This window comes from Micrococcus sp. M4NT, from assembly GCF_033790745.1.
GTDB lineage: Bacteria > Actinomycetota > Actinomycetes > Actinomycetales > Micrococcaceae > Micrococcus.
In genome coordinates this window covers 110990-151913 of the sequence record NZ_JAMYEH010000010.1, presented here as the reverse complement: position 1 = coordinate 151913, position 40924 = coordinate 110990, and the positions used below count along the sequence as shown (strand labels likewise).

Annotated in this window: 42 protein-coding genes and 2 pseudogenes (1 of these 44 only partly in view); 18 read left to right on the top strand and 26 right to left on the bottom strand. The window is 74.3% G+C overall.

Features of this window, described 5'->3' with window-relative positions:
• Positions 1–42: 42 nt before the first annotated feature.
• Positions 43–891, bottom strand: a complete 849-nt coding sequence (locus tag NJC10_RS08910) for a phosphatidylinositol-specific phospholipase C/glycerophosphodiester phosphodiesterase family protein (protein WP_319076034.1) — start codon at positions 889–891, stop codon at positions 43–45.
• Between the two features lie 228 nt (positions 892–1119).
• Between NJC10_RS08910 and NJC10_RS08905 the strand changes: the two genes are divergently transcribed.
• A complete protein-coding gene (locus NJC10_RS08905) occupies positions 1120–1884 on the top strand; it encodes a sulfite exporter TauE/SafE family protein (RefSeq protein ID WP_319076032.1) in 765 nt (254 codons plus the stop codon).
• A gap of 63 nt (positions 1885–1947) precedes the next feature.
• Here the strand turns inward: NJC10_RS08905 and NJC10_RS08900 are convergent, their stop codons facing one another.
• Genes NJC10_RS08900 through NJC10_RS08890 form a run of 3 tightly spaced genes read right to left on the bottom strand, consistent with a single transcriptional unit; the run spans position 1948 to position 3665 of the window.
• A complete protein-coding gene (locus NJC10_RS08900; protein ID WP_319076030.1) occupies positions 1948–2124 on the bottom strand; it encodes a hypothetical protein in 177 nt (58 codons plus the stop codon).
• Positions 2125–2168: 44 nt separating this feature from the next.
• On the bottom strand, positions 2169–2744 hold the full coding sequence (locus NJC10_RS08895; RefSeq protein WP_319076028.1) for an NADPH-dependent F420 reductase: 576 nt from the start codon (positions 2742–2744) through the stop codon (positions 2169–2171).
• Positions 2745–2786: 42 nt separating this feature from the next.
• Positions 2787–3665 carry a DODA-type extradiol aromatic ring-opening family dioxygenase gene (locus tag NJC10_RS08890; protein WP_319076026.1) on the bottom strand — a complete coding sequence of 293 codons (879 nt, stop codon included), beginning with the start codon at positions 3663–3665 and terminating at the stop codon, positions 2787–2789.
• Between the two features lie 114 nt (positions 3666–3779).
• Here NJC10_RS08890 and NJC10_RS08885 point away from each other — a divergent pair, with 114 nt between their 5' ends.
• Complete coding sequence (locus tag NJC10_RS08885; RefSeq protein ID WP_248115791.1) at positions 3780–4262, top strand: MarR family winged helix-turn-helix transcriptional regulator; 483 nt, start codon at positions 3780–3782, stop codon at positions 4260–4262.
• A 52-nt stretch (positions 4263–4314) separates the two neighbouring features.
• Entirely contained in the window at positions 4315–4899 is a 585-nt protein-coding gene (locus NJC10_RS08880; protein ID WP_298714411.1) for a GNAT family N-acetyltransferase, read from the top strand.
• A 96-nt stretch (positions 4900–4995) separates the two neighbouring features.
• Here the strand turns inward: NJC10_RS08880 and NJC10_RS08875 are convergent, their stop codons facing one another.
• Together NJC10_RS08875 and NJC10_RS08870 are read right to left on the bottom strand one after the other, a co-directional pair.
• Positions 4996–7752 carry a YhgE/Pip domain-containing protein gene (locus NJC10_RS08875; protein WP_319076023.1) on the bottom strand — a complete coding sequence of 919 codons (2757 nt, stop codon included), beginning with the start codon at positions 7750–7752 and terminating at the stop codon, positions 4996–4998.
• Positions 7753–8502, bottom strand: coding sequence for an ATP-binding cassette domain-containing protein (locus NJC10_RS08870; protein WP_319076021.1), 750 nt, complete (start codon positions 8500–8502; stop codon positions 7753–7755). It abuts the gene before it with no gap.
• Between the two features lie 59 nt (positions 8503–8561).
• On the opposite strand from NJC10_RS08870, the gene NJC10_RS08865 reads away from it, so the two are divergent.
• Entirely contained in the window at positions 8562–9170 is a 609-nt protein-coding gene (locus NJC10_RS08865) for a TetR/AcrR family transcriptional regulator (RefSeq protein ID WP_319076019.1), read from the top strand.
• A gap of 129 nt (positions 9171–9299) precedes the next feature.
• Positions 9300–9848 (top strand): TIGR03086 family metal-binding protein, encoded by a 549-nt coding sequence (locus NJC10_RS08860; protein ID WP_319076017.1) that lies wholly within the window; start codon positions 9300–9302, stop codon positions 9846–9848.
• 30 nt (positions 9849–9878) lie between these two features.
• Here NJC10_RS08860 and NJC10_RS08855 read toward each other — a convergent pair whose 3' ends face one another.
• The 5 genes and pseudogenes from NJC10_RS08855 to arsB form a co-directional block, all read right to left on the bottom strand.
• A complete protein-coding gene (locus NJC10_RS08855; protein WP_319076015.1) occupies positions 9879–10562 on the bottom strand; it encodes a low molecular weight phosphatase family protein in 684 nt (227 codons plus the stop codon).
• Positions 10563–10640: 78 nt separating this feature from the next.
• Positions 10641–12290, bottom strand: a complete 1650-nt coding sequence (locus tag NJC10_RS08850; protein ID WP_319076012.1) for a polysaccharide deacetylase family protein — start codon at positions 12288–12290, stop codon at positions 10641–10643.
• 107 nt (positions 12291–12397) lie between these two features.
• A complete protein-coding gene (locus tag NJC10_RS08845) occupies positions 12398–12748 on the bottom strand; it encodes an arsenate reductase ArsC (RefSeq protein WP_413466423.1) in 351 nt (116 codons plus the stop codon).
• 117 nt (positions 12749–12865) lie between these two features.
• Positions 12866–13267, bottom strand: a pseudogene (locus NJC10_RS08840) (low molecular weight phosphatase family protein); the annotation flags it as partial.
• Between the two features lie 36 nt (positions 13268–13303).
• The gene (gene arsB / locus NJC10_RS08835; protein ID WP_298714390.1) at positions 13304–14470 is read right to left on the bottom strand and encodes an ACR3 family arsenite efflux transporter; all 1167 of its coding nucleotides are present in this window, start codon (positions 14468–14470) and stop codon (positions 13304–13306) included.
• A gap of 128 nt (positions 14471–14598) precedes the next feature.
• Here arsB and NJC10_RS08830 point away from each other — a divergent pair, with 128 nt between their 5' ends.
• Together NJC10_RS08830 and NJC10_RS08825 are read left to right on the top strand one after the other, a co-directional pair.
• On the top strand, positions 14599–14973 hold the full coding sequence (locus NJC10_RS08830) for an ArsR/SmtB family transcription factor (protein WP_298714387.1): 375 nt from the start codon (positions 14599–14601) through the stop codon (positions 14971–14973).
• Complete coding sequence (locus tag NJC10_RS08825; protein WP_248115779.1) at positions 14966–15118, top strand: hypothetical protein; 153 nt, start codon at positions 14966–14968, stop codon at positions 15116–15118. Before NJC10_RS08830 ends, NJC10_RS08825 begins: the two co-directional genes overlap by 8 nt.
• On the opposite strand, the gene NJC10_RS08820 is transcribed toward NJC10_RS08825, so the two are convergent.
• Both NJC10_RS08820 and NJC10_RS08815 read right to left on the bottom strand, forming a co-directional pair.
• The gene (locus NJC10_RS08820) at positions 15079–15891 is read right to left on the bottom strand and encodes a GTP pyrophosphokinase family protein (protein ID WP_319076008.1); all 813 of its coding nucleotides are present in this window, start codon (positions 15889–15891) and stop codon (positions 15079–15081) included. The genes NJC10_RS08825 and NJC10_RS08820 overlap by 40 nt on opposite strands.
• A 66-nt stretch (positions 15892–15957) precedes the next feature.
• Entirely contained in the window at positions 15958–17373 is a 1416-nt protein-coding gene (locus NJC10_RS08815) for an FAD-binding oxidoreductase (protein ID WP_319076006.1), read from the bottom strand.
• A gap of 85 nt (positions 17374–17458) precedes the next feature.
• Between NJC10_RS08815 and NJC10_RS08810 the strand changes: the two genes are divergently transcribed.
• The 3 genes from NJC10_RS08810 (at position 17459) to NJC10_RS08800 (ending at position 20322) form a co-directional block, all read left to right on the top strand.
• Positions 17459–18130 (top strand): GNAT family N-acetyltransferase, encoded by a 672-nt coding sequence (locus NJC10_RS08810; protein ID WP_319076004.1) that lies wholly within the window; start codon positions 17459–17461, stop codon positions 18128–18130.
• Complete coding sequence (glsA, locus tag NJC10_RS08805) at positions 18130–19455, top strand: glutaminase A (protein WP_319076002.1); 1326 nt, start codon at positions 18130–18132, stop codon at positions 19453–19455. Before NJC10_RS08810 ends, glsA begins: the two co-directional genes overlap by 1 nt.
• 132 nt (positions 19456–19587) lie before the next feature.
• Complete coding sequence (locus NJC10_RS08800; protein ID WP_248115774.1) at positions 19588–20322, top strand: Pr6Pr family membrane protein; 735 nt, start codon at positions 19588–19590, stop codon at positions 20320–20322.
• An 8-nt stretch (positions 20323–20330) separates the two neighbouring features.
• Here NJC10_RS08800 and NJC10_RS08795 read toward each other — a convergent pair whose 3' ends face one another.
• The 3 genes from NJC10_RS08795 to NJC10_RS08785 are packed head-to-tail and all read right to left on the bottom strand — an operon-like array spanning position 20331 to position 22043.
• Positions 20331–20948 carry a GNAT family protein gene (locus NJC10_RS08795; RefSeq protein ID WP_319076001.1) on the bottom strand — a complete coding sequence of 206 codons (618 nt, stop codon included), beginning with the start codon at positions 20946–20948 and terminating at the stop codon, positions 20331–20333.
• A gap of 5 nt (positions 20949–20953) precedes the next feature.
• Positions 20954–21337: a hypothetical protein gene (locus NJC10_RS08790; protein ID WP_319076000.1), complete on the bottom strand. Its 384-nt coding sequence runs from the start codon at positions 21335–21337 to the stop codon at positions 20954–20956.
• Between the two features lie 40 nt (positions 21338–21377).
• Positions 21378–22043, bottom strand: coding sequence for an NAD(P)H-binding protein (locus NJC10_RS08785; RefSeq protein ID WP_319075998.1), 666 nt, complete (start codon positions 22041–22043; stop codon positions 21378–21380).
• A gap of 198 nt (positions 22044–22241) precedes the next feature.
• Here NJC10_RS08785 and NJC10_RS08780 point away from each other — a divergent pair, with 198 nt between their 5' ends.
• The 4 genes from NJC10_RS08780 (at position 22242) to NJC10_RS08765 (ending at position 26178) form a co-directional block, all read left to right on the top strand.
• Entirely contained in the window at positions 22242–22982 is a 741-nt protein-coding gene (locus NJC10_RS08780; protein WP_319075996.1) for a ubiquinone/menaquinone biosynthesis methyltransferase, read from the top strand.
• A 224-nt stretch (positions 22983–23206) separates the two neighbouring features.
• Entirely contained in the window at positions 23207–23944 is a 738-nt protein-coding gene (locus NJC10_RS08775) for a response regulator transcription factor (protein WP_413466422.1), read from the top strand.
• 49 nt (positions 23945–23993) lie between these two features.
• Positions 23994–25634 carry a HAMP domain-containing sensor histidine kinase gene (locus NJC10_RS08770; RefSeq protein WP_319075994.1) on the top strand — a complete coding sequence of 547 codons (1641 nt, stop codon included), beginning with the start codon at positions 23994–23996 and terminating at the stop codon, positions 25632–25634.
• A gap of 154 nt (positions 25635–25788) precedes the next feature.
• Positions 25789–26178 carry a WGxxGxxG family protein gene (locus NJC10_RS08765; RefSeq protein WP_319075992.1) on the top strand — a complete coding sequence of 130 codons (390 nt, stop codon included), beginning with the start codon at positions 25789–25791 and terminating at the stop codon, positions 26176–26178.
• 44 nt (positions 26179–26222) lie between these two features.
• Here the strand turns inward: NJC10_RS08765 and NJC10_RS08760 are convergent, their stop codons facing one another.
• A complete protein-coding gene (locus NJC10_RS08760) occupies positions 26223–27110 on the bottom strand; it encodes an ArgP/LysG family DNA-binding transcriptional regulator (protein WP_319075991.1) in 888 nt (295 codons plus the stop codon).
• 95 nt (positions 27111–27205) lie between these two features.
• Between NJC10_RS08760 and NJC10_RS08755 the strand changes: the two genes are divergently transcribed.
• The 3 genes from NJC10_RS08755 to NJC10_RS08745 all read left to right on the top strand — a co-directional run bounded on the left by NJC10_RS08755 (position 27206) and on the right by NJC10_RS08745 (position 30454).
• Complete coding sequence (locus NJC10_RS08755) at positions 27206–28018, top strand: LysE/ArgO family amino acid transporter (protein WP_319075989.1); 813 nt, start codon at positions 27206–27208, stop codon at positions 28016–28018.
• Positions 28019–28042: 24 nt separating this feature from the next.
• Complete coding sequence (locus tag NJC10_RS08750; protein ID WP_319075988.1) at positions 28043–28498, top strand: NUDIX hydrolase; 456 nt, start codon at positions 28043–28045, stop codon at positions 28496–28498.
• A gap of 87 nt (positions 28499–28585) precedes the next feature.
• On the top strand, positions 28586–30454 hold the full coding sequence (locus NJC10_RS08745) for an ABC transporter ATP-binding protein (protein WP_319075986.1): 1869 nt from the start codon (positions 28586–28588) through the stop codon (positions 30452–30454).
• A gap of 84 nt (positions 30455–30538) precedes the next feature.
• On the opposite strand, the gene NJC10_RS08740 is transcribed toward NJC10_RS08745, so the two are convergent.
• The 7 genes and pseudogenes from NJC10_RS08740 to NJC10_RS08710 all read right to left on the bottom strand — a co-directional run bounded on the left by NJC10_RS08740 (position 30539) and on the right by NJC10_RS08710 (position 39425).
• Positions 30539–31723 (bottom strand): ABC transporter permease, encoded by a 1185-nt coding sequence (locus NJC10_RS08740; protein ID WP_319075984.1) that lies wholly within the window; start codon positions 31721–31723, stop codon positions 30539–30541.
• Positions 31720–32604, bottom strand: coding sequence for an ATP-binding cassette domain-containing protein (locus NJC10_RS08735; RefSeq protein ID WP_319075983.1), 885 nt, complete (start codon positions 32602–32604; stop codon positions 31720–31722). Before NJC10_RS08735 ends, NJC10_RS08740 begins: the two co-directional genes overlap by 4 nt.
• A gap of 147 nt (positions 32605–32751) precedes the next feature.
• Positions 32752–33512 (bottom strand): annotated as a pseudogene (locus NJC10_RS08730) (response regulator).
• Positions 33509–34822 carry a sensor histidine kinase gene (locus NJC10_RS08725; protein ID WP_319075981.1) on the bottom strand — a complete coding sequence of 438 codons (1314 nt, stop codon included), beginning with the start codon at positions 34820–34822 and terminating at the stop codon, positions 33509–33511. Before NJC10_RS08725 ends, NJC10_RS08730 begins: the two are co-directional and overlap by 4 nt.
• A 144-nt stretch (positions 34823–34966) precedes the next feature.
• A complete protein-coding gene (locus tag NJC10_RS08720) occupies positions 34967–35839 on the bottom strand; it encodes a VOC family protein (protein WP_319075979.1) in 873 nt (290 codons plus the stop codon).
• A gap of 125 nt (positions 35840–35964) precedes the next feature.
• Positions 35965–38541, bottom strand: a complete 2577-nt coding sequence (locus NJC10_RS08715) for an FtsX-like permease family protein (RefSeq protein WP_319075978.1) — start codon at positions 38539–38541, stop codon at positions 35965–35967.
• Positions 38542–38543: 2 nt separating this feature from the next.
• Positions 38544–39425, bottom strand: a complete 882-nt coding sequence (locus NJC10_RS08710; RefSeq protein WP_248115757.1) for an ABC transporter ATP-binding protein — start codon at positions 39423–39425, stop codon at positions 38544–38546.
• A gap of 122 nt (positions 39426–39547) precedes the next feature.
• On the opposite strand from NJC10_RS08710, the gene NJC10_RS08705 reads away from it, so the two are divergent.
• Positions 39548–40114 (top strand): TetR/AcrR family transcriptional regulator, encoded by a 567-nt coding sequence (locus NJC10_RS08705; protein ID WP_319075976.1) that lies wholly within the window; start codon positions 39548–39550, stop codon positions 40112–40114.
• Between the two features lie 7 nt (positions 40115–40121).
• Here the strand turns inward: NJC10_RS08705 and NJC10_RS08700 are convergent, their stop codons facing one another.
• On the bottom strand, positions 40122–40436 hold the full coding sequence (locus NJC10_RS08700; protein ID WP_319075974.1) for a hypothetical protein: 315 nt from the start codon (positions 40434–40436) through the stop codon (positions 40122–40124).
• A 191-nt stretch (positions 40437–40627) separates the two neighbouring features.
• A protein-coding gene (locus NJC10_RS08695) for a response regulator transcription factor (protein ID WP_319075973.1) crosses the window boundary here: on the bottom strand, positions 40628–40924 show its 3' portion. The gene runs 414 nt beyond the window's last position; 297 of the gene's 711 nt are visible here — the last part of the coding sequence; the start codon falls outside the window, past its right edge; it ends in the stop codon at positions 40628–40630.

Genomic DNA, 40924 nt, shown 5'->3' with positions numbered 1-40924 from the left:
CTGGGCTGGGCTGGGCTGGGCGGGGCTGGGCGGGGGCGGGGGTCAGCGGGTGAGGAACGCCTCGAGGCCCGCCAGGTCGTCCGTGTTGATGTGGTCGACGCCCGCGGCAAGCAGCTCGGCCCACAGGTTCTCGCGGGCCTCACCCGCGATGTCATTGGTGGCCCAGAAGCGCACGCGGTACCCCGCCGCGTGGGCCTGCTCCACATACGCGTGCAGGCGCTCCCGCTCTGCGGCAGGCATCTCCCCGATGCCCTGCCACGTGAAGAGCTTGGTCCAGTTGTGGCTCACGAGCGGCATGAAGTCCGCCGACCAGCCGGAGCCGAGGTCCTCCGCGCGGCCGTCGTAGAGGGAATGGCGGGTCTTCGCGGACTGCATCAGCTCCAGCGGGCGGTTGCCGCTGATGACGGCCTGCACGGCGCGCTCCTTGACGTGCCCGTTGTGCACCCGCGTGAACAGGTGGGAGTACTCCGCGAGCTCCTGCTCCACCGCGAGCCACGTGGCCGGGCCCTCGGACTTGATGTCGATCAGCAGCTGGAACACGCCGTCGTAGCCGGGGTAGAGGCGCTTGCCGTGGGGGGAGACGAGCTGGGACAGCGGCTCCAGGTAGGCCTCGCGGAGGGTGGGGGCGTCGGCGAGCTCCCAGGAGTCGTGGGCGACGAGCAGCTCGCCGTCGACGAGCCACACGTCGGCCTCCACGGACGTGAAGCCGTGGGACAGGGCGTCGAGCAGGGGGCGGTCGTGCTCGTAGTCGTTGTGGGCGTGGGCCTGCGGCAGCGGGGTGCCGAGTTCCACCAGCGGGGTGCGGCGCGCGGCGGAAGCGGGCTGCGCGACGGCGACGGCGGCCAGGGACGCGAGGGTGCCGGCAGTGAAGGAGCGGCGGGTGAGGGTCATGGTCGGGCCTCTCTCGAGCGGGACGCAGGCCCGAGCGGGCCGCGTTCCCGAGTGTGCGAGCCGACGGTGACGCCGACGTGAACGGCCGCCAGACGCCCGGGGAAGCGGCCGTGCACGCCGCCAGGGCCCCGTTCGCTCTCGGGTTCTGGGCGACGTGCTCACCGGTCACACGGTGGTGGGCGAGTCGCTCGTCGAGACTCGCCCAGAATCCGGGGGAGACTTCTGCCCATGGGACTCGACGCCGGCACGCTCACCATGGCCCTCGTCGTGCTGCTGGCCATCACGGTCGGCGGCGCGCTGCAGCGGATCAGCGGCATGGGCGTGGGCATGATCGCCGCGCCGACCCTCTCGATCCTGCTCGGCCCCGTGGCCGGCGTGACGATCTCCAACGTGGCGGCCGTGATGTCCGCGGCCATCCTCTTCGCACTCCTCCACAGGCACGTGGACTGGGCGCGCTTCGTCCGCCTGGCCCCCCTGCTGGTCTGCGGCTCGTTCCTCGGTGCCTGGGCGGTGCGCTCCCTCGAGCCGCACGCCCTGGAGATCCTGCTCGGCGCGTCCGTGCTGGTCGCGATCGCCGCCGCCCTCGGCCTCCAGAAGCGCTTCACCCTCACCGGCAACGGCGCGGTCTTCGCGTCGGGGGCGGTGGCCGGCTTCATGAACACGACGGCGGGCGTCGCCGGTCCCGCGCTCGCGGTCTACGCGGTGGCGGCCAAGTGGGATCAGAAGTCCTGGGCGGCCACCCTGCAGCCGATCTTCCTGCTGGCCAACCTCACCTCCCTCGCCACGAAGTCGCTGTTCGGCACGGCGGTGCCCCCCGACGTCGACGTGCCCGGACTCGTCTGGGCGGCCGCTATCATCGCCGGTCCCGTGGGGATCCTCCTCGGCTCCCGCGTCGCGCGGAGCGTGGACGCCTCGAAGGCGCGGACCCTGGCCGTCTGCCTGGCCGGCGTCGGGGGCACGGTGGCTCTGGTGCGGGGCCTGTCAGGGATCTGATCGGCGGCGCCGACGGTCGCCGCCGCTCCCACCTCCGGCTCGTTCCAGGGCCTGCTCCGCGCGTCAGGGCGAAGCGGTCGACGACGGTGCGGCCGACGTCGGGCCCTCCCCGGGGGCGACGGCGCTGCCGGCGCCGAACGCGAGGAGCGCGCTGACCAGGATCACGAGCGCGAGCATGGCGCCGAGGGCGGCCAGTGCAGCGGCCGCCGGGGAGGGCCGGCGCACGGACGAGGGGCTCACGCCGTCAGTGTGGCATGAGCCCCTCGGCCCGGGGGCCTGCAGGGTCAGCGCACGGTGGCGAAGCCGCCGGTCCAGCCGATCCTCTCGGCGGCGGCGAGTGTGAGCTGCAGGAAGCCGACGGCCTCGAGCTCGCGGGCGCGCTTCAGGGCGCCCGCGTCGATCGCGTTCAGGCCGCCCGAGGTCACGACGTCGGCCAGCGCGGACTTGGCGTCCGCGTCGTCACCGGCGATCAGCACGGTGGTGGTCTGGTCGCCGGTCCTCCCGGAGGAGAGGGCGGCGGCGAAGGTGGTGTTGAAGGCCTTGAGGACGCGTGCGTTCGGCAGGGCGTCGGCCACCTCGGCGGCGGCGGAGGAGTCCGCGGGCACCTGCAGGGAGTCGAAGGTGTCGAAGTCCAGCGGGTTGGTGATGTCCACGACGACCTTGCCCTCGAGGGCGGGGGCGTACGTCGTGATGACGTCGGAGAGGGCCGGGTAGGGCAGGGCCAGCACGACGATCTCGCCGGTGATGTCCGCGGCGGTGCCGTCGCGGCCGATGAGGGTGACGTCGTGACCGCCGCGGCGGGCGACCTCCGCGATCGCGGTGCCCATGGTGCCGTCGCCGATGATGCTCAGGGTGGTCATGAGGGGGTACCTCTTCCTTTCGGGGGGGTGAAGCGCTCCGGGTCAGTCGACCTGGAACGAGCGGATGTGGTTGCTGAACACGAACCGGTCGAACACGGTCCGGGCGCTCGAGGGGTCGTTCGCGGCGCCCATGGTGAGCAGCAGCGGCACGTAGTGGTCCGCCGTCGGGTGGGCGATGCGGGCGCCGGGCGCCTTGTCCAGGTAGCCCATGAGCGCGTCGACGTCGCCGGCGTGGGTCATCTCGGCGGCCCACGTGTCGAAGGCGTCCACGTGGCCGAAGAGGCGCGGGTCGCGCATGGCGGCGAACGAGTGCGTCATGAAGCCCGAGCCGATCACGAGCACGCCCTCCTCGCGCAGCCCCCTGAGCCTCTCGCCGAGCTGCAGCAGGGCCTTCGGGTCCTGCGAGGGCATGGACACCTGCACCACGGGCACGTCCGCGGCCGGGTACATGGCCATGAGCGGGATGTACGCGCCGTGGTCCAGGCCGCGGCCGGTCTGGTGCACGGAGCCGGGGCGGCCCTGGCCGAGCACGCCGGCCACGCGGGCGGCCACATCCGTGGCGTCCGGGGTGGCGTACCGCAGCTCGTAGTAGCGCGGGTGGAAGCCGCCGAAGTCGTAGACCAGCGGGGTGCCTGCCGTCGCCGAGGAGATCGCCACGGGTGCGTCCTCCCAGTGGGCGGAGACGATCACCACGGCCCGCGGCTTGGGCATGGACTGTGCCCAGTCGAACAGGTCCGCGAGCCACTGCGGCTCGTCGAGGGTGGGCGGCGCACCGTGGCTGACGAACAGCGTGGGCATGCGCCCGTCGCTGGGCTCCCAACGCCGCTGGGCGCGGGTCATCGGCAGGGCGCGGGCGAGCAGGTCGTCGTAGGCGCCGGCGGGGGTGGGCTGGGCCCAGGGATCCTGGATGGTGGCGGTCATGGTTACCTCCTGGACGACGACGGGGCGTGGTGCTTCATCCGTTAATGAACTGTAGGCCGCAGGCACTTCATAGTGCAAGTGATTGGTCCGTCGGCCGCGGGTACGATGGGCTGCATGGCGGATGACACGACACCCTGGCTGGACGACGAGGAACGGCGCGCGTTCCTCGCCCTGATGAGCGTGGTGCTGCGCCTGGACCCCACGCTGGACGCGCAGCTGCGCCGCGACGCCGGCCTCAGCCACTTCGAGTACTCGGTGCTCTCCCACCTCTCCGAGGCGCCCGAGGGGACACGGCGCATGGGGGAGCTGGCGCACCTCTCCGCCGGCTCCCTCCCACGGCTCTCCCAGGTGGTGACGCGTCTCGAGAAGCGCGGCCTCGTGCGCCGCAGCCCCGACCCTCGGGACGGGCGCGTCACGCTGGCGACCCTCACCGCCGAGGGGCGCGAGGTGGTGGTCGGCGCGGCGCCCGGCCACGTGGCGGAGGTCCGCCGCACCGTGCTGGACCCGCTCACCCGTGCGCAGGTGCGTCAGCTCGCCGTGATCGGGCGTCGCATCATGGGCGCGATCGACCCCGAGGACCGCTGCCTCGAGGAATGAGCCCGGCGTCTCGCCAGGGCCTCAGCCCAGCGCCTCGGGTACCGTCCCCCGCATGACCGCCGACCCCGATCCGACGCCCGAGCCGACCGTCCGCGCGTCCCCCGCTCCCGTGACCGTCCGCCCGGCCGTCCCCGGCGACGCCGCGGCCGTCGCGCGCGTGGCCGCCGCGACGTTCCCGGACGCGTGCCCGCCGACCACCACGCGGGAGGCGATGGACGAGCACATCGCCGCGCAGCTGAACGCGGACGTGATCGGTGGCTGGATCGCCTCGGCCGACCACGCGGTGGCCGTGGCCGAGGACACGGCCGGCCGCGTCGTGGGCTACGTGATGACGGAGCTCGCCCCGGCCGCCGAGCCGGCCGTGGCCGCCGTCGTCGGGGACGCGCCCGTCGGCTGCCTCTCCAAGCTGTACGTGCTCGCGGAGGCACGCGGCACGGGCGCGGCGGGCGCCCTCATGGCCGCCGGGCTGGACGCGATGCGGGCCCGCGGCCTGGCCTACGGCTGGCTCGGCACGAACGTGCACAACCACCGGGCCAACGCGTTCTACGAACGGATCGGCTTCCGGATCGTGGGGGAGCGCACCTTCCGCGTGGCCGGCCACGCCGAGACGGACTTCACCCGGCTCATCGCGCTCTGACCCGCTCCCGACGCCGCCTCCCCGACGTCGACCCACGACGTCCCGTCCCCGTCGCCCGCGCCGGGACGCGCGCCCGGGGTCCCGGGCGCGCGCCTCTCACTTCTCGAGCGCGGGGTGCAGGTCCTTCATGCGGAACCGCTGGCGTCTCCGGATCACGAGCACGTCCAGCACGACCAGCACCGCGCCGAGGGCCAGGAGCACGGCCATCGGGCCCCAGTAGTGGGAGTCCAGGCCGCCGGAGATCGCGTGCCGGAACGCCTCGATCGAGTAGCTCATCGGCATGAACGGGTGCAGCCAGCGGAAGAACCCGGGCAGCACCTGGGCCGGGTACGTGCCGCCCGTGGAGGCCAGCTGCAGGATCAGCAGGACCAGCAGGACCGCGGAACCGGGCGTGCCGAGGGCGGTCTGCACGAGGTGGGCGAACAGCGAGAACACCACCGCCACCACCGTGACCAGCAGGACCAGCCGCCACGGATGCACCGGGGCCATGCCCATCGGCAGAGTCGCCAGCAGCATGATCATCCCGCCCGCGGTGGCCACCAGCCCCACCGGCAGCCAGGCCGAGAGGGCGAGGGCGAGGGGATTGCGGCGGCCCGCGAGCATGCGTCCGCTGATGGGGCGCATGATGTTGAAGGCCGCGATGCCGAAGACCCAGAGGGCGATCGAGAAGAACATCGGCGCCATGCCGCGGCCGTAGACGTCGGCCGGGTTCTGCACGTCCATCGTCACGTCCACGGGGCGGGACATGACCAGGGCGGCGTCCTCGCCCTCGTCCTCGGAGAGCGCCGGGACCCGGTCGGCGCCGTCCTGGAGCTCCGTGGCGAGCGTGTGCGCGCCGTCGTCGAGGGATCCCAGGCCGTCCCGCAGCTGGCTCGAGCCGTCCTTGAGCTGGCCCAGGCCGGCGTCCAGGTCGCTGGCTCCGGTTCCGAGCTGGCCCAGTCCGTCGTCGAGGCTGCCGGCCCCGTCGGCCAGCTGGCCGACGCCGTCCGCGAGGCTCGCGGCGCCCGGGCTCAGCTGCGCCAGGCCGTCGTGCAGCGCGGTGGCGCCGTCCTGCGCCTGGCCGAGCCCGTCGTCGAGGGCGGTGGCGCCGTCGGAGAGCTGGGTGAGCCCGTCGGAGAACTTCCCGACGCCGTCGGCGAGGCTGTTCGCGCCATCATGGGCCGTGCCGAGTCCGTCGCTGAGCGTGCCCGCGCCCTCCTGCAGCTGTCCGATGCCGCCGTCGAGGGCGGTGGCGCCGTCGGAGAGCTGGGTGAGGCCGTCGGAGAACCTCCCGACGCCGTCGGCGAGGGTGTTCGCGCCCTCGCCGGCCTGCCCGATCCCCTCCTGCAGGGAGCCGGCACCGTCGGCGACGGCGTGGGCGCCGTCGTTGAGCCGGGTGATCTTGTCCTTCGCGTCGCCGGCCACGTCCTCCTGCACGGCGGACTGCACCCGATCGTTCGCCGCCGCCGACGTCTCGGCGATCTCGGCGGACCGGGCCTCGATGCGCGCGGAGCGCTCGGCGGCCGCGGCCAGGGTCTCGGCCAGCGCGGTGTAGCCGGGCTGGTCGGCGATCTCCGGGTTCTCCTCGGCGAGGGCGGCCAGCTGCTCCTGGGCCGTGCCGACGGCGCCCGAGACGCGGGTCTCCGCGGCCCCGGCAATCTCGTTCAGCCCTTGCACGTCCTGGTTCACGGCGGCCACGTCGGCCGCCACCGCGTCCTGGTTCTCGATCACGGTGTCGAGGCGGGGCGCCACGGTGTCGTAGAGCTCCTGGGTGCCCCCGGCCACCTGCCGCGCGCCGTCCGTGAGCTCGGCCGAGCCGGCGCCCAGCTCGTCGAGCCCGCCGGCCAGACTCTGCGCGCCCTCCCGGAGGGTGGGCACGTTGGCGTTCAGCTGGTCCGCGCCGTCCGCGAGCGCCGCGGAGCCCTCGCGGGCGGAGGCGAGGCCGTCCACGAGCCGGCTCGAGCCGTCGTCGAGCTGCGCCAGCCCGCCGGCCAGGCTCTGGGCGCCCTCGCGCAGGGCGGGAACGTTGGCGTTGAGCTGGCCGGCGCCGTCGGCGAGGGCGGCCGAGCCGTCCTTGGCCTGGGCCACGCCCTCGGCGAGCCGCGCGGAGCCCTCCTCGGCGGAGGCGGCCCCGCTGGCGACGCGGTCGGCGCCGTCCTTCGCGCTCCGGGCGCCGTCGGCGAGCTGGGCCGAGCCCTCCTTGGCCTGGGCGACGCCCTCCACGAGCCGGCCCGAGCCGTCCGTGGCCTGGGCGAGCCCGTCGTCAATGGACGTGGCCCCGTCGCGGGCCTGCTGGGCGCCGTCCGCCAGCTGGGCGGCTCCGTCGGCGGCCTGCACCATCCCGTCGCGCAGGGTGGCGATGTTGGAGAAGACGGCCTTGAAGTAGGCCTCGACGGCGGCCTGGTCCACCGAGTTCTCGATCTTGGACTGGCTCGAGGCGGTCACGGACCCGATCACGAAGCCGTTGGAGTCGTCCCGGCGCAGGGTGATCTGCGCCTGCTGCGGCGATCCGACGTCGTCGCTCGGGCTCACGAGGTCGGCGCTGAGGTCCTCCGGGATCTCGAGCACGAGGTAGTAGCGGCCCTCCCGCAGGCCCTCCTCGGCCTCTGCGCGCGTGGTCTCGTGCCAGTCGAACGCGCGGTCCTCCACGAGCTCGCGGGTGACGTCGGCGCCCGTGGTGAGGGTGCGGCCGTCGTACTCCACGGGCTGGTCCTCGTTCACGATCGCCACGGGGAGGCGGTCCATCCGGCCGTAGGGGTCCCAGTTGGCGGAGAGGTAGAGGGCACCGTAGATCGCGGGCACCAGGAGCACGAAGATCAGGGCGAGCAGGGGCAGCCCGGCGCGGAACCGGCGCAGCTCATAGCGGAACAGCATTCAGTCCTCCAGGGAGGGGGTCAGGGGGAGCACCACGGCGCCGCGGGGGACCGCGGAGGAGGTGAGGGCGCTGACGGCGAAGGGGTGTCCGAAGTCCCCGAGGGTCTCGAGGGCGGTGTAGACGCGGGCGAGCTGCGCGTCCGTGAGCGTGGCGTCGACGTCGTCGTAGGCCACGAGCCGGGCGGGGCGCAGGCACGCGAGCAGCGCGGTGAGGACCGTGCGCTCCGGTGCCGGGAGGTGCCCGACGGGGGTGCCGGGGTCGGCCTCGAAGCCGACGGCCTCGCTGAGCCGGGCGAACCGCGCGCGGCCGTCCCGGCGGCGGATGCCGTCCGTGAGGAGCCGCTCCTCGAGTGACTCGCGGACGGTGAGGGTGGACTCGAGCTCGACGAGGTCGCCGACGTGGGCCACGGCCGTGGCCTCGCGCAGGCGGTGCGCGTGGCGGACGCCGTCGATGCGGCCCAGGGTCAGCTCCCCGTCCACGCCCCGGAGCCGGCCCGTGAGGGCGAGGAGCAGGGCCGAGCGGCCCGAGCCCTGGGTGCCCAGGACGGCGAGCGGCGTGTGGGCGGGGAGGTCCAGGTCCACGGGCGCGAAGACGGTCCCGTTCCGGGTGCGCAGGGTCAGGCCGCGGGCCACGAGGTCGTGCTGGGCGGCGCGGGAGGCGACGCGCCGTGCCGGCGGGTCGAGGGGGGTGGGGGTCGCGGGGATCAGGGCGGGCTCCTTCGAGGGTGCTTTGCCGTGCTGCGCGGGCATCAGTACCATCGGTACTGGATTCATGCAGTATTCAATACCATCGGTACCGAAAGGGCAACATGGCCGTTCGACCCCGCAGCGCCGACGTGCGCGCCGACCTCCTGCACCACGCCGCCCGGGCGTTCGAGCACGAGGGGTACGTGAAGGCGTCGCTCGCCCGGATCGCGGCCGACGCCGGCTACACCAAGGGCGCGGTGTACTCGGGCTTCGGCGGCAAGCCGCAGCTGTTCGCGGAGGTGTGCGCCGCCGAGTTCGAGCGGATCACCACGGAGGCGATGCGCGGCGTGGCGGCGGCGCTGGTCGAAGAGGGGGTGGGCCGGGAGGAGCTGACGCGCCGGCTCGCCGAGGCCCTGGGGTCCACGGTCCTGAACGCCTCGGGCCAGTGGCCGGTGCTGCTCCACGAGTTCCAGGCCGTGGCCCTGCGCGACGACGTGGTGGGCGCCGAGTACGCGGCCTTCAGCGAGCGCCGGCGCGCCTTCCTCGTGGAGCTGCTCGAGAACCACGAGCGGTTCGCGAGCGCGGACCACGCGGAGCTGACGCGGATGGCCGCGCTCCTGCTGATGCTCGTCCACACCGTCGCGGTGGAACGCCACCTCCGCCCGGACGAGGTGGACCGCGAGACGGTGCTCACGAGCATCGAGACCGTCATCGAGGCCCTGCTGCCCTGAGGGCGGCCCCTCAGCCCAGGCGCTCGCCCCCCTCCACGGTGGCGGCGCTGCGCGGCGCGCGCCGGAATGGGGGATCATGTTCCCGGCGCGGACACGCTGTCCGCGTCGCACCGACCCTCAGGAGACCCCATGGCCACCACCGAGACCGAAGCCCGCTGGGACGCCGCCGCCGCCCCGTTCACCGCCCTCGTGCAGGCCGTGGCGGACTGGGACGCGCCCACCCCCTGCGACGGCTGGACTGCCGCGGACCTCCTGGACCACGTCGTCACCGCGGAGCGCGACTTCGCCGCCCGTCAGGGGCGCGAGGTCCCCGTGTTCGACGGCTCGCGCTCCCCGAGGCACCTCCAGTGGATCAAGCACGAGGCCGCCATGTCCGCCCTCGCGGGCGATCCGGAGTTCACGCAGCGGGCCATGGACACCGCGGTGGGCGCCATGACCGTGGGTGAGGCGCTGCTGCACTTCCACGTGTTCGACCTGATCGTGCACCGCTGGGACCTCGCCCGCTCGCAGGACGTGGACGAGCGGTTCACGGACGCGGAGATGGACCACGTGGAGGCCGCCCTCGAGAGCTTCGGCGAGCGGGCCTACACCCCGGGGATCCTCGGGGCCGCGATCCCCGTGGCCGACGGCGCCCCGCGCCAGGAGCGCCTGCTCGCCCGCCTCGGCCGCCGGGCCTGAGGCCGCGCGGGGGACGCGGGAGCCGGCGGTTCAGCGCGGCAGGGTCGCCTGGATCTCGGCCCAGAGCTCGGCCACGCGCCGCTCGATGTCCGCCACGATCTCCTGGAGGCGGTCCCAGTCGGCCTCGGCGGGGTCGCCCACCGGCCAGTCCCGGTGCACGGTGTGCGGGTGGACCTCGCACTCGTCGCCGCAGCCCATGGTGATGACGTAGTCGGCCGTCCGGAGGATCTCCTCGGTGACGGGCTTGGGGAACGTCTCCTCCGGGTCCGCGCCGTGCTCGGCCAGCAGCGGGGCCACGGTGCCGTGGACGTGCGCGGCGGGGCGGGACCCCGCGGAGTGCACCCGAACGGCGTCGCCGGCGTGCTCGGCCAGCAGGGCGGCGGCCAGCTGGGAGCGGCCGGCGTTCTGCACGCACACGAAGAGCACGCGCGGGGCCTGTGGGTCCACGAGCCCCTCCGCCTCGGCCAGGGCGTCCAGCCGGGAGGCCGCGAAGCGCACGGCCATCTTCTCCAGGTGCGGCCCCGTGGTGCCGGCACGCGCCAGGTCGGCCAGGGCGTCCTGCACGTGGCGCTCCACCGTCTCGGCGCCGAGCGTCTCCGCATAGCGGCGGCGCAGCTCGCCGAGGCCCGCGGTGAGCGGGTCGACGGCATCCGGGCCGCTGGGGGCGCCGCGTCCGGGGTCGGGGGCGGCAGGGCCGGGATCAGCGATCCGCATGGGGTGGCCTCCTCGTGTCCTGGGGGCGGGGAGAGGGTGCGTTCGCGGCCAGGGTATCGCGTCTGACCTGCGGGGCCATCAGCCGTCCTGCAGGTCGGAGACGGTCACGAGGGTGTAGCCCTGGGACTGGAGCCAGGTCACCACGGGGTCCACGGCCTCGATGGTCGTGGCGTGGATGTCGTGCATCAGGATGATCCCGCCGGGGGCGGCCTCCTTCTTCACGATCGCGAGCGTCTTGGCGGGGTCGTGGTGCTTCCAGTCGAGCGTGTCGACCGTCCACATGGCCTTGCGCATGCCGTGGGCCTCGATCGCCGTGGTGACCGTGGCGTTGTAGGCGCCGTAGGGCGGACGCATGACCGCCGGCCGCACCCCGGTCGCGTGCTCGATGGCCGTGCTGGCCTTCGAGAGCTCGGCGTCCAGGGCTGCCCGGCCCAGCGGCTTCAGGAGGGCGTGCGTGTACGTGTGGTTGCCCACCTCGTGGCCCGCGGCGCTGATCTTCTTCGCGGTGCCCGGGAACGCATCGACGGAGGAGCCGATCATGAAGAAGGACGCCCGGACGTCGTGACGGGCCAAGATCTCCAGCAGCCGGGCGTCGGTCGCGGGCTTGGGGCCGTCGTCGAACGTCAGGGCGATGCAGCGCTTGACCGAGCAGTCCGTCCTGCCCCTGCCCGCGGCCGGGGTGGAGGAGGACTTCTTCGTCGCGCTGGGGGCGGAGGGTGCCGTGGGCGTCGCACGGGGCGCGGCCTCGGAGCTGGACGCCGGTGCGGGGGTGACGGGGGGTGTCAGAGCCGGGGCGGACGACGTCGGCCCGGCCGTGACGGGGGCATGCGCCGCGTTCCACGCCTCCACGTCGGGCCGGGTCACGGCCGTGCGGACCGCCCGCCCGGCGTCGGAGAGCCACGGCTCGACGTCGGACGCCGGAAGCGTGATCGCGGGCGTGCCCGCGCTGCCGGCCAGGATCGTGTGCTCCGAGAAGCCGATCGCAAGGTCGCCCTCCGGCGTGAACCACGTGCGGACGTCCCCGTCGCGGAGCTGCTCCCACGCGGTGTCCGCGCTGGAGGGGCTCATCTCCCGCTCGGCGCCGGGGAGGGCGTCCACAGCCGCGCGCACGCGCTGCTCCAGGAGGCCGCGGCTGTCCGAGGACACCAGGTCCAGGGGCTCGACCACCGTGTCGGCGTCGGCGTCGAACCACGTGGTCCGCTCCTCGATGGAGTGGCCCGCACCCGCGAACTCCGTCACCGACGTCAGCACGCCCACGATGTCCCGGGACCCGCCCACCGCCTGCCACGAGCCGGAGAGCGAGGGGGGCGCCACGGAGACCTCGCTGCCCTCCGAGTCGGACCAGAACTGCTCGGCGCGCCGCTGCGCCTGATCGCGCAGGCGCGAGTTCAGGGGCTCGGCACCCGCGAGCTGCGGGACCACGAGGTGGGTGGCGCGGTGGTTGTCCGAGATCGTGCTCACGTCGAGGCCGGCGAACGGCATGCGGTCCAGGGTGGGGGTGCGGGGCCACTCCGGGGAGCCCTCCGTCGCGGTCGCGCCGGCCTCGGCCGCCGAGGGCGAGGAGGCAGGAGCGGAGGAGGCCGGCGCCGACGATGCGCCGGACGACGGCGCGGAGGACGCGGCCGGGCCGTCCGGGGACCCGCTCGAGCAGCCGGTCAGTGCCATCGCCGCGACGAGCGCGGCGGCGGCGAGCGGACGGAGACGGCGGGCGGGGCGGGACGAGAGCACCGGTCCAGGCTAAGCCTGAGACCGCGTCGCTCCTGCGGTCTTTCGGTCACGATCTGGCCACAGCTGTTCCACAGGTCTGCGGGATCGCCCGTCCGCGATGGTGCAGGTCACACGCGCGGGAGCAGCTCCCTGACGAGCGTCTCCACGCGCGCGCGGATCTCGTCGCGGATCGGGCGCACGGCCTCGACGCCCTGGCCGGCCGGGTCCTCGACCGCCCAGTCCTCGTAGCGCTTGCCGGGGAAGACGGGGCAGGTGTCCCCGCAGCCCATGGTGATCACCACGTCGGAGTCCTTCACGGCGTCCGTGGTGAGGACCTTCGGGGTGTTCGCGGCGATGTCGATCCCCACCTCCGCCATGGCGGCGACCGCGGCCGGGTTGACCTCCTCCTTCGGGGCGGAGCCCGCGGAGCGCACCTCGACCCGGCCCTCGGTCAGGTGCTCGAGCCAGCCGGCAGCCATCTGCGAGCGGCCCGCGTTGTGCACGCACACGAAGAGCACGGAGGGACGGTCCTCGGCGTCCTCGTCGTCATCCGTCGGCGTCGCCTGCCCGGTCAGCTCCGCGAACAGGGCGTGCACGCGCGCGTCGATGTCGTCGCGCACGAGGCGCATGCGCTCGGCGCCCTCGACGCCTCGCTCGGAGGGCTCGTCGGTGCGCCACGTCTCGATGCTCCCGGCCATGCCCTCCGCCGGCTCGACCTTCGCCTCGTCGCCCAGCACCACCACACGGTCCACGCGGGCCACGAGCGCGGGGTCGACGGGCTTGGGCGTGCCGTGGGACATGTCCGCGCCGACCTCGGCCACCGACTCGGCGGCGAGGGCGTTGACCTCCTCACCGGGGTGGGTGCCGGCGGAGTGCACCTCCACGGCGTCGCCGGCGAGGCGCTCCATGAGGGCGGCGGCCATCTGGGACTTGCCGCCGTTCTTCCTGCAGACGAACAGGACGGAGGGGCGGGCGGCGGCGGTCTGCTGATCGTTCACGGGGTTCTCCTGGAGAGGGTGGGAGGGAGGTGGGCGTCAGGGGCGGGCGGCGGCGTCGCGCTCGGTCGGCTCGGAGGCACTGCCGGACACGACGGGGCCGGGCACAGTGGGATCGTTCGGGAACAGGCGGCGGCCGAGCCACATCGAGACGTAGACGAGGGCCACGAGCACCGGCACCTCGATCAGCGGCCCGACGACGCCGGCGAGGGCCTGTCCGGAGGTGACGCCGAACGTGCCGATCGCCACGGCGATGGCCAGCTCGAAGTTGTTGCCGGAGGCCGTGAAGGCCACCGTGGTGGCGCGGGCGTAGTCGAGGCCCACGGCGCGGGCCAGCAGCAGGGAGCCCAGGAACATGATCACGAAGTAGGCCAACAGCGGCAGCGCGATCCGCGCGACGTCGAGGGGGCTCTCGACGATGGCCTGGCCCTGGAGGGCGAAGAGCAGCACGATCGTGAAGAGCAGGCCGTAGAGCGCCCACGGGCCGAGCTTCGGCAGGAACCGGTTCTCGTACCAGTCGCGCCCCTTGGCCCGTTCGCCCACCGTGCGGGTCAGGAAGCCGGCGAGCAGCGGGATGCCGAGGAAGACGAGCACGGAGAGGACGATCGCCCCGACGGAGAACTCGGCCGACGTCGTCGGGAGCCCGAGCCAGGCGGGGAGGACCTGGAGGTAGAACCAGCCGAGGACGCCGAAGGCGAGCACCTGGAAGACCGAGTTGATCGCCACGAGGACGGCGGCGGCCTCGCGGTCGCCGCACGCGAGGTCGTTCCAGATGAGCACCATGGCGATGCACCGGGCCAGGCCCACGATGATCAGGCCCGTGCGGTACTCGGGCAGGTCCGCCAGGAAGAGCCATGCGAGGCCGAACATGAGCGCGGGGCCCACGATCCAGTTGAGGAGCAGCGAGGTGGCCATGAGCCGGCGGTCCGCGGTGATGCGCCGCGTCTCGTCGTAGCGGACCTTGGCCAGCACGGGGTACATCATCACGAGCAGGCCGACGGCGATCGGCACGGAGACGTTGGCGATGGTGACCGACTCGAGGGCGTGGTCGAGGCCGGGGATGAGGTTGCCCAGCAGCAGGCCCAGGCCCATGGCCAGCAGGATCCACAGGGGGAGCCAGCGGTCCAGGAAGGACATCTCCTTGAGGACGGGATGGTGGTCGGCGGACGGGGTTCGGGCGGCGGGGGCGACGACGGGAGGGGTCATGTCAGCCTGTTCGGGTCGGTCCGGCGGGGGAGGGGAGCGGTGACGCGACGCGAGGGGTCGCGTCGACGCAGGGCATGTGGACGCGACGATCACAGATCGATGGACGTCAATGTGAGTAGCATGCTCGCATGAGCACCCCCCTGTCCACGCGTGAACCCCCGGGGTCTGGGCCCGACGCGGGCGCCCTGCCCGCCGACTGCTGCTCCCTCACCACGGCGCCCCTCTCGGCCGACGCGGCGTCACGGACCGCCGTCGTGTTCAAGGCCCTCGCGGACCCCATGCGCCTGCGCCTGCTCTCCCACGTGGCGGCGCAGGGCTGCGAGAACGTGTGCGCGTGTGACCTCACGGCGGAGCTCGGGATCGCGCAGTCCACGGTGAGCCATCACATGAGGCGCCTCGTGGACGCGGGGCTGCTCACGCGCGAGCAGCGCGGTCGCTGGGCGCACTACACCGTGGTCCCGGAGGCCTTCGAGCAGCTCCGGGGGGTGCTCGGCCTTGACTGAGGTGACGTCCTCGGACCACCGCCGCGCGGTCTGCGGCACCCTCGCGCCGGGCCGCTCGAACGCGCACGTCCTCCTCGAGGACGGCCGGACGGTGCGGGCCTGGATCTACGCGCTCGCCCCGGACGCGGTGCCGCCGGCGGGCTGACCCGCGTCGTCGGGGCCCTCGGCGACCTGCCGGTGCAGGTGCTCCATCCGGCAGTCCAGGTCCGCCGCCACGCGGGCGGCGGCCACGAGCTCCGTGGCGATGTCGGCGGGCACGTCCCCCTGGAACTTGTAGTTGATCTTGTGCTCGAGCGACGCCCAGAAGTCCATGGCGATCGTGCGGAACTGCATCTCCACGGTGACGCGGCGCGTGCCCGTGGAGAAGTGCACCGGCACCTCCACGAGGCAGTGCAGGCTGCGGTAGCCGCTGGGCTTGGGGGAGGCGATGTAGTCCTCCACCTCCACGAGGCGGATGTCCGGCTGCGAGGTGAAGTGGCGGAACACGCGGTAGACGTCCTCGGTGAAGCTGAGGATCACGCGCGCCCCCGCGATGTCCGTGACCGTGCGGCGCATGGCGTCCAGGTCCAGGGAGAGCCCGCGGTCGGCGGCCTTGCGCAGGATGGACTCGGGCGACTTGACCCGGGTGACGATGTGCTCGATCGGGTTGTGGTCGTGGGCCAGGGCGAACTCGTCCTGCAGGGTCTCCAGGCGCGTCTCCACCTGCACCAGGGCGGAGCGGTACTCGAGGTCGAACCGCTCGAAGTCCTCCCGCAGGGCGCCGAGGGCCCGCGTCATGGCCGGCGGCATCTGCGTCAACTGCGCGACGGGGGTGCGGCGCAGGGTCTCCAGGGCCGTCGCCGCTGAGGGCGCGCGCTCGGACGGCGACGGCGGGCGCTCCGGCGACGGCGGAGGCGTGCGGGGCTGATCCTCGGGCATGCCCCCGAGCGTAGAGCCGTCGCCTTGGAGGGCCCTGGGATCTCCACAGCCGCCGCCCGGGCCCCGTCAGGCCGTGTCCGGCGTGAACATCTTGCCCGGGTTGAGGATCCCGTGCGGGTCGAAGACGGCCTTGATCCGCTGCTGCAGCGCGTGCTGGGCCTCCCCGAGCTCGTCCTTCAGGAACGCCCGCTTGAGCAGGCCCACGCCGTGCTCTCCGGTCAGGGTGCCGCCCAGCTCCAGTCCGGCGGCGAACAGCTCGCCCGCCGCCTCCCACACGGCCTCCGGGATCGCGGTGCCGGCCTCGCCGCCCACCTCGCCCGCCGAGCCGAACACCAGCACCGGGTGCAGGTTTCCGTCCCCGGCGTGGGCCGACGTCGGGATGGCGACGCCCGTGCGCGCCTCGATCTCCCGGATCCGCGCGAACATCTCCGCCATGCGGCTGCGCGGCACCGCGACGTCCTCCACGAGCGGGGTGCCGAGCGCCTCGAGGGCGGGGAACGCGCTGCGGCGCAGGGCCATGAGCGCCTCCGCCTCCCTGGGGTCCGCGGTGGCGGTCACCGCGCCGCCGGCCGCCTCCATCAGGGCCGCCATCGCGGCGCCGTCCTCGGCCGCCCCCGCGCCGTCGGCCTGCACCAGCAGGAACGCGCCGCGCTCGGGCAGCACCGCGCCCAGCTCCGGGCCGACGTACGCGCGCACCGCCGCGAGCGTGGCCTCGTCCATGAGCTCCATCAGGGCCGGCACGTGGCCCGCGCCCGTGACGGACTGGGCGGCGGCCGCGGCGGCGACGACGTCGGAGAAGAACCCGCCCAGGGTCACCTGGGCGCCCCGCACGAGCGGGCGCAGCGCGAGCGTGGCGCCCACGATCACGCCGAGGGTGCCCTCCGAGCCGATCAGCAGGGCGGTGAGGTCGTAGCCCGTGACGCCCTTGACCGTGCGGTGGCCGAGGCGCAGGAGCGTGCCGTCGGCGAGCACCACGTCCAGCCCCAGCACCGCCTCACGCGTGACGCCGTACTTGGCGCACAGCAGCCCGCCCGCGTTCATCGCGATGTTGCCGCCCACGGTGGAGATGTCCTTCGAGGCCGGGTCGGGCGCCCACCACAGCCCGTGCTCGGCCAGGCGCGCGTTGAGCGCGCCGTTGAGGATCCCGGGCTCGACGACGGCGACGCGGTCTGAGGGGGAGACCTCGAGGATCCGGTCCATCGCCCTGACGTCCAGCACGATCTCGCCCGCCCCGGCGACGGCGCCCCCGGCCAGCCCCGTGCCTGCCCCGCGGGTCACGAGCGGGGTCCGCGTGGCGTGGGCGATCCGGCACGCGGCCTGCACGTCCTCCACGCGGCCGGCGCGCACCACGGCCAGCGGAGCGGCAGGGGAGCGGTGGCCGGAGCGGTCGGTGCGGGCGGCCTCGAGGGCCTCCGCCGCGGTGTCCACGCGGCCGGGCAGCTCCCGCTCGAGCAGGGCGAGCACGTCGGGGGTCGTCGTCATGGCCCCCAGTGTCCCCGATCACGTCGGCCCCCGCGCGCCGGTGACGCCGGGCCGCGACGGTACCGCGGTCCCTAGACTGGCGGCCATGACCTCCCCGGACCCCTCCCCGGCCCTCGACCGCGCCCGCGTGCAGGTGGTGACCCTGCGGCCGGACGCGCTGCGCGGGAGCACCGTGCGCCGGGTGGCGTCCGTCCTCGCCGAGTCCTTCCTCACCGACCCCTACACGGTCTCCTTCCTCCCCGCGGCCCGGAGGGTCGAGCGGCTCACCCGCAAGTTCTCCGGTGCGGTGCGGGACGCCCTGTCTCCCGGGCCCGACGGGCGGGTGCCCGGCGCGGTCGACGTCGCCGTGGACCCCGCGGACGGCACGGTCCTCGCCGCCGCCCTGTGGGGGGCGCCGGACGCGCCGCGCGGCACCACCGTGCCGGCCGCCGTCGCCTCCGTGCCCGGCCTGCTGCGCGTGCACGGCGCCCACGCGCTGGACATGGCGCTCACCGTGGCCGCGTGCGAGCGCGCCCGCCCGACGGTCCCGCACTGGTACCTCGCGGACCTCGGGACCCTTCCCGCGGCCCGCGGCCGGGGCGCGGCGAGCGCCCTCGTGCGCCACCGGCAGCGGCGCGCGGACGGCACCGGGATCTACCTCGAGTCCTCCACCCGGGCCAACGTGCCGTTCTACGCGCGCCTCGGGTTCGCCGAGATCGGGCCCGTGCGGGCGTTCGGCACCGAGGACCTCACCGGCATGTGGTGGGAGGCCCGCTGATGCGTCACCCGATCCAGGACTACCTGCGCTCCCTCCACGACTCCCTCCGGGACTCCAACGAGGGCCAGCTCGCGCAGTACATCCCCACGCTGGCCTCCGCGGACCCGGACCGGCTGGGCATCGCCCTCGCCACCGTCACCGGGCACCTCTACTCCGCCGGAGACGACGAGACGGAGTTCACCATCCAGTCCGTCTCCAAGCCGTTCGGGTACGCGGCCGCCCTCATGGACCGCGGCCGCGCCGAGGTGGACGCCCGCGTGGCCCTGAACCCCTCCGGGGAGGCGTTCAACGAGCTCTCCCTCGAGGCGGAGTCCCACCGCCCGGACAACGCCATGATCAACGCCGGCGCCATCGCCGTGCACCAGCTCCTCGTGGGGCCGGACGCGCGCCCGCAGGAGCGGATCGACCGGCTCGTCTCCCTGCTCTCCGCGCTCGCCGGCCGGCCGCTGCGGGTGGACCAGGAGTCCTACGAGGCCGAGCTGGCCACCGCGGACCGCAACCTCTCCCTCGGCCACATGATGCGCAGCCACGGCATCATCCAGGACCGTGCCGAGGACGTCGTCGCCGGGTACATCGCGCAGTGCTCCGTCCTCGTGACCGCCCGCGACCTCGCCCTCATGGGCGCGTGCCTCGCCGCGGGCGGCCTCCACCCGCTCACCGGCGAGCGGGTCATCGCGGCGCGCGTGGCCCGCCAGGTCCTCTCCGTCATGAGCTCCTCCGGGATGTACGACGACGCCGGGCAGTGGCTCGTGGACGTGGGGATCCCGGCGAAGTCCGGCGTGGCCGGGGGCGTGCTCGGCGCCCTGCCCGGACAGGTGGGGATCGGCGTGTTCTCCCCCCGCCTGGACGCCCACGGCAGCTCGCTGCGCGGCGTGCGGGTGTGCCGCCGCATGTCCGAGGACCTGAACCTGCACATCATGGAGGCCGACGCCCTGGGCGGCACCGTGGTGCGCCACGTCAGCCGCGAGGGCGCCACCGTGCGCCTGCACCTGCAGGGCGTCATCCGCTTCGGCGGCGCGGACGCCGTGGTCTCGGCGCTCGCGGACCTCGGCACGGGCGAGCGCCGGCAGCGGGCCTGGTCCTGGGACGGGGATGAGCACCCGGATGTGGCGGCGTGCACCGCCGTCGGCCGGGGCGCCCTGGAGGACGCGGTGGCGGCCGGCGAGGAGGACGGGGCCATCGAGGAGGTCGTGCTGAACCTCGAGCGGGTGGACCGGGTGACCGAGGTGGGGCGGCGGCTCATGGCGGAGGGCGTGCACCGCCTCGAGGCCGACGGCGTCCGCGTGCGGATCGACGATCCGGACGGGGTCCTCGCCGAGGTCTGAGGGCGGGGTGCGCGCGGGGGCGGGCGCCCCCGCGCGTGCGTTCTTCCTCTCGACGACTTCCGTTCATCTTCCATTCATGCAACACTGGGGGATTCCTCCGTCCCGCCACCGCGTTCTCGTGCGAGGTCCCCCATGCCCCTTCCCACCCCCCGCGTCAGCCTGCCCTCCTCCCTGCACCGCCTGCGTCGTCATCGCCGCACGGCGGCCGTCGCGCCGCGCCCGGTCGCGCGTCTGGCGTGGTGGAGCGCCGGCGTGCTGCCCGCCGTCGGGTGCCTCACCTCGTTCTCCATCGGGGCCAGGAAGGCGACCATGGTCATCCCGGGCGTGGGCTACCAGGGCGGCTTCTCCGCCGGGTGGGCGCACGCCCTGAACCAGCCGGCCTACTTCACATGGCTGTCCAACGCGCTCGTGGCCGGCACCTCCCTGACGCTCGCGGCGCGGGACACGGCGCCGACGTCGGACGCGTTCTGGGCCCTGCGCACCGCGGGGCTGGGCTCCGTGATGGTCACGGGCATCGTGTACAACGCCGTGCTGCGCGGCCACGAGGAGGACACCGCGCTCTACCGCGTCAACGACACGCTGCAGCACGTGGTGAACCCCGTGCTCGCCCCCGCCGTGTGGGCGCTCTTCGACCCCCGTGGGCAGATCACGCACCGCCGGGCCGGCCTCGCCTCCGTGATCCCCCTGCTGTGGGCCGCCATGACCATGACGCGCGGGCGGCGGATCGACTGGTACCCCTATCCGTTCCTGGACGTGCCGCGCCTCGGCTCCCGCACCGTCGGGCTCGTGCTGGTGGGGATCCTCACCGGCTTCACCGGCTTCATGGGGATGCTCGGCGACCTCGACCGGCGCCTCACGCCGGCCTGAGCGGTGCGTCACGCCCTCCGTGCCGCCGCCCACTCGTGGTGCAGGAGCCCCATGACGTGGCAGTCCACCCAGCGCCCGTCCAGCAGCAGGGCCTCGCGGAGCGTCCCCTCGAGCACGAAGCCCAGCTTCCTGTAGACGTGGACCGCGCGTGGGTTGTGGGCGTACACCTCGAGGCCCACCCGGTGCAGTCCCACGGTGCCGAACGCGTGGTCCAGGACGAGGCGCAGCGCCCGCGTCCCGATCCCGCAGTCCCGCTCCCGGGCGAGCCACAGGCGCATCCCGCACGCCCGGTTCTCCGCGTCCAGGCCCAGCAGGAGGACCTCGCCCACCACCGCGCCGTCCACCTCGATGGCCCAGACCGCGCGGTCCTCAGCCCCCGCCCAGCGGTCGTAGACCGCCCTCAGCTGGGCGGGGCTCAGGTCCGGCTCGGCCTCGCCGCGGGCCAGCGCCTCGGCCTCGGCCGTGGAGGAGACGGAGCCGGTGAGCACCTGCACCTCGACGTCCCGCATGAGCGCGCCGAGGCCGCGCGCGTGGCGGCCGTCGGCGGCGCGGAGGGCGAGTTCGCCATCGGCCAGCTCGGGGACCTCGCAGAGCGAGGGCCCGCCCTCCGGAGCGCCCTGGCGCACCCGCGTCAGCCCTGGAGGCGGCGCAGCTCCACGGGCTGCCCGCACGCGAAGGAGGCCTCGGCGGCGTAGGTGCGGGCACCGGCGTCGTCCGGGGCCTCGACGATCCAGAACCCGCCCATCTGCAGGTCTCCCCGGGCGAGGGTGCCGCCGCGCACCTCGGCCGCGGTGCTCGCCTTCTCCGGCCCCTCCGCGGCGGTGGCGTCGACCACGAGCGCCTCCTCCGGGGGCATCAGGCCGCCCGCGCCCACGAAGGCGCCGGCGTTCTGGAGCATGGCGTTGTAGGCGCTGACGCGCTCGTGCGCGATCTGCATCTCCTCGGGGGACTGGTACGCGGCGCCGGTGGCGTGGATGCCCGGCGCGTGCCACACGGTGATCAGGTACTGGCCCATGCGCCCATTCGGGCACACGGGGCGGGGCGCGTCAAGGGCCTCAGGCCGCCTCGACCGCCTCGGTGATCGGGGTGTCGCCGTCCACGAACTCGATCCGCGTGCGCACCGTGGACGGGTCCTCGAGCACGGCCGCGATCACGCGGGCCACGTTCCCACGGGAGACCTCGCCCCTCGGGGCGTCCGGGGCGTCGAGGTCCGGGTCCACCGTGATGCGGCCGGTGGGCTCCACGAGGGTGAGCGCGGCGGGGCCGAGGATGGTCCAGTCCAGATCGGTCTCCTGCAGCGCGGCGTCCGCCTCGGCCTTCGCCTGGGCGTAGGGGAAGAAGTCGTCGTCCTCGGGCAGGCCGTGCTCCAGCGAGGCGCCGAGGTAGGAGACCATCACGTAGCGCCGCACGCCCGCGGCCTCGGCGGCGCGCATGCTCGCGACGGCGGCGTCGTGGTCCACGGCGCGGGTGCGCTCGGGGGAGCCGCCGCCGGCGCCGGCGGAGAAGACGATCGCGTCCTGCCCCCGGAAGGCCTCGGTGAGCTCGTCCACGCCCGCGTGCTCGATGTCCAGCACGAGGGGAATGGCCCCGGCCTGCTTGACGTCGGCGCTCTGGGCGGCGTCGCGGATGGCTGAGGTGACGGTGTGGCCGGCGGCGGCGAGCAGCGGGGCGGCCAGCAGGGCCACCTTGCCGTGGCCGCCGAGGATGAGCACGTTCGACATGAGGTTCTCCTTCGTTCCTGCATCGGATGGGTCTGGAGCCCACGCTAGGCCTGGCGGGTGCGGGCCCGGCAAGGATTCAGCCCTCGGCCGGACTGCGGTGTGCGGGGTGCCCTGCCGTCGTCGCATCCCACACGCCCAGCCATGCGCCACCGCCCGGCGCCGCGCCCCGGTGTCCGCCCCGCGCGCTACCGTGGTGGGGTGAGCGATCCCACCACCCCCGCCCCGCGCCCTGCCGACGGCCGCACCCCGGACCACGGGGAGCGCGTCTCCTCGATGTTCGACTCGATCGCCGGGCGCTACGACCTCATGAACACCGTGATGACGTGGGGCCAGGAGCCCCGCCTCGTGAGGCGCACCGTGGCCCGGGCCAACGTGCCCCAGGGTGGACGCGTGCTGGACCTGGCCACGGGCACGGGCGACATCGCCCTGGAGGTCCTGCGCCAGCATCCGGACGCCACCGTGGTGGGCGCGGACTTCGCCCCCGAGATGATGGAGGTCGGCCGGGCCCGCCCGGGCGGCGGCCGCGTGGAGTGGGTCGAGGCCGACGCGATGGACCTCCCCTTCGAGGACGACTCCTTCGACTCCCTCACCCACGGCTACCTGCTGCGCAATGTGGCGGACATCCCCGCCACCCTGGCCGAGCAGTTCCGTGTGCTGCGGCCCGGCGGCTGGATGGCGGCCCTGGAGACCTCACCGGCGCCGGAGAACATCGTCAAGCCGTTCTCCTCCCTCTACATCCACCGGGTCATGCCCCTGGTGGCGCGCGCGATCACCAAGACCCCGGAGGCCTACCAGTACCTCTCCAGCTCCACCGCCGCGTTCAAGACCCCCGAGCAGCTCGCGGACCTGTTCGCCGAGGCGGGATTCGTGAACATCGGCCACCGGCTGCACATGTTCGGCACGCTCGCCATCCACTGGGCCATGAAGCCGTCGGCCTGACCTCGTCCTGGGCCTCACCTCGGCCCTCCCGGCCGCCCGCCCCGGGGCGGGCTGTGCCAAGGGCCACGGTGTGCCCGGCGGTCTGGATCCGCGACCCGGCCGTAGGATTAACACAGAAACCTTTCGGCCGCCGTCGCCGTCCGCTCGACCACCCACCCGTCCGCCCCTCCCTGATCACCCGTGAGGACCGCCCCGTGAGCTCCGCCCAGAACCCCGCCGCACCCATGTCGATGGCCGCGCTGCGTGAGGTGCTCCCCCAGCTGTCCCACCCGGACGGCGCCCCCGTGCGCGTCCTCGTCGTCGACGACGAGCCGATGATCGCGGACCTCCTCGCCATGGGCTTCGGGCTGTGCGGCTGGGAGGTGAAGACGGCCCACGACGGCGAGACCGCCGTCGAGCTGGGCGTCCACCACCAGCCGGACCTGGTGATGCTCGACGTGATGCTCCCCGACATGGACGGCCTGGAGGTGCTGCGCCGCCTGCGCGCGCACTGGGCCGAGGTGCCCGCCATGTTCCTCACCGCCAAGGACGCCCCCGAGGACAGGATCTCCGGCCTCGCCGCGGGCGGCGACGACTACGTGACCAAGCCCTTCTCCATGGAGGAGGTGCTGATCCGCGCCCACCGCCTCGTGCAGCGCGCAGGGCTCGTGGAGGCCGGCGCCGAAGTCCTCGTGGTGGGCGATCTGGTGATGAACACCCGCACCCACGAGGTGACCCGCGGCGGCGACCTCATCGAGCTGACCGCCACGCAGTACAACCTGCTGCGGCACCTGATGTCCAACGTGCGCACCGTGCTCTCCAAGGAGCGGCTGCTCCAGGAGGTCTGGGGCTACGACTTCGGCGGCCGCGCGAACATCGTGGAGCTGTACATCTCCTACCTGCGCAAGAAGATCGACGCCGGCCGCGAGCCCATGATCCACACCGTCCGCGGCGCCGGGTATGTCATCCGCCCTGCCGCCTGAGGCGGCGGTCCCCTCGGACCAGGGGAGCGGCCCGAGGGGTGGGCGCTCGATGCTCCGGGGTCGCCGCCGCTCCGTCGCGACGCGCCTCCTCCTGGGGCTGCTGGCCATCCTGCTCGTCACCATGAGCATCTGGACCGCGTACATCATGCTCGCCGCCCAGGGCATGGTGGACCGCCAGCTGGCCACCTCCCTCTCCGCCGCGTGGGAGCGCGCGGCCACCCAGGTCTACGCCGCCGAGCCGGTCCCGCCGGTGGTCGGCGCCCCGGCGTCATCAGGGGCGAACGGCGCCGACGGCCCAGGGCGACACCGGCCGGGCAGCCTCGCCCAGCCGGTGGGGACCCTGGTGGGCACCGTCTCCCGCGCGGAGCTGGCGGATCACGCCGGCTCGGCTCTCGAGGCCGCCGTGCTCGAGCCCTCGGGCCACCCGCGCACGCTCACGAGCGAGGAGCGCCACGACGTGGTGCACGCGGTGCAGGGCCTCGCCCAGGGGGAGCAGGTGTCCGCGGACGTCGGAGGGGTCGCCTACGAGCTCCAGGCCGGCGGCCTGGAGCCTACGGCCCCCTGGCTGGCAGGCGACAAGGTGCTGGTGGTGGGCCTGCCCACCCAGGAGCTGGTGGAGGGACGGCGCGACGGCGTGGCGCTGACGCTGGCAGGCGCCGCCCTGATGGTGGCGGCCACCGGCGCGCTCGCCTCGTGGTGGATCCGGCGCACCCTGCGCCCGCTGGGCGAGGTGGCGCAGGTGGCCGCCGACGTCGCCCGCATGGACCTGGCCGGCGGCGGCGTGGACCTCGCGCGCGCCCGCCTCCCGCGCCGCGCCCTCGAGGGCGCGGACGAGGTGGCCGTGGTGGGCCGGGCGATGGACCGGCTCGTCGGCGCCGTGGACTCCGCCCTGGAGCGGCGGCTCCGCGAGGAGCAGGAGCTGCGCCGGTTCGTGGCGGACGCCTCCCATGAGCTGCGCACCCCGCTCGCCTCGGTGCGCGGGTACGCGGAGATGCTCGCGCTCACGGAGGACCTCTCGGAGGGCGGGCGGCGATCCCTGGCCCGCGTGCTCGACCAGGCCGACCGCATGACAGACCTCGTGGACGGCATGCTCGTGCTCGCGCGCCTGGAGGCCGCACACCGCGGCCGTGCACTCGGACTGGATGCTTTCGACGGCGACGGCGACGGCGACGACTGCGCCGTGGACGTCTGCGAGGCGGTGCTGGACGCCGTGATGGATGCGCGCGCCGCGTGGCCGGACCACCGGTGGGAGGTCGAGGTGCCCGACCTGGACGGGTCCCCCTGCGGGGTGCCCGGCGACCGGGACCGACTGAGCCGGATCGTGGGGAACCTCCTCTCCAACGCCGGCCGGCACACCCCTGCGGGCACCACCGTCGCGGTCTCCCTGGCCCCCGCAGCCCTCCCCGTGAGCGGCGCGCCCGCCATGCGCGTCCGGGTGGAGGATGACGGCGGGGGCATCCCCCCGGAGATCCGTCCGGGGCTCTTCGACCGCTTCGTGCGCTGCGGGGGCCCCCTCGCGGGCGGGGAGCACTCCAGCGGCCTCGGCCTGCCCATCGTGCGGGCCGCCGCCCGTGGCCTCGGCGGGGATGTGACCGCCGGATCCGGGGAGGGCCGGACCCGGTTCGACGTGGTCCTTCCCCGCGTGTCGACGGGGGATTCCGGGGGTCCCTGTGACGGGAATCGCCTTTGACGGCAGGGGATGAGGAGTTGACGGACCCCCCTGATCGCCTGTTTATGGTGTGTTCATAGTGATCGAAACGGGGTCACATCCGGGGGACCGCCCCGGGTCTGGACCCCACGTGCTGGAGCGGCGAACGACCGCCTCCGGTGAGAGGAGATTCACCATGGAGTTCCGTAAGACCGCCACCGCCCTGACCCTCAGCGCCGCCGTCCTGACCGGTGCCGCCGCTCCGGCCGCCATGGCCAGCAGCACCGCCCCCGCCTCGGCCTCCACGTCGGCCCCCGCCTCTTCCTCGGCTCCCGCCGAGCAGGAGGAGAAGAAGGACGACAACGGCAACATGGGCCTCTGGGGCCTCGCCGGTCTCCTGGGTCTCGCCGGTCTGCTCGGCCGCAACAAGAAGCACACCGAGACCGTGCGCCCCGCGCACACCGAGACGGTGCGTCCGGCCCACACCGAGACCCACCGCGTCGACACCGACGACGTGCGTCACACCGCCGGCAACGCCAACACCACGCTGAACACCAAGCGTCCCGGTTCGGACGACCTCCGCTGATCCTCGGATCCGCTGACGCTCCGAGGCCTTAGGCCTCGAGCACACTAGGCCGCCGGGGCCGCGCGCGACACCGTCTCAGAGAGACGGTCGAGCGCCGCGGTTCCGGCGGCCCATCTGTGCCAGTAGAGGGGCACCTCGGCCGTGCCCAGCTCGGGGATGCTCTCCAGCTCCGGGTGCGTCCCCGCCAGCACGCTCGCCGGGACCTGCGCCGCCGGCAGCATGCCCCACCCCAGCCCGCTCTCCACCGCGCCCAGGTAGGCCTGTACCGAGGGCAGCAGATGGTGCGGCGGCGTGGGGGTCGGTCCGCCGCCCCGCACGGCCCGGTGCAGCACCGTGCGCTGCAGTCCGTCGCGCGGCCCGAAGTCCAGGAGCGGCAGGCTCCCCACGTCCACCCGACCCCGCGCGTCCCGATGCCGGTCCAGCAGCACCGAGGCCGCCACCGCGTGGTAGCGCATCGCGCCGATCCGGGTCACCGTGCAGCCCGAGACCGGCTCCGGCCGGTCCGTCACCGCCGCCACGGCCGTCCCGTCCCGCAGCAGCTCCACCGTGTGCTGCTGGTCCTCGCTGTAGAGGTGGAGCACCACGTCGTCCCAGGTGGCCGCCTCCCGGATGATCGGACGCCACCACGTGTCGAGCGAGTCCGCGTTGACCGCCACCGCCAGCGTCGTGCGGCCGCCGGGCGCGTGCCCGAGCGCGGCGAGGGCCTCGTCCTCGAGGGCCAGGGTCTGCCGCGCGAGCCGCAGCATCCGCTCCCCGGCCGCCGTCGGACGCACCGGGACCGTGCGCGTGAGCAGCACCTGCCCCACCCGTCGCTCGAGGGTCTTCACGCGCTGGGAGAAAGCCGAGCCGGAGATGCGCAGGTCGTCGGCGGCGGCGTCGAAGGTGCCGTGGTCGACGGCGGCGGCGAGGGCGCGCAGGTGCTCGGAGTTCACCCTCCCGAGGGTACGCGCTGCGATGAAGGAAGGCTTCAGATCATGAAGAACATTGCGCTGGAACGGACGGGCGCCGCCGTCTAGCGTCACCACCCGTGACCATCTTCACCACCGGCCTCCTCACCATCCTCGCCCTCGTCGTCGCCATCGGCGCCCAGACGCTCTTCCTGCTGCGTCAGGTGGTGCGCCGGGACCGGGCGTGGACGGCGCTCGCCGTGTGCTTCGTCTCCGACGCGGCCCTGCTCATCGCCGGCACCGCCGGCATCGGCGTGGTGGCCGAGCGCCATCCGTGGATCGTCACCTCCCTCACCGTGGGCGGGGTCGCGTACCTCCTCTTCTTCGCCGCCTCGTCGTTCCGCTCTGCCCTGCGTGGGGCGCGGACCCTCACCTCCGCGGCCGCCGAGGCCGACGGGCCGATCCCGGACGCGGTGGACCTCGCCACGCTCACCGGTGAGCTGCCCCTGATCGACCCGCGCACCGGCCGGGTGGCCGGGGGCGCGGGCGGTGCGGGATCCGGCGGTGGGCGCGTCGACGTCGCCGCGCTCCCCACCGGCGGCGCCGTGGCCGTGAAGACGCGCGTGACCCCGCGCCGCGCGGCCCACGGCCCGGTGCAGAGCCCCCTGCGACGCGTCGTCCTGCTCGCCCTCTCCGTCTCCCTGCTCAACCCGCACGCGATCCTCGACACCGTGGTGATGATGGGCACCTTCGCGCAGACCTACGGCGAGGCGAAGTGGGTGTATGCCGCCGGCGCGGTCACCGGTTCGGCCCTGTGGTTCCTCGTGCTCGGCTGGGGCGGCACGCGGCTGGCTCCGTACATGGACTCCCCGCGCACGTGGCGGATCGTGGACGCCGTGGTCGGCGTGGTCATGCTGGGAATCGCCGCGAAGATCGCGCTGACGCTCTTCTGACGGGCGACCAGGCATGATGGGGGCATGAGCGACCCCTCCTCCGCCGTCCCCGCGGCGGCCGAGCAGATCCGCGTGGCCGCCGTCGTGATGGCCCGCCCGGACCGCCGGGTGCTCACCGTGCGCAAGGCCGGCACCGCCATGTTCATGTTCCCCGGCGGCAAGCACTTCCCCGGCGAGGCGGCCGTGGACACCGCGGTGCGCGAGGTGGCCGAGGAGACCGGTCTCCGCCTGGGCCGCGAGGAGCTCACCCACCTCGGCGCGTGGGACACCGCCGCCGCCAACGAGCCCGACGCGCGCCTGCACTCCGAGGTCTTCGCCCTCTGGCGGCCCATCGCCCGGCACGAGGTCCCCGCCCCCACGGACGAGATCGTCCAGCTCCACTGGATGGACCCCGCCGCGCCCGCCGCCCCTGCGGGGTACGCCGTGGCCCCGCTGCTGGTGCCGGTGCTGGCCGCCGTCGCCGCGGCGCCAATGTTCTGAGCGGGACGGTCGGAGTTCGGCACGGACGACGTCCGGCCGTACCTCGGACCGCGCGACGGTGTCCGGGGGCGCCACTACCCTGAACGGGTGACATCCCTGCTGCGCATCCTGCGCTTCGCGCCCCAGCTGAACCCGCTCTACCTCGGCATCGCCGTCAGCTCCGTGCTGGCCGCGCTGCTCAGCCTCGCCACCCCGTTCCTCATCGGCGCGGCCACGGACCGGATCGTGGACGCCGTGGCCGGGCGGACCTCCGTGGAGGAGGCCGTGACCGCCGTGACCTGGCTGGCGCTGGCGTTCCTCGGCGTCGAGGTGGCCACCACCGCGGTGGTGAGCGTGGGCGGCTACTGGGGAGACGTGATGGCCGCGCGCATGCGAACCGTCCTCTCCACGCGGTACTTCGAGCACCTGCTGCACCTGCCGCAGCGGTACTTCGACACCGCGCTCACCGGCCGCATCACCAACCGGCTGAACCGCTCCATCACGGAGCTCACCCAGTTCCTGCAGTTCTTCGCGAACAACGCGTTCACCATGCTCATCACCACCGCCGCGGTCCTGGTGATCACGGGGTTCTACTGGTGGCCCCTCGCGGTCCTGCTGGCCGTCGTGTTCCCCGTGTACATGTGGCTCACCGCCAAGACCTCGACGAAGTGGCAGGTGTGGGAGGGGGAGAAGAACACTGAGGTGGACGTCGCCTCGGGACGCTTCGCCGAGGTGGTCTCCCAGATGGCCGTGGTGCGCGCCTACAACCGGCAGGAGCACGAGCTCGCCGGGTTCCGCGAGCGGTTCACCAAGACCGTGGGGTTCACCCGCACGCAGTCCCGGTTCTGGCACGGCATGGACGCGTGGCGCCGGCTCGCCATGAACGTGGTCTTCGGGCTGATGTACCTCATCGTGTTCGTGCGGACGGCGCAGGGGCTGTTCTCGGTGGGGGACATGGTGATCCTCCTGCAGCTGATGAACATGGCCCGCCAGCCGATCTTCTCCATGAGCTACCTCGTGGACTCCGCGCAGCGCGCCGTGGCCGGGTCGAAGGACTACTTCGCCGTGCTCGAGGAGGAGCGGGAGCGCGCGGGCGGACGGGCGCTCGAGGCGGGGGAGGCGCGTGCTGTCCCGAACGGGCCCGCGGAGGCGCGCGCCGACGTCGTCGAGGGCGAGACCGTGCCGCTTCCCGCGGACGTCCCCGCCGTCCGCTTCACGGACGTGACGTTCGCCTACGACGACGACGCCGCCCGCCCCGTGCTCGACCGCGTCACCTTCGAGGCGGGCGTGGGCGAGAAGATCGCGTTCGTGGGGGAGTCCGGCGGCGGCAAGTCCACGATCACGAACCTGCTCATGGGGCTCTATCCCGTGGGAGACGGGCGGATCGAGGTGTTCGGGAACGACGTCGCGGGGCTGGACCTGGCCGCGGTGCGCGGCTCGATCGCCACCGTGTTCCAGGAGCCGTTCCTGTTCTCGGGGACCGTGCGGGAGAACATCGCCTACGCCGACCCGGACGCCACCGACGAGCGGGTGCGCGCCGCGGCGAAGGCGGCGTACGCGGACTCGTTCGTGGAGGGCTTCGACCACGGCTACGAGCAGATCATCGGCGAGCGCGGCCTGCGGCTCTCCGGCGGGCAGAAGCAGCGCATCGCGGTGGCGCGGGCGGTGCTCAAGGACGCGCCGATCCTGGTGCTGGACGAGGCCACGTCCGCCCTCGACACCCGTTCCGAGCGCCTCGTGCAGGCCGCGCTCGAGGAGCTCATGGTGGGCCGGACGAGCCTGATCGTGGCGCACCGCCTGAGCACGATCGCCTCCGTGGACCGGATCGTCACGCTGCGCGCCGGTCGCGTGGAGGAGATCGGGACGCCCGCGGAGCTCTCGCGCAGCGGAGGCATCTACGCCCAGCTGCTCCAGCTGCAGCAGGCCGGCACCAAGGAGGCCAAGAGGATGCTCAAGGAGTACGGCATCCACGGCTGAGCCCGAGGCGGCGCCCCGCGCTCCGCGCCTCGCGCCTGACCGCTCCGGACGACGTCGTGGTGCGCGGCGACCTCACCCCGCGCGTCAGCCCCGCAGCGCCTTCCGCCACGTCAGCGCCTTGCCGGTCCGCAGGATGGACCTCTCGTAGATCGCTGCCGCGAGCCAGATGGCCAGGGCGGTCGCCGCCACGAGGATCCCGAGCGAGAGCACGTGCTCCCACCTCTGCCCCTGCCCCAGGAAGATCCGCAGCGGCACGGCCACCGGCGCCGAGAACGGGATCCAGCTCATGATCCGCAGCGCGTCCGGGTTGTCGTTGAACATGATCACCCCGACGTACGGGAGCATGATCATCAGCATCACGGGCATGGACGTGGAGCCGATGTCCTCCTGCCGCGACACCATGGACGCCGCCGCCGCGTACAGCGCCGCGAGCATCACGAAGCCGATGCTGAACAGCACCACGAACCACAGGATCGGCACGCCCAGGCCGTCCAGCGGCAGCACGTCGCCGTTGATCTGCATCCCCAGCAGCAGGGCCCCGGCCACGAGCGCGACCTGCAGGATCGCCATCGCCGCGTTGCCCAGCACCTTGCCGGCCATCATGGCGCGCGCGGGCACGGCGGCCAGGAGGATCTCCACGATCCGCGACTGCTTCTCCTCGATCACGGACACCGCGATCTGCTGGCCGAACGTCACCGCGGCCATGAAGAACACCAGCCCGAAGCCCAGGGCGATGAAGGAGCGCAGCAGCGGGCTCGGCGCGGTCGGGTCCAGCAGCGCCACCGACGGGCTGGTGGACAGCGCCTGCACCAGGTCGGTGGGCACGTCGGTCATCGCCAGCACGCCCAGTCCGGACGGGCTCTGCGGGTCCGGCACGACGGCGGCGCTCACCTCCCCGCTCTCCACCGCGGCCCGCGCCGCGGCCACGTCGCCCACGGTCCGCGTCTCGTAGCCCTCGCCGAGGGCGCCCACCGCCGGGGCGGTCTGCTCGACGGCGGCCACGTGCGTCGCGTCGCCGGCGAGCAGCTCGCCCAGACGCGGGGCGAGCAGGGTCGCGGCCAGCGCCGCCGCGATCACGATGAGCGTCGTGATTACGAACGCCTTGGAAGCGGCCTTGACCCGCATCTCGCGGGCGGCCACGGTGCCGACGGCGGCCCAGAACGGGGTGCGGCGGGATCGGCGGAGCCGCGGCGCGGGCGTCGGGGAGACTCCGGCGACCTGGTGCGACGGGCCCGTGGCCGGCATCGGTGCGGGGCGGGCGGTGCTCATCGGGTGACCTCCGTGAAGATCTCGTGCAGGGTGCGGGGGACGGGGCCGAAGCGGCGGACGCCGCCCCGGGTGACGGCCTCGCCGAGGACGGACTGCGCGGCGGCCTCGTCGACGGCGCGGAAGCGGGCGCGGCCGCCGTCGAAGGCGAGGACCTCCACCCCCTGCATCCCGCGCACCCAGCCGGTGTCGGTGTCGGCGACGAGCTCCCATTCGGGCTCGGCGTGGGCGGCGAGCAGCTGTGCGCGGGTGCCGGCGGCGCGGACGCGGCCGTCCGCCAGGATCACCAGCTCGTCGCACAGGCGCTCCACCACGTCGAGCTGGTGGGAGGAGAACAGCACCGGCACGCCGGTGTCCGCGGTCTCGCGCAGCACCTGCAGGGTGGTGTCGACGGCGTTCGGGTCGAGGCCGGAGAACGGCTCGTCGAGCACGAGGGCCACGGGCTCGTGCACGAGCGCCGCCGCGATCTGGGCGCGCTGCTGGTTGCCGAGGGAGAGCTCCTCCAGCCGGCTCCCGGCGCGCTCGGCGAGGCCGAGCCGCTCGAGCATCTCCAGCCCGCGGGCCTTCGCCGCCGCCCCGCCCATCCCGTGCAGTCGCCCCAGGTAGACGAGCTGGTCCAGCACCGCCATCTTGGGGTACAGCCCACGCTCCTCCGGCATGTAGCCGATGCCCGCACGGTAGTCCGCGGTGATGGGCGCGCCGTCCACGTCGATGCTCCCCGAGTCCGGCGTGAGCACGCCGAGCAGGATGCGCATGGTGGTGGTCTTGCCCGCGCCGTTGCCGCCCACGAATCCCGTCATGAGGCCCGGGCGGATGTCGAAGGAGAGGTCTTTGAGCACGTGGGCCGCGCCGAAGGACTTGTTCACGCCTGTCACGCTGATCATGGCATCAGGCTAGGGAGACGACGCCGGCCGGCGCCTCCGCCGCCGGGGTGAACTTCGGCCGGGGACGCCTCTCCCCCGGGCGGGGGAGGGGGCCGCCGGACGGGAGCCGCCCGTCCGCATCGGGGGAGGCGTCGGGGGGCGCGCCCGTCAGCCCGCCATCCCGCGCTGGAACGCCCAGATCACCGCGTGCACGCGGTCCCGGGCGCCGGTCTTCAGGAGCACGTTGGACACGTGGGTCTTCACGGTCGCCTCCCCCACGAACAGCTCGCGCGCGATCTCCCCGTTGGAGAGCCCGCGGGCCATCGCGCGCAGCACCTCGGCCTCCCGGGCCGTCAGCCCGACGCCGTCCCCAGCCCCGGCTCCGGACCCGACGCCGCGCGCAGGCCCGGCGGGGAGGGGGTCCGCGCGTGCCGGGTCCGCGGGTGCCGGGTCCGCGGGTGCCGGGCCCGCAGGAGCCGCGTCCGCCGGGGGCGGCGCCGCCCCGGCCCGGCGGTCATGCGCTGCAGCACCCGGCGCGTGACCTGGGGGTCCAGCAGGGCGTCGCCGCGGCCGAGCACGCGCACGGCCTCGATCAGCTCCTCCGGCCCGGCCGACTTCAGCAGGAAGCCCGCGGCCCCGGCCGTCAGGGCGGCGAAGAGCGCCTCGTCCGTGTCGAAGGTCGTGAGGATGAGCACGGCGGCCCGCGTGCCGCCCGCCACCAGCCGACGCGTGGCCTCCACGCCGTCCAGCCGCGGCATCTGCACGTCCATGCAGATCACGTCGGGGTCCGTCTCGGCGGCCAGGCGGAGCGCGTCCTCCCCGTCCCCGGCCTCGCCCACCACCTCCAGGTCGGGCTGGGAGCGCAGGATCGCTGTGAAGCCCACGCGGATCAGGGGCTGGTCGTCCACCAGCAGGACGCGCAGGGTCATGGGGTCTCCTCCTGGATCACGGCGGGCACCTCGGCCCGCACGAGCCATCCGCCGGAGTCCTTCGGTCCGGCCTGCACCGCGCCGCCCACCGACGCGACGCGCTCCTGCATGCCCACCAGGCCCAGCCCGGCACCGGAGGCGAGGCCGGCCGAGCGGGCGCCCCGTCCGTCGTCGCTGACCTCGAGCTCCACGCGGTCCGGCTCTGTGCGCAGCCGCACCTCGACGGCGGCGTGCGGCCCCGCGTGCTTGCGCGCGTTGGTGAGGCCCTCCTGCGCCACCCGGTACAGGGCGAGCTCGGCGGGCGGGGTGAGCGAGGGCGGGGGGCCGATCCGCGTGAGGCGCACGTCCTGGCCCGCCGACCGTGCCTCCTCCACGAGGCCCTCGAGGTCCTCGAGGGTGGGGAGGGCGGAGTGTGCGCCGGCGTCGTCGCGCAGGGTGTGGACCATGGTCTTGAGCTCGGCGACCGCCTCGCGGGCGGAGGACTCGACGCCGTGCAGGTGGCGCGCGGCGGCGTCGGGGTCCGCGGCCAGGGTGAGCCGTGCCGCGCCGGCCTGCACGCCCATGGCGGTGACGTGGTGGGCGACGACGTCGTGCAGCTCGCGGGCGATCCGCAGCCGCTCGAGGGACACGGCCTGCTCGGCGAGCCGCTCCTGCTGGGCGCGGATCTCCGCATGGGCGGCCTCGAGGTCCTGGCGGGCGAGCGCCTGGCGCCACGCGCGGTCCCCGAAGAGCCACGCCGCGCCGAAGTAGGCGAGGTTGACGAGGGTCTGGATGCCGGCCATGGCGAAGTACGCGTTGACGCCGCGCTCGCCGACCTCGGGGTCGCTGAAGCCGTCCACCATGACCCACGCGAGCCACACGGCCATGACCGCCGCGATCCCGGTGCGTGCCCAGAACGCGCGCCGCCGGTCCGGGCACCACGCCCCCACCGTGTAGAAGGCGAGGAACAGCACCACCTGCGAGGCGTAGAGCTCGACGCCCACCCACGTGGAGACCGCGAAGTACGTCAGCGAGACGACCGCGGCGACGGCCACCGGGAAGCGCCGGCGCCACGCGAGGGGGAGGGCCAGGGCGACGGCGCCGAGGGCGACCCAGCCGACGTCCTGCCTCCACGGCATCGAGCCCAGGAAGTCGGAGAGGTAGGCCAGCTCGACGCCGGCCACCACGAGCACCGCGGCGAGGATCGCGTCTGCGCGCCGCCAGCGGGGGGACAGCGCGCGCACGAGGGGGCGCCCGCCGCCGGCGGTGGCGCCGCCGACGGCCACGTCCGGGGGGCTCGGGACGACGTCGACGGCAGGGGTGGCGGGCATGCGCCCCACCCTAGCGACGGGTGCGGCGGGGGCACCTCCCCCGCGCGGGGGAGATCCGGCGCCGCGCGCGTGCCGCCGACGCGGCGGGTCACCACGAGGGGCTGGAGTGGGTGCGTCGTGGAGGAGCGGCGGGCAGCGCCGCCCTCATCCGCGCGGCGGCTGGTTCAGCTGGAACGTCGCGCCGGCCGGGTCCAGCACCGAGGCGACGACGCCGACCGGCGAGTCCATCGGCCCGTCCACGACGCGGCCGCCGTGCTCCGCCACGACGCGCACGGCCTCCTCCATGTCCGTGACCTGGAAGTAGGGGCGCCAGTAGCTCGGGGTGCCCTCGGGCAGCCACTGGGTCGCGTCGCACAGGCCAGCGGTGGAGTCCTCGTAGGCGAAGTTCGTGGCGTACGCGGGGCCCTCGCCGGCGGCGCCGGGGTCGACGTCGCCCGCCGCGCCGTCGTCCGGGGCGTCCCCGCGCATCGGGACCACGTCCCAGCCGGCCACGTTCCGGTAGAACGCGGCGTCCGCGGCGACGTCCGTGGACATCACCTCGAACCACACGGAGGTGCCGGGGGTCAGCGGCAGGTCGTGGCCGGGGAACTCGCCCGGCTCCCAGAAGCCCAGTGCCTCGCCGCCGGCGCTCTCCACGATCGCCATGCGGCCGAGCGGGCCCACGTCCATCGGCTCATTGACCACGGTCCCGCCGTGCTCGGCCACGAGCTCCATCGTCCGGTCGATGTCCTCGGTCTTGAGGTACACCGTCCACACGGCCGGCGGCATGCCCTCGGGTGCGGGCGGCAGGTCGGCCGCGTCCATCGCGCCGCCCACGGTGGCGTCGTCCTTGCGGATCATCATGTAGTGGCCGTACTCCTCGCCCTGGTCCTCGAAGGTCCAGCCGAACAGCGCCTCGTAGAAGGCGCGCTGTGCGGGGAAGTCGACGGCGGTGTAGTCGATCCACACGGGGGAGCCGACGGTGACGGCGGGCTGATCGGGGGTGGCGGAGAGGTTCGTGACGGAGGTCTCGCTCATGGGGCCCACGCTAGACGGCGGCGCCGAGCCTGTCTGCAGTTGGCGGCGCGCCGCCGGGGAGCCCCGGGCGTCTTCCGCGGGCCACCCGGCCGCCGGGCCCGGAGTGCCCGGCGGCCGGGCCCGCATCACACGGCCGCCAGGCCCTCCACGGGGCTCAGGTTCGCCGCCCGACGAGCAGGCAGCAGCGCCGCCGCCAGTCCGGCGAGGGCGGCCACCAGCACGATGAGGGCCAGCTCGAGCCACGGAACGGTGGGACGCACCACGGAGGATCCGCCCGAGTTCGCGAGCAGGTCGCCCAGGATGAGCTGGGAGCCGGCCCATCCGTAGAACACGCCGAGCGCGCAGCCCAGCAGGGCGGCCACTCCGGCGATCAGCACGGACTCGATCGCGATCATCCCGCGCAGCCCGCCCCGCGTCAGGCCCAGGGCCCGCAGCAGCGCGTTCTCGCGCGTCCGCTCGATCACGGAGAGGCTCAGCGTGTTGGCCACGCCGACCAGCGCGATCAGCACGGACACGGCCAGCAGCGCCACCACGATCCACAGCATCGCGTCGATGATCTGGGCGTACACGGCGCGCGTCGGGGCGCCGCCGTCCATGATGACGGCGCCGGAGCCGGCCGCCTCGGTGACGTCGTCGGCGAGGGCCTGCAGCTCGTTCACGGGCACGTTGCCCGACAGGGCCACGAGCAGCTGGCTGGGCACGGTGACCCCGCCGTCGAAGGCCACGGGCGCCCCGTCCCACCCGGCGGCGCGCGCGGTCTCCTCGGCGACGTACACGCCCGAGCCGAGCGAGCCGCCGCGCACGGGGGCGAGGGTCCGCTCGGCGCCGGCCACGGTGGCCGGGACGTCGCCCTCCACCCACTCGGGGACGAACACGGTGCCCGGCTGGCCGAGGCGCGCCTCCTCGTCCGGGGGCAGGTCGGCGACGGCGCCACGCAGGGCGGCGCTCGGCGCGGCGAGCACGGTGGAGCCGTTCTCCGTGGTCCCGACCGGCACGGCCAGGGCCACGGCGCCGACGTCGTCCACCCCGCGCACGCGCTCGGCGGCGGCTGCGGCGTCCGCGCCGGCGGGCACCGAGACGACGAGGTCCACGGGGTAGGCGGCGTCCAGGGCCAGGTTGGTCGTGTCCTGCGCGGTGCGCCCGCCCGTCAGGAAGAGCGCCACGAGGGTGGTGCCCACCAGGAGGGCGGCGGCCGTGGCGGCGGTGCGCGAGCGGTGCCGCGTGGCGTTCAGGCCCGCGAGGCGGCCGGGCACGCCGGCCGGGCGGGCCAGAACGGACGCGCCGCGCACGGCGGCCGGCACGAACAGCGAGGCCAGCAGGAGCACGCCGAGGAAGGAGAGCGCTCCGCCGCCGATCGCGGACAGCGGCTCGGGGGCGAACGCACCGAACAGCATGAGGGCGGTGCCGCCCACGGCCAGCACGGTGCCGATCACGGTGCGCACCACGCCGCCGCGGGAGGCCGCGCGGACCTCCTCCGCGGGCCGCAGGGCCTGCAGCGGGGAGACGCGGGTGGCGGCGAGGGCCGGGGCGATCGCGGCGGCGAGCGTCACGAGGACGCCGACCAGGACGGTGACCAGCAGGGTCACCGGATCGGCGGCGAAGGTGAGGGTGTTCATCTCGAACATCGCGCGGACGGCGGCCACGAGGCCCGCGGTCGCGGCGACGGCGAGGACGACGCCGAGCACGGAGCCGATCAGGCCCACCACGAGCGCCTCCACGAGCACGGAGGTGCGGACCTGCCCCGCCGTGGAGCCGAGGGTGCGCAGCAGCGCGAGGTCACGCGTGCGCTGGGCGACGAGCACCTGGAAGGTGTTGGCGATGACGAGGGCCGTGACCAGCAGGGCCAGGGCGGCGAAGCCGCCGAGGATCCAGCCGAAGACATCCGTGCCGCCGCTGGCGTCGGCCAGGGTGGCGCGTGCGGCGTCGTCCGGGGTGCGGACCTCGGCGGACACGCCGCGCTCCGTGAGGACGCCGGTGACGGCCGAGGCGACAGCGTCCCGGTCCGCGCCGTCGGTCAGGCGCAGCAGCACGTGGGGGCTGTAGGCGTCCACGGCGCCGGCATCGCCGACCTGCGGCTCCTGCACGGCCGCCACCGTGGGCCCTCCCGCCCAGATCTGCCCGCCCGAGGAGAGGGTGGGATCGGGGGAGGACGTGGTCAGGCCGGTCACGGTGGCCTCGGTGGTGCCGCCCACCGGATCGCCGGAGAGGGTCACGACGTCGCCGACGGCCACGCCCTCCCGCTCGGCGGTGGAGGTGTCCAGGGTGATGCCGCGCGGATCGGCGGGGGCGGGGTAGGAGCCCTCCGTGAGGGAGACGGCGATCAGGGAGGAGTCGCGGGGCACCGGCTGGACGATCGCGCCGAAGTCCGCGTCCCCCGTGGTCGCGGTCGCCCACGTCAGCTGCGTGGAGTAGGCCTCCTCGACGCCCTCGATCCGCCCGAGCGGGCCGGGCTGCCCCGCCGTGCCGGCCAGGCCGGGGAAGGCGGCCGTGGGGTCCTCGGCGGAGGAGTCGGAGACCTTCGGCAGGACCACGAGGTCGCCGGCGGCGTACGTGTTGCCGAGCGTGGTGCGCAGGGTGGCCTGGCCGCTCGAGGAGACGAGGAAGGAGGCGGCCAGGAACATCGTGCCGATGAGGATGGCCAGGATGACGGAGATGTAGCGGCGCGGCTGCGTCCGCAGCTGGGAGAGGGCGACGGTCCACATGCTCAGCGCACCCCGCCCCGCACGGAGGCCGAGGCGCCCTGCGCCGCACCCGTGGACAGCGCCGTCATGGCCTCGGTGACGGACTCCACCGTGGGGCCGATCAGCTCGCCGGCCAGCACGCCGTCGGCGAGCAGCACCACGCGGTCCGCGGCGGAGGCCGCCACGGGGTCATGCGTGACCATGATGATGGTCTGACCCATCTCCCGCGTGGAGCGGCGCAGCAGGCCCATGACCTCCGCGGAGGCGGCGGTGTCCAGGTTGCCGGTGGGCTCGTCGCCGAACACCACGTCCGGGCGGGTGAGCAGGGCGCGGGCGACGGCGACGCGCTGCTGCTGGCCGCCCGAGAGCTCGTGCGGGCGGTGCTTCAGGCGGTCCGTGAGGCCGAGCGTCGCGGTGATCTCCTCGAGCCACGCGCGGTCCGGCTTCTTCGACGCCAGCTCGAGCGGCAGCACGATGTTCTGCTCCGCGGTGAGGGTGGGGACGAGGTTGAAGGACTGGAACACGAAGCCGACCCGGTCCCGGCGCAGGCGGGTCAGCGCGGTGTCGTCCAGGCCCGTGATCTCGGTGCCGCCCAGCATCACGGACCCGGAGGTCGGGGTGTCGAGGCCCGCGAGGCAGTGCATGAGCGTGGACTTGCCCGAGCCGGACGGGCCCATGATCGCGGTGAAGCGGCCGGTCTCGAAGTCCACGTCCACGCCCCGCAGGGCGTGCACCTGCGCGTCGCCCTTCCCGTAGGAGCGGGTGAGGGCGCGCGCCGAGACGGCGTGCGCCGTCGTCGTGGTGGCGGCGGGTCCGGGCGCACCGGTGGCGAGCGGGGAGGACGCGACGGCGTGGCCGGCGGTGGGGGAGGTGTGGTCGCGGGGCGAGGCGGCTGCGGTGCTCATGGGCCCACCCTCCCGCGGGCACCGCCCGCACGGGATCGGAGCACGGGATGGACTGCGGCGCGCCTCGGGTCATACCGGGGGTGGACCGACACCTGACCTGAGGAGGATGGGAGGATGGGGGCATGAGAGCCGACGCCCGCGCCAACCGCCAGGACCTGCTGGCCGCGGCCGCACACCTGCTCCAGGAGCAGGGCGCCGGGATGTCCCTGAGCGCCGTGGCGCAGGAGGCCGGTCTCGGCGTGGGGACGCTGTACCGGCACTTCCCCACCCGGCGCGACCTGCTCACGGCCGTCCTCGAGCAGGTGGTGGTGCGCATCCGCCGCATCCTCACCCGCTTCATCGCGGGCGTGGGGGACCCGGAGGAGCGGTGGCGCCGGCTCGCGAGCGAGCTGGCCGAGGTGAACCTGACGTCCATGCTGGCCGCGCTGGACTCGGTCACGGCCCGCGACCTCCCGCAGCACGACCTCTTCGACGAGGCCGAGGAGGAGATCCTCGACCTCGCCGACCGGGCGGTGGCGATGGCGGCCGAGGCGGGCCTCGTGGGGGAGGACCTGACGGCCCGGCACTACTTCATGGGGCTGCTCACGCTCACGAGGCCGCTCACCTCGGACGTGCTGGACCGCTTCCCCGAGCAGAACGACTGGCTGCTCGACGTGTACCTGCGCGGGCTGCGGCCCACGGCGGGCTGAGCGCGGCTCAGTCCTCCGTGCGGCAGAGCACGGAGACGCTCACCCCGGCCAGCGTGGTGATGGCCCCGGTGAGCAGGAGGCGCGGCAGGCCCTCGAGGTCGGTGAGCAGGGCGAGGCCGAGCATGGCCAGCGCGCCGGTGACGAGGCAGACGAAGAACACGAGGCAGTCGCCGTCGCGCTCGTCCCTGACCGTGGAGGTGCTCCCGCGGCCGGCGGGGCCGGTGGGACGGGCGGGGCCGGTGGGACGGGTGGGCGCCGCGGCGCTGGTCGGTGCCGACTCGTGCGGTGCCGTCGGCTGGGGCTCGGTGTGCATCGTGGTCATGGCGGTCACTCCCCGGGTACGAGACAGGCCCATCGGGGCGCTGTGACTCCATCATCCGGGGCGCGGCGCGCGGGCGGGACCGCCGTCCGGATGACTTCCCCTCGGGCGGGTGTCATACCCGGGTATGAACGGTGAGGGCAATCCGCTGCGGCGGCTCGGCCGGGCGCCGGCGCCGGTCCGACGCGGCGGCCTCAGTACTGCACGAGGCCTGCGCGGTGGGCGATGAGCACGGCCTGCACGCGGTCGCGGGCGCCGAGCTTGGCGAGCACCCGGCCCACGTGCGTCTTCACCGTGGCCTCGGAGAGCACGAGCTGCGCGGCGATCTCCAGGTTGGACGAGCCCTGGGCCATGAGCACGAGCACCTCGCGCTCGCGCGGGGTCAGCGACGCCACGGCCGCCTGCTGCTCCTGGCACTCCGCGCTGCGGACCTGGTCCGTGCGCAGGCGGGGCGCCATGTGCTGCAGCAGACGGCGTGTGGTGGACGGGGC

Bases quoted from the DNA above. Each gene is read 5' to 3' on its own strand.
- NJC10_RS08750 (WP_319075988.1), top strand. From the start codon at position 28,043: ATGAGCGACCCCTCCTCCGCCGTCCCCGCGGCGGCCGAGCAGATCCGC.
- NJC10_RS08845 (WP_413466423.1), bottom strand. From the start codon at position 12,748: ATGGCTGCCGGCTGGCTCGAGCACCTGACCGAGGGCCGGGTCGAGGTG.
- NJC10_RS08865 (WP_319076019.1), top strand. From the start codon at position 8,562: ATGGCCGTTCGACCCCGCAGCGCCGACGTGCGCGCCGACCTCCTGCAC.
- NJC10_RS08720 (WP_319075979.1), bottom strand. From the start codon at position 35,839: ATGAGCGAGACCTCCGTCACGAACCTCTCCGCCACCCCCGATCAGCCC.
- NJC10_RS08785 (WP_319075998.1), bottom strand. From the start codon at position 22,043: ATGTCGAACGTGCTCATCCTCGGCGGCCACGGCAAGGTGGCCCTGCTG.
- NJC10_RS08775 (WP_413466422.1), top strand. From the start codon at position 23,207: ATGTCGATGGCCGCGCTGCGTGAGGTGCTCCCCCAGCTGTCCCACCCG.
- NJC10_RS08815 (WP_319076006.1), bottom strand. From the start codon at position 17,373: ATGACGACGACCCCCGACGTGCTCGCCCTGCTCGAGCGGGAGCTGCCC.
- NJC10_RS08885 (WP_248115791.1), top strand. From the start codon at position 3,780: ATGGCGGATGACACGACACCCTGGCTGGACGACGAGGAACGGCGCGCG.
- NJC10_RS08875 (WP_319076023.1), bottom strand. From the start codon at position 7,752: ATGCTGTTCCGCTATGAGCTGCGCCGGTTCCGCGCCGGGCTGCCCCTG.
- NJC10_RS08910 (WP_319076034.1), bottom strand. From the start codon at position 891: ATGACCCTCACCCGCCGCTCCTTCACTGCCGGCACCCTCGCGTCCCTG.
- NJC10_RS08770 (WP_319075994.1), top strand. From the start codon at position 23,994: ATGCTCCGGGGTCGCCGCCGCTCCGTCGCGACGCGCCTCCTCCTGGGG.
- NJC10_RS08880 (WP_298714411.1), top strand. From the start codon at position 4,315: ATGACCGCCGACCCCGATCCGACGCCCGAGCCGACCGTCCGCGCGTCC.
- NJC10_RS08820 (WP_319076008.1), bottom strand. From the start codon at position 15,891: ATGCCCGAGGATCAGCCCCGCACGCCTCCGCCGTCGCCGGAGCGCCCG.
- glsA (WP_319076002.1), top strand. From the start codon at position 18,130: ATGCGTCACCCGATCCAGGACTACCTGCGCTCCCTCCACGACTCCCTC.
- NJC10_RS08830 (WP_298714387.1), top strand. From the start codon at position 14,599: ATGAGCACCCCCCTGTCCACGCGTGAACCCCCGGGGTCTGGGCCCGAC.
- NJC10_RS08905 (WP_319076032.1), top strand. From the start codon at position 1,120: ATGGGACTCGACGCCGGCACGCTCACCATGGCCCTCGTCGTGCTGCTG.
- NJC10_RS08860 (WP_319076017.1), top strand. From the start codon at position 9,300: ATGGCCACCACCGAGACCGAAGCCCGCTGGGACGCCGCCGCCGCCCCG.
- NJC10_RS08895 (WP_319076028.1), bottom strand. From the start codon at position 2,744: ATGACCACCCTGAGCATCATCGGCGACGGCACCATGGGCACCGCGATC.
- NJC10_RS08855 (WP_319076015.1), bottom strand. From the start codon at position 10,562: ATGCGGATCGCTGATCCCGGCCCTGCCGCCCCCGACCCCGGACGCGGC.
- NJC10_RS08700 (WP_319075974.1), bottom strand. From the start codon at position 40,436: ATGACCACGATGCACACCGAGCCCCAGCCGACGGCACCGCACGAGTCG.
- NJC10_RS08890 (WP_319076026.1), bottom strand. From the start codon at position 3,665: ATGACCGCCACCATCCAGGATCCCTGGGCCCAGCCCACCCCCGCCGGC.
- NJC10_RS08810 (WP_319076004.1), top strand. From the start codon at position 17,459: ATGACCTCCCCGGACCCCTCCCCGGCCCTCGACCGCGCCCGCGTGCAG.
- NJC10_RS08740 (WP_319075984.1), bottom strand. From the start codon at position 31,723: ATGAGCACCGCCCGCCCCGCACCGATGCCGGCCACGGGCCCGTCGCAC.
- NJC10_RS08870 (WP_319076021.1), bottom strand. From the start codon at position 8,502: ATGCCCGCGCAGCACGGCAAAGCACCCTCGAAGGAGCCCGCCCTGATC.
- NJC10_RS08725 (WP_319075981.1), bottom strand. From the start codon at position 34,822: ATGCCCGCCACCCCTGCCGTCGACGTCGTCCCGAGCCCCCCGGACGTG.
- NJC10_RS08790 (WP_319076000.1), bottom strand. From the start codon at position 21,337: ATGGGCCAGTACCTGATCACCGTGTGGCACGCGCCGGGCATCCACGCC.
- NJC10_RS08765 (WP_319075992.1), top strand. From the start codon at position 25,789: ATGGAGTTCCGTAAGACCGCCACCGCCCTGACCCTCAGCGCCGCCGTC.
- NJC10_RS08715 (WP_319075978.1), bottom strand. From the start codon at position 38,541: ATGTGGACCGTCGCCCTCTCCCAGCTGCGGACGCAGCCGCGCCGCTAC.
- NJC10_RS08735 (WP_319075983.1), bottom strand. From the start codon at position 32,604: ATGATCAGCGTGACAGGCGTGAACAAGTCCTTCGGCGCGGCCCACGTG.
- NJC10_RS08705 (WP_319075976.1), top strand. From the start codon at position 39,548: ATGAGAGCCGACGCCCGCGCCAACCGCCAGGACCTGCTGGCCGCGGCC.
- arsB (WP_298714390.1), bottom strand. From the start codon at position 14,470: ATGACCCCTCCCGTCGTCGCCCCCGCCGCCCGAACCCCGTCCGCCGAC.
- NJC10_RS08800 (WP_248115774.1), top strand. From the start codon at position 19,588: ATGCCCCTTCCCACCCCCCGCGTCAGCCTGCCCTCCTCCCTGCACCGC.
- NJC10_RS08710 (WP_248115757.1), bottom strand. From the start codon at position 39,425: ATGAGCACCGCAGCCGCCTCGCCCCGCGACCACACCTCCCCCACCGCC.